Genomic DNA, 57,671 nt, shown 5'->3' on the forward strand with positions numbered 1-57,671 from the left:
CCACTCCAGCGACACACGAACCCCTCACCCAGCAGACCCGACAATCATGTCAACGCACCGAAAGACGGCTATCGAGGATTTCCCAACGGAGTCCTTTAGGGCGGAGAGGATGTCAAAGATCCGGATGTGACACCGCGCGCCGATCCTCTCACCTGTCGCCCTGCAATCGGCCGCCCGCTCCGTCAGGACAGACAAATTTGGACGGCAGCCCATCTGGCCGCGGACCTTGCCCGATCAGGCCCCGAGGAAGTCGTCGGTCACACGCTCGAACACGTCGGAGTGCGTCCAGATCAGCGCGTGGTCAGCATCGTCGATGATGACCAGCCGGGAACCAGCGATGCCGTCGTGGAGCATCCTCGCGTGGTGGATCGGTACCGCTTGATCGTCCGAAGCGGCGATGATGAGCGTCGGACGTGCGATCTCCGCCAGCCGGCGCCTGCTGTCGAAAGCCATCGTCTGCTTCCAGGCCGACACCATCAACTTGCGGTCCTGGTCCGCCATGATGGCGGCGAGCCAGTCGGCACGTTCCTTGCCGAGCTCGGGTGCCACCTGTGAGACGACCAACTTGGCCGACAGCCGCATGCCGAGGATCTGGAGCATCAGCGGCACGAGGTGACCCTCAACCTTTTCGCGACGGGTCGCCATGTTGAACGCGAAGGTGCAAGCGAGCACAAGACGGTCGCATCGACCGGGGAAGTCGAGGACCAGTTGTTGCGCGATCGCACCGCCTTGCGAGTAGCCGAGCACGGTGGCGGAGCCGATGCCCAGATGGTCGAGCATCTGCGACAGGTCAGATGCGAGCTGCGTCGCCGCGTACGGCGGCGGAAGTCCCCGGCTCCGCCCGTGGCCGCGCAGGTCGGGAACAATCACGCGATGCCGGATGGCGAAGTGCTCTATCACCGGCTCGAACATCTCGCCGGTGACCATCAACCCATGCACGAGCAGGAGGGGCGGCCCCGATCCACGCTCGGTGAAGTAAAGGGGCTCGGAAGGTGATCGTGCAGAGCTCATGGCAGTCGTACAGCCTCCCGCACATCTTTGCGATCGCCCATCACTGCCCCGGGGCCGACGTGGCCCCCGGTGACAGGGAATCTGGTCGGTCGGATTGACCTGATCAGAGTCAACCTATTGGATCCCGGCGCGGGGCGACCGTCTGCTCATCGGCAGATCCGGTCGGACGACCACACCGCGCGGCTCGCGGGAAATCCGGACGCCGGTGAGCCGTCGGTGGACTGGAGCCCCTGGGCGAAGAGACGGCGGACCCGGCGAGTGGGATGCCGGCGCCCTCGGTCAGGACGTGGGCGTACGCGAGCGGGATGGTGGTGAAGAACGCCTGTACCACGCGTCGCCGTCCCACCGAACCGGATACGCCATCCATTGACCACGGCCACACCGACACGCCGCACCAGGCTGCCTCCGAACTCGGTTTCGGCCGGGTGATCTGCGAACCAGACCCGGAGCCGTCCGAACGCGGTCGTGTCGTCATCGAGGTCGTCCAGCCGCCTGAGGGCTGTACGCCTGTCTCGGTGTGACGAACGCGTTCGCGTTGCTGCGGCTGCTTCCGATCAGCGACCGGGACAAGGGCGTAGAGGTCCTGGCGCTGCGCCACCAGATCACGGCTTCCAGCTCAAGAGCAGCGATGTACACCAGCCCGGCCACGTCTGGAGACGGCCCCGAGCCCAAGGCCGCCTTGATTCGTTCCTGTCACATCCCGCCGAGCTATTCGGTCTAATTGGTGTAACTCAGCACATCGAATACCTCGCCGGAAAGGCCGCCCCGCATGAAGACCATCGTTCTCGTCCACGGCTTCTGGGTGACCCCGCGCAGCTGGGAACACTGGATCGACCGCTACCAGCGGGCCGGCTACCACGTCATCGCGCCCGCCTACCCAGGATTCGAGGTGGAGGTCGAGGCACTCAACGCCGACCCGACGCCGATCGAGGAGGTGACAGCCCCGGCGATCATCTCGCACCTGGAGTCGGTGGTCGGCGCCCTCGACGAGCCGCCGATCATCATCGGCCACTCCGCGGGCGGTGCGTTCACGCAGGTTCTGCTGGACCACGGATTCGGCGCCGCGGGCGTGGCGCTCAACTCCGCGGCGACCGAGGGCGTGCTCGTCACGCCGCTGTCCCAGATCAAGTCGACGTTCCCGGTGCTGAAGGACCCGGCGAACCGGCACAAGGCCGTCGGCCTGACGCCCGAGCAGTGGAAGTACACGTTCGCCAACACCTTCACCGAGGAAGCGTCCCTCGATCTCTACCAGCGGTACCACATCCCGGCATCCGGGCGGATCCTCTGGAACAGCGTGCTGGCGAACTTCCAGCCCGGCCCGCAGGACATCCACGTCGACTATCACAACGACAACCGGGCGCCGCTACTGTTCGTCTCCGGCAGCGAGGACCACCTCATGCCGCCGAGTGTGCAGCGGTCCAACGCCGAGCACTACAAGTCGTCGAAGACCATCACCGAGATCAAGGAATACGAAGGCATGGCGCACCTGCTGCCCGCGCAGAGGGGGTGGGAGGAGGTCGCCGACCACGTCCTGGCCTGGGCCGTGGAGCACGCCGGCTGGCCGGCCGCGACCGGTGCCTGGCCCGCCAGGAAGTCGTAGTACCGGGCGTACGACGTGAAGCGGGGCCGGCCCGATGTGACCGGCCCCGCTCCGGGGTGTCCCCCGTTGAACCCCTCGATCAGCGCTTGTGATCGACCACCGTCAGAATGAATTCGTCGTACGACGCCGCGTGGGTCTTGTCGCCGCCGTAGACCGCCCGCACCTTGTGGGTGCCGGGGTTGGGCAGCATCTTGACGGTGCAGGAGGCGATGCCCTTCTTGACCGGGGCCTCGCAGAGCACGTCCTCACCGATCATGAACTGCACCGGGCCGGTCGCCTTGGTCGGCGTGACGGCCGCGGTCAGTTTCAAGGTCTGCTTCCAGTTGACCTGCACGTCGTTGGCCCGGACCGAGGTCGGGGTGAGTTCCACGGTCGCGGCCGGGGTGACGGTGACGACCCGGTTGGCGACCGCCTGGTTGCCGTTGGTGTCGGAAACCAGGTAGGTCAGCGGGTAGCTACCCGGGGTCGCGGTGTCGACGGTGCCGATCACCTGGATCCGGTCGGTGACGTCGCCGTCGGTGTTGTCCACCGCGGTGACCCCGGCCAGCGGATCGAAGGCCTGGCCCTGCTTGACCGAGGTCGAGGCCGCGACGGTCAGCACCGGCGCGGTGACGTCCGTGCCGGCGGCGGTGGCGATGAAGATGCCGCCGAACTGGTCGACCGAGCCCACCTGGTCACCGTCGCCGGTGCGGCTGGTGGTGGTCCAGGCGTAGAGCTCGCGCTCGGTCAGGCCACTCCAGTTCACCGTGGCAGGCCAGCCGGACTTGACCGTGTCCTGACCGATCACCGTGTCGGTCGGCGTGACCAGAACCAGACTGTCGGTGCTGAAGCTGGTCTTCCGCGACGACAGGTCGATCGGCAGCACCATGTTGTCCTCCGCGCCGTTGTAGCGCTTGCGGTCGTCGTACTCCGTGGCACCGAAGTTGTCGAGCATCGGCGAGTAGGTGTCGATGCTCATCTGGGCCCGGTCGACGTCGATCTGCAGCAGCCGCAGGAAGCTGGCGCCGAACTGCAGCAGGTCGTCCTTCTTGTGGTCGACGGTGCCGTCGCCGTCGAGGTCGAGGTTGCCCTTGGCGTCGACCTTTTCCGGCCACAGCTCGCCGGCGGTCATCTTGTAGAACTGGTAGTCCGCGAGCAGCTCGACCACGTTGTGCTCGACCGTGACGCCGACCCCGGTCTTGAGGTTGGTGCCGACGCCGTGCTCGTGACCGGCGAGGACCAGGAACACGTTCGGGTTGGCCGCGACGATGCTCGAGAACGCCCGCGATCCGTCGGTGGAGAAGTTGGCGCCTCGGCCGTCCGGCTTACCCGACGGGGCGATGTAGGCGTGCGTCAGCAGGATGCCGTTACGGTCGTGGTACCGCCGGAAAATCGAGCTGGCCCAGTCGGCCTCGGCCTGGGTGACGCCGTAGGAGAGGCCCACCGCGACGAAGTCCAGACCGCCCGCGGAGAAGAGGACGTAGTTGTTCTGGTTGTCCTTACCGCGGGTGACCACGGCGCCGGAGGCATCGGTGGTCTCGTCCCAGGCGTGGTACGACGCCTTGTACTCGGCCGGCCACAGCTTGGACCCCTCGTAGTATCGCTCCGGGCCGTAGTACCGGTTGAACCGCGAGTTCGGGCCGGTCTCGGCACCGCCCTGGTTGTCGTGGTTGCCCGCGACGACCTGGTTGACCAGTCCAGCCGCGTCCAGGGTGCGCTGCGCCTCGGCAGTGAACTGGAACTCCTTGGTCACCTGCTCGTCCAGACCGGGGCGGAGCAGGTTGCCGTTGGCATCGGTGGCCAGCGGGTCGTAGTAGTCGTTCTCCGTGATGTCACCGGTGTGCGCGGTGTAGGCGATCTTCCGCTTGGCGGCGTTGTCGGCCAGCCACTGGGTGGTGTCCCGGTAGGACTTCGCCCAGAGCGCCTGCTCCTCCATCGTCATCTTGTCGCTGGGCTCGTCGATGCCGTCGAAGTCGTCGTACGTGCCACCGACCGCGCCCTCGGCGAGGTACTGCGTGTCGGTGAAGTGGGCCAGCGAGAAGTCGTAGGTCGACGGGTCCCCGAAGTGGTCCCGGTTGGCCGGGGCGCCGGCGGTGGCGTCGCGCGGCGCCAGGTCGTCGGCGAACGGGTCCTGGCCGGTGACCAGGACGTGGACCACGCCGTTGTCGACCAGTTCCGGCCGGACGACGGCCTTCAGCGCGGTCTCACCCTCGGCCTGGCCACGGGCGGTGGCGAGCTCGGTCCACGCCTGGGTGGTGCTGTTCCAGGCGTGCAGCGAGACCGCGCGCGCGGGGTCGACCACACCGTTCCACAGGATCTGGCGACGCTCGGCCGACGCCGGTACCTGGACGTCGTACCGCTGGAAGGGGATGTCGCCCGTGGAGGGGCTGTCGATGGCATTGCCGTCGGGGCGTGGTGCGGTGCCGATCTGGCTGCCCTCGCTGTAGGAGAAGTCCAACGTCGAAGGCATCACCGGGACGACACCCTGGACGCCGCCGGTCGGGACGCTCGGGGTGGCCTGCTTGAAGGTGGTGGTGACCTCGCCGCCGTCGGGATTGTGGGCGATCGCGGAGAGGGTCACCCGGCCGCTGCCCTGACCGACGTCGGTGCCGCCGCTGGCCGGAATGGCGTCGGAGGTGAAGCTCACGGTCTTGCTGATCGGCTTGCCGAAGACGTCCGTCGCCGAGATCTGCAGGGTGTGGCTGCCGGACTTCAGGCCGGCGCCGATCTCCTGGCCGACCTGCACCGGCGCGCCGTCGAGCAGGTACCCCCAACCGGTGGCGTTGCCCTGGTTGGTGACGGTGATCTTGAGCTCGGTCGGGCTGCGGAGGTGGGCACCCTCGGCCGGGACGGTCGAGGTGACGGCAACGCCCGCGTCACGGACGTCGCCGAAAGCGGCGATGTTGAGCGCCTTGACCTCGTCGAGGCTCAGCACCTTGGAGTAGATCCGGGTGTTGAGCACCGAGGCCGGAGCCCAGAACTGGTTGACCGCGTCGGCGCCGATGTAGAAGGCGTTGCGGGCGGCGCCACCGGGCAGCCCGAGCGCGCCGGCGGCCGGTGCCTCGGCCGCGAGGACGCCGTCGACGTACAGCCGGATCGTCTGCCCGTCCCAGGTGCCGACCGCGTGGTACCAACGGCCGGAAACGATCTGGGTCTGCGCCGACTTGTAGCCGCCACCGACGTGCGCGGTGAAGGTCAGCTTGTCGCCGTAGATCACGATCGAGTAGCCGCCGCCCTCCTTCTCCGAGCAGACGGAGTGCTCACCGCTGTTGGGCAGGGTGCCGTTGGACTTCAGGGTGCACTCGATGGAGACCTTGGTGCTGATCTTGCTCCACTGGTCGCCGAAGGCGTAGGAGTAGGCGTCGTCGGAGCCGTCGAAGGAGGCGACCCGCGCCTTCACCGCGGTGTCCTGCGCGATCGCCGGGTCGCCGTGGATGGTGACGGCGAGGTTCTGCGCGTCGTCCTTCGGGGTGCCGTCGTCGAAGTCGACGTCGAGGACGTCGGCCGCCGGGACGGGCGGCTTGGTGTTGTAGGCCGACGCCAGCTCGGCAACCTGAGCGCTGGTCAGTCCCGTGCTCCAGACCTTGCTCGCGGCGAACGAGGTGGGCGGGGCAAACTGGCCGACGCCGGTCGGGGCGGCGTCGGCGCCGATCACGAAGCGGCGCGCGGCGGACGCCGGCGGGGTGAGCGTACCGGTGGCCGCGGTCGAGCCGGCCAGCTGCCCGTTGAGGTAGAGGCTCAGGGTCCGGCCGTCCCAGACCGAGACGGCGTGGAACCAGCGGTTACCGCTGATCGGAGCCAGCAGCGACTTGTAGCCGCCGCCGATGTGGGCCATCGTGCCGAGGTTGCCGCCGTTGACGTAGATCGAGAAGCCGCCGGCCTCCTTGTCGGAGCAGAGGTCCTTCTCGGGGCTCACCGGCATGGTGGCGTCGACCCGGAAGACGCACTCGATGGCGAAGCCGGTGGAGAACTTGCTCCACTGGTTGGTGAAGTCGAAGGAGACCGCGTCGTCGACGCCGTCCACCTTGAGCAGGTCGTGGCCGAACTCCGCGTCGGTGGCGTAGCTCGGAGCGCCCCAGGTGGTGGGGGCGAGGCCCTGGGCCCGGTCGGTGGTGGTGCCGCCGGTGAAGGCGACGTCGAGCACGTCGGCCGCCGGGACTGTGGCAGCCTGGCTGGTGCCGAGCAGGGTCGGAGCGGCCTGGGCGGGCGACATCAGCGCGCCGCCGGCCACCGCGAGCCCGAGGGCGGCCGCGCTCAGGCGGCGCCACCTCCGGGCGTGCGGATGGAGTCGTGTGGTCACGACATCTCCTTTTCGGGGGTCATCTGTTGCTGTTGTGGGCAGGCTGGCCGGGAGGCCGAGGGAGCAGGTCAGGTGCCGGGTAGGCCGGCTACGGCGGCGGCGGAGATGCCGACGCCGATGAGGGTGATCCCGCAGGCGGCCAGCACCGGGGCTACCCGGGTGGCCAGCTGCAGGAGGACGTGGGACTTGGCGGCGCGCGTCACGAGGGAGCGGCCGGTGAAAGCCATGAGGCCGACGGTGAAGAGCACCGCGGCGAGCCCGAGGCCGAAACAGACCACGAGGACGAGGGCGAACCCGGCCCGCCCGGCGAAGATGCCGGTCACCAGCACGAGGAAGGCCGCCGGCGAGGGCGTCAGGCCGCCGGACATGCCGAGGAGGAGGAGACCCGGGCGGGATGTGCTGGTGTGGCCATGTCCGTGGTCGTGGCCGTGGTCGTGGTCGTGCGCGTGACTGTGCGCGTGGCCGTGTCGACGCAGGTGGCGTCGCAGCAGCCAGAGCCCCACGGCGACGACGGTCAGCCCAGCCGCCAGTTGCAGTCCGGTGGTCAGTCGCTCGAGGCTGACCAGGTCCGAGAGGGAGAAGAAGGTCCAGGCGACCGCGATGGCCAGCACCGAGACCGTGTGCATCACGGCCACCGAGAAGCCCAGCCAGGCAGCGTCGCGGACCCGGCCCCGGGAGCCGATCAGGTACGCCGCCGCGAGACTCTTGCCGTGGCCGGGAGCGAGCCCGTGCGCAGCCCCAGCCACGAAGGCGATCACCAGTGCCACCGGCACGAAACCCGGCGACTGCACCGTCTCGATCAGCCGGTCGCCGAAGGCAGCAGCTCCGAAGAGATCGACCTCGAGAAGGGCCATGGGGCCGGAGCCGAGGGGTGCCGCTGCGGTGCCGACGCTGGTGGTGGCGTTCACGGTTCAGGCCTTTCGTCCGCGCCGGCGGTACCAGAAAGTCCCGGCCGCTCCGGCGGCCAGCAGGACGCCCCCGACGACCGACAGTTGCAGGGCACTCCCGCTCGCAGACACCGCGGCGGCGGTCCGGGTGGACGCGGGGCGGGAACCGGTGCCCGGGCCGGCGCTGATGGTCCAGTCCGCCGACTCGTGCGTGGCGTCGTACACCGCCTTCTGCCCATCAGGGCCCCTGGCGAGCGTCCGGTAGGCCTCGTGCAGGTCGGTGAGCATCCGCGACGTCACGGTCACCGTGCTCACCGGTTCGGGGCAGGTGAACAGCACAGCGGCGCCGCCCGAGGCAAGGTCGCCGGCCACGCTGGCCTCGCCCTCGCAGGGCCGCCCGTCCTGGGTCACGCTGATCCGCTCGGTCAGGTACCCGGCGAACTCGGGAGCCCCAGCCAACGCCTCAGCGTCGGAGGCCTTGTAGATCACCGCACCGTCCAGCATCACCCGGTCCTCGGGGAGCACGCCGAGGGCGATGCCGAGCAGGGTCAGGTCATCGGTACCGCCGACAAGCCAGCGGACCCGCACATCGTGATCGCCCTCGCCTGCGACCACGATCTGCTGTGGGGCACCGAACGGATGCGCCGAGGCCGAATCCGGAACCAGCACCCCCATCAGCACCAGTACGAGTACGCCGCAGAAGCAACGCCAGGCGTGGCGTAGGGCACGGCTCAGGGCAGACACAACAGACTCTCACTCGCTTGGAGATCAACCGGAAGCGCAATGACTGTTGTGGCCGCACATGACCAACGAGGTCACGGGAACTGAGCGAACCCTTACGGAGAGATTGCCGGACTACGAAACTATGAGCCCCTTGTCATCGTGGGTAGCGGACGCCTTCGGCGGCTTGGAGGTCATAGGTGCGCCCGGCCACGGAGGCGCCGGTGGGGCGGTCGACGAGGATGGCCTGCACGACCCGGGTGGCGCGGCGGGCAGCAGCGCGGCTTGCTCAGGACCTTCCACCCCTGCTGGGCGGCCTCCCGATCGGTCAGGGCGGGTAGCGGTATTTCACTGGGCGCCACCGGCGGCATATGCAGATCACGTCACGAGCGGCCGGCTACACCGGATCGCCGCGCCTGGCCGGTCTGAAGGTCTGGACGTCCGTCGACGGGGGCGGATCGTGGCAGGCCGCACAGGACGTCGACCTCGAAGGCGACGGGCGGCACGAGGTGACCGTCCGCCACCCCGAGCTGGCGGACACCGACGGGTACGTCGCCCTGAAGCTCGAACCATGGGATGCGGCCGGCAACCGCACCACGCAGGAGATCATGAAGGCGTACGCCTTGCGCTTGGGACGTCAGCGTCGACTCGACCGTCGCGCGGGCGCATCAGCACGCCGCCGGTGTCCGTACCCAACCCGAAGGCAGAAGGAATTACCCGGAGGGTTCGACGGGCATGATCTACTGCGCCGCCTGCGACCGACGCATGAAGGGCCAGTACAACCAGGGCACCGCCTACCACCGCTGCCGGTTCCCCCAGGAGTACGCCCTCGCCAACCAGGTCGAACATCCCAGAAACGTGTACCTGCGCGAGGACGCCCTCACCCGCCTGACTCTGGCTGGGCCCGCGCGACTGCTCCAGGCGTCCGACGGCAAACGGCCCTCGGATCTGATTCGCGGCGCCGTCCTCAGACGCCGGACGGATACGTCTCGGGCTCGGCCAGGCTGGTGGGCGGCACGCGTAGCGGTCGGACCGCCCGGGTCTCGTCGATCCAGCAGAAGGCGTCGTAGCGGTCGCCGAGCACCGTCGGTACGTAGTTGCCGATGCTCTCCCGCTCGGGGTGGTAGACGACTCCGATCGCCCGGTGGTCGAGCTCGTCGGTGAGCACGTCGGGGTTGCCGTCGCCAGGGAAGACGAACAGGGCCTGCGCGGGGGCGGCGTTGTGCAGGGCCTCCTCCAGGGAGTGCCGGCGGCCGGGTGGCACCGGCATCACCTCCATCGGCGCGCCCCAGGCGTCACCGGCCACCACCGTTCCGTGGTGGGTGCCGAAGCCGACCAGGACGACCTGGTCCGGACCGTACCGCTCCCGGGCGAGCTGGCCGATGTTGACCTCCCCGGCGTCGGCCATGTCGGTGGCGCGGGCATCCCCGACGTGGGTGTTGTGTGCCCAGACGACCGCCTTCGATCCCGGCCCGTAGTGCCGCAGCAGCCGGTCGAGGGTGTCGTCCATGTGCCGGTCGCGGACGTTCCACGACTGCCGGCCACCGCGCGCCATCGTCCGGTAGTAGCGCTCGGCCCCGGCGACGATCTCGGCGTTCTGCCAGGTCCCGAAGCGGCCCGGGCCGTCGGTCATGGCTCGCTCGCGCAGTCCGACGAGCAGGTCCACCACCTCGTTCTCGCAGTTGTTCGGCACGAATCGGGTTGCCAGCGCGTACTGCTGGGGGTCCTCGTCGTACGGCTGGAAGCAGTGGTACGCGGCCAGCGCCGCCGGCACCTGCTCCGGGTCGTGCTCCTGCAGCCAGGTGATGATCTCTCGCAGCGACTCCCACAGTGAGTACACGTCCAGGCCGTGGAACCCGGCGCGGTTGGGCTCTTCCACCCCCGCATTGCGGGTACGCAGCCAGCGGGTGAAGTCGATGATCTCCTCGTTGGCCCACATCCAGGTCGGCCAGCGCTCGAAGGTGGCGAGCGCGTCCCGCGGGTCGCTGGACGCTGCGGCCTGGCAACGGACGCTGCGGTCCACCCGGTCGCAGTCGGGCCAGTCGCCCTCCACGGCGACGAATGAGAAGCCCTTCTCCCCGATCAGCCGCCGGGTGATCGCCGCGCGCCAGGTGTAGAACTCGTGCGTGCCGTGGCTCGCCTCGCCGAGCATCACCACCCGGGCGTCCCCGATCCGGTCCAGCAGCACGTCCAGGTCGCCCGGGTCCGCCAGCGGAGCTGCCAGCCCGACCACCTCGTCGTCGTAGCGTCCCATGCTCACCCCCGCCGCGTCAGGTCCCAGCCTGCGGTCACAGCCCCTGCCGTACCCGGCCAGGCGTCGGCCATGCGAGCATCCGGACCCGCGTCCCTCGACGTCCGGATGCACGTCCGGTGCGCGGCACCTTTCGAGTGTCCTGTCGGGTATGCGGTCGACGAGACCGAGGAGCGGCAGATGACGGTCAGCCGTACCGCTTCGGCCAGGGCTTCCGCTCGGTGACGTTTTTTCGGCGGATCCGACTGGTTCACCGTGCCGGACGCTTACCAGGCCGAAACCAACTGCCTGGCATGCCGCCGACCGGCTGTCGTCGGCGACGCGGCGTGATCAGCCCCGACTCGTATGCCCACACGACCAGCTGGGCACGGTCGCGGCAGTGCAGCTTCGTCATCGCCCGGTTGACGTGTGTCTTGGCGGTCAACGGACTGATCACCATGCGCTCGGCGATCTCGTCGTTGGTCAGTCCCCGGGCGACGAGCTCGACGATCTCCTGTTCGCGGGCGGTCAGCACGTCGCGTCCGGCCGCCGGGTCAGCCGGCGGCGGGCCGGCGACGAACTCGCTGATGAGGGTACGCGTGACCGCCGGGGCCAGCAGCGCATCGCCGCGAGCCACGACGTCGACGGCCTGCAGCAGGTCGGCGGGGTCGGCGTCCTTGAGGAGGAAGCCGCTGGCGCCCGCGCGGAGTGCGGCGAAGACGTAGGAGTCGAGCCCGTAGTTGGTGAGGATGAGGACGCGGACCGCGGCGAGGTCGGGGGCAACGGCAATGCGCCGGGTGGCTTCGATGCCGTCGAGTCCCGGCATCTGCACGTCCATCAGCACGACGTCCGGCCGCAGGCGCCGCGACAGCTCGACGGCCGAAGCGCCGTCGGCGGCCTCGCCGACGACCTCCAGGTGGTCCTCGGCGTCGAGCAACGCCCGGAATCCGGCCCGCATCAGCGCCTGGTCGTCGGCGAGCAGGACCCGGATCATGCCGACTCCTCCCTCCGGCCGGAGCCGCCACGATCCGTGACGGACTGAGCTGATTGGACCTCGCACGAGCGCTCGGTCACGCCGACTCCTCCCTCCGGCCGGAGCCGCCACGATCCGTGACGGACTGAGCTGATTGGACCTCGCGCAAGCGCTCGGTCATGCTGGACCGCCCAGCGGGAACGTGGCCCGTACCGCGAACCCGCCGCTGTCGCGGGCGGCGGCCTGCAGCGTCCCGCCCAGCCCGGTGACCCGTTCCCGCATGCCGCGTAGGCCCACCCCCGGTGTCACCGGCCGGACCGGCGACGCCTGGCCGTCGTCGTCCACCGAGACCGTGAGCTGCGCCGGGGCGTACTCGATGTGGATCCGGGCGGTGGCGGGGCCGGCGTGGCGGGCCACGTTGGTCAGCGCCTCCTGGACCACGCGATACCCGGCCTGGTCGACCTCGGCGGGCAGGTCCCGCGGCTGACCGGTGACGGTCACCTGTACCGGTACGCCGGCCGCCCGGGTCCGCTCGGCGAGCTCGTCCACCCGGGCCAGTCCGACGCGGTCCGCGTCCGAGGGCGAGCGCAGGACGTCCAGCGTCGCCCGCAGTTCCCGCATCGCGGCGCCGCTGGCCTCCTGGATCGCCAGCAGCGCGGCTGACGGCTCCTCGTTGCGCTTGCGGGCCAGGTGCACGGCGATCCCGGCCTGCACCTTGATCACGGAGATGCTGTGGGTCAGTGAGTCGTGCAGGTCCCGGGCGATGCGCAGGCGCTCCTCTCCAGCGCGGCGCAACGCCATCTCCTCGCGGGTGCGTTCGGCCTCGATCGCCCGCTGCTCGACCTGTTCCAGGTAGGCCCGGCGCTGCCGCGCGACGAGCCCGGCGACGTTGGCCGCGAAGAACCAGCCCAGCAGTAGGGCGGTCCGCTCGGCGATCTGCTGGCTGGGCCGGTCGGCGGGCGCGGCCGAGACGTCGCGGGCCAGGAAGCCGCCGAGGAAGACGAGGCTGGCCAGAGCGGCGGCCGCTCGGTGCCCTCGCCAGGCGGCCAGGTAGACCGTGCCGAGGACGGGGAACGCGGCGTACACCCCGGCGTGCACCCGGATGTGCAGGGCCAGCATGGCGGCGGTCACCACGCTCAACGCCACCACCGGGTAGCGCCGGCACACGGCCAGGGTCGCCGCCATGACCAGGACCAGGGCGACGTCGATCGCCCGCACCGGTGCGGCGTCCGGCGCGAGCGCGGCGTTGCCGAGCAGGAGGCCGCCGAGGGCGAGGCCGCTGAGGGCGTACGGCAGATCGCGGCGCATGATCGAACTGTAGAGCGGCCGTCATCAGGGAGCATCCCCCGTCCGCGGTAGATGAGGCGTACTGCGGACGCGGTATCGGCGGCCGGGCAAGTGCCTGCGGCGGCACGACGTTTTCCCGGCCCGCCGCGGCGAGCATCGAACCCATGACATACCGCTTCTTCACCCCGGTTCCCGCGAAGGCCGCGACCGGTCTCACCGCGGAGGTCTACCGGCAGCTGCGGGACGAGTTCCTCGGGCCGGTGCCCACCTTCCAGGCGCTCTCGGCCGTGCCGGAGGTGCAGGCCGCGGCGTGGGCGCTGATGCGCGAGGCCCTGCTCGCCGGGGACGCTTCCCGGGTCGACCGCGAACTCGTCGCGTCGGCGGTGTCCCGGGCCAACCGCTGCCGGTTCTGCGTCGATGCCCACGTGATGCTGCTGCACGCCCTCGGCGAGCACGAGCTGGCCGAGGTCATCGCCCGGGGCGGCACGCCACCGGAGCCGAGGCACGCCGAGCTCGTCGGCTGGGCCGAGGCCAGCCGGAGTCCCCGGGCCGCCGCCTGGACCAGCCCGTACCGCCCCGAGGTCACCGGCACCCTGCTCGCGTTCCAGTTCATCAACCGGATCGTCTCGGCGCTGCTCGACCCGGATCTGCTCCCCGGCGGCCTGCAGCGCTCCCCGCTGGTGCGGTCGGTCGGGGGTCGGCTCTACGCCAGGGTGGCCCGGGAGCCGAAGGAGCCCGGTCGCAGCCTGCCGCTACTCGACGCTGGCGCGACGGCGCCACCGGTCTGGGCCGGGGACAGCCCGGTCGGCGTCGCGTACGCGTCGCTGAAGGACGCCGCCACGCGAGGCGGGGACCTCCTGGGCGACGTGGCTCGCCGGACCGTCACGGCCACCGTGCGGTGGGAGGACGGACGGTACCCGGCCCGGCCCGCGGACTGGGCCGTCGATCTGGTCCGGGACGTGCCCGGCGTGGACCGCGTCGGCACGCGGATAGCGCTGCTGGCGGCGTTCGCGCCCAGCGCGATCAGCCCGGGCGACGTCGGCCTCTGGCGGCTCTCCCATCCGGACGACGCCGACCTCGTGCGGCTGGTCGCGTACGGCGCGATCACGGCCACCGATCACGTCGCCCAGGCACTGTCCCCGGCTCACCACTAGGAGCTCACCATGCGCAAGGCATTCGTCATCGTCAGCGCTCTGGCGCTCGCCGCGTTCGCCCTGCAGTTCATCTTCGCCGCCGTGGGCGCGTTCACGAAACCCGCGGGCGACGACGCATATGCGCTGCACAGCGTCAACGGGATGGCGGTCATCCCCGTGCTCACCCTGGTCACCATCCTGTTCGCCGTGCTGGCGAAGGCGCCGGGCCGGATCGTCGGACTGGCGGCCCTGCCGCTCGGCCTGGTCGTCGTGCAGGCGCTCATCGCCGGGCTCGCGAACGGGTCCACCGACGCCGCGGGCGCCAGCACCCCGTTCGGCCTGACCATCGCCGGGCTGCACGCGCTCAACGGCATCATCGTGGTGCACGTGGTGGTCAGCGTCCACCAGGCAGCGCGGAGGCTGGCCAACCTGCCGGCGGCCGACGCCGCCCCGGTGGCCGTCCGGGAAGGGGAGCCGGCATGACCACCGGCTCGCTGCTCGCGGCCGACCTGGTGATCGCGGTCCTCGCGGCCGCCGGGTGGCTGGGCGGCGGCGCCGCGTCGGCCGCCCGGCACCGGCCGCTCGCACTGGGACTGGCCGCCTTCGCGCTGCTCGCCACGCTCGCCCGGGCGATCACGATCACCGCGCTCGCCCGCGCCGGCTGGTGGTTCGCGGCGGAGAAGGTCCTCGTCGCCGCCCCACTGTCACTCGCGGCGGTGGTCGTCGCCGGGCCGCGGCTGCTGCGGGCCCCGGGCGACATCCGCTCCGTCGCGGTCCCGCTTCTCTTCGCCGGATACGCCGGAAGCGGCGGCCTGCTCGTGACGGTCCTGCACGGCTATCCGGCGTCGGCGGGAGTCGGACTGCTGGCGGTCGCCGGGGTCGTCGCGGCGACCGCGGTCACGTGGCGCGCTCTCGGCGCACGCCCGTCGCGGACGGTGTCGAGGGTGGCCCTCGCGGTGGCGGTCGCGGCGCTGGTGACCGGGACCGGGCTGGCCGTCACTCCGGACGCCGCTCCCGGCGTACCACATGATCACCGATATCGGGATGCGCCGACCGCTGGCGAACTGACCAGGCGGTTCACACTGACGGCCGGGACCGCCACGGTGAGCGTGAGCGGCAGGGACGTCGAGGCGTGGGCGTTCAACGGGCAGGTTCCCGGGCCGGAGTTGACCGCCACCGTCGGCGACGTCCTCGAGGTGACGCTGCGCAACCGGGACATCGGGCGGGGGGTCACGCTGCACTGGCACGGGTACGACGTGCCGAACAGCCAGGACGGGGTGCCCGGCGTGACGCAGGCGACGGTGCTGCCTGGACAGGAGTTCGTCTACCGGTTCCGCGCCGACCAGGTCGGGACGTACTGGTACCACACGCACGCGGTATCCGACATCGGCGTACGGAAGGGGCTCTATGGTGTCCTGGTGGTGCGCCCGGCGCCGGTGACCGGCGTCGACGTCGCCGTGCCGGTGCACACCCTTTCCGGCCTTCCGCTGCCCGCACCGAGAACGGAGCCGGTCGAGGCGGGGGTGCCCGTGCGGCTGCGGCTGATCAACACCGACAGCACGACCCACCGGTACGCCTTGGCCGGGACCCCGTTCCGGGTCGCCGCGATCGACGGATCCGACCTGCGGGGCCCGACGCCGCTCGTGGACACCGCGGTGATGATCCCGGCCGGGGGACGCTACGACCTGGTGTTCACCGCGCCCGCCACGCCGGTGGCGCTGTTCGTCGACGGACGCGAGGTCTACTCGACCGGACCGGTGTCGGCGGCGACCGGCGCATGGCCGGTGCTGGATCCGCTCAGCTACGGCGTCGCCTCTCCGGTGCCGTGGTCCCGGTTCGACAAGGAGTTCACCCTCGTCCTCGACCGCGGCCTCGACCTGCGCGGACTGCTTCCGCGGTACGCCCACACCGTCAACGGCGCGGCCGAGCCCGACATCCCGCCTCAGGTCGTACGCCTCGACGACATCGTCAGGTTCACGATCGTGAACCGGTCCCAGGTCGTGCACCCGTGGCACCTGCACGGGCATCACGTCCTGGTGTTGACCCGCAACGGAAAACCGGCGACCGGGAGTCCCTTGTGGCTGGACTCCTTCGACGTGCGCCCCGGCGACGTCTGGGAGGTGGCGTTCCGGGCCGACAACCCCGGGATGTGGGCCAACCACTGCCACAACCTGGCGCACGCCGACGCCGGGATGACGCTGCACCTGATGTACTCGTGACATTGGCTGTGAACCCACGGTGACCGCGGCAGGTGACTCGACGGCGCGGTAGGACGCTCCTCGTCCCTGCTGACAGCCCGGGCGGTCCCGCCACCGGCTGAGCCGGGCCCTGGACGTCACGTCGCCCGGCTGGCTGACCCGGTCGAGGCCGCGGGCCCGCTCATGCGGCGCCAGGGCGGGCGCCCACCAACCAACCGTCGCCGAGGACGACGGAAAAGACGGCGCTTCCGGTCCGGCTGGCGGTTCCTGTGTCCATCCGCCAACGATGCCGCCCCGGGTACCGATGTCCATGCGGGCAAGACACGCGCTTTCCGCCCGATCACCACACCGAGGTGCGGGTTGAAGCAAGTGCGTGCCGTCACCGTTGAATCGCGGCCGTCCCGGTCGGGGCGGCCCGCACCGGCGCCAGCACGGCCGAAAGATCCGGAGTTCATCGTTGTTGGGGTGTGGAGACGAGCCCTTGTTCGTATGCGGAGATGACGAGCTGTGCGCGGTCGCGGGCGTGCAGCTTGGACAGGAGGCTGCCGATGTGGGTCTTCACGGTTCCCATCGAGATGCTGAGGGCCTGAGCGATCTCCTGGTTGGACAAACCACGGCCGACGAGCGTGAGCACTTCGGTCTCTCGATCGGTGAGTACGCTCTGAGTCCGCGCTGCTCTCGGCGCGGACTGGGCGAGGTAGTGCTCCACGAGACGGGTGAGGATGCTCGGGGCGAACAGCGACTCGCCACTATGGGTGCGCCGTATCGCGTCGATGAGCTGGCCAGGTTCGGCGTCTTTGAGGAGGAAGCCACTGGCTCCGGCTCGGAGTGCGGCGTGAACGTACTCATCCAGCTCGAACATGCTGAGCACGAGGATGCGGATACTGGTCAAGGCAGGGTCGGCGGTGATGCGGCGGGTGGCGTCGATGCCGTCACCGCCGGGCATACGGATGTCCATGAGCACGACGTCAGGGCGCAGTTGCCTGGCACGGGCGACGGCCGCCTCGCCGTTGTCCGCCTCGTCGGCGACAACGAGGTCGGGTGCGCTGTCGATGATGAGCCGGAGGCTGTGGCGGATGAGGGGTTGATCGTCGACGACGAGCACTTGGATGGGCATGGTCATCGGCGTCCCGCTCGGTCAGTGGTCTCGGGCAGGCGTGCGGTGACTCGGTACCCGTGGCCGGCGCGTTCGGCATGCAAGCTACCGCCCAACGCGCCGACGCGCTCGCGTAGACCTGCCAGGCCCGCCCCGGCGCCGGGGTGGGGCACCCAGCCGGGGATGGGCCCGTCGTCGGCGACCGTGGCGATGATCGCGTCATCGTCGCGATGAACGGCGATGTGGGCGCCCGTGGGCCCGGCGTGCCGGGCGGTGTTGGCGAGGGCCTCGCGCACGATCGCGCACACGGTGAGCTGCACGCCTGCGGACATCTCGCCGATGTCGCCGATGTCGAGGGTCACGGTAACTCCGCTGGTGAGGGCGGCGTGCACGATGCGGGGAAGGTCGTCCAGGGTCTCGGCGGGTCGCAGGGGCGCGTCGTCGCCGGGGGTGCGCAGCACCATGAGCAGCCGGCGCAACTCGGTGGTGGCCTGGCGGCCGGCGCGTTCGATGTCGGTCAGCGCGGCTATGCGTTCCGCGTCACCGGCCGGCCCGGTGAGGGTGCGTGCGGCGGCGGCGCGGACGGTGATGAGTCCGAGCCCGTGGGAGGCGAGGTCATGCAGGTCGCGGGCGATGCGCAGCCGCTCGGCGTGCGCGGCCCGTTCGGCTGCCCAGGCGGTCAGTTCGTCCTCGTAGATGCGCCGCTGCCGGCGGGTGCGCAGCAGCGCCCACGCCAGCACCGAAACAGCGCAGCCGGCGGCGGCGAGCAGGACGGCAAGGGTTCCGGCCGGCCGGCTCATGCCGATGGTCGACAGCGCGAGGACAAGGGTCGCGAGCAGGAGGGCGGCGATCAGCCACACGCGTGAGCGCAGCACGGGCCGATCGGTGGATTCCACTTGTCCAAGTCTAGGTTTCTGGCCGTCCGCGCACATCAGACCCGGGTCTGACAGACCACCGTCAGAGGATCCCGGCGAAGTCCCGACTCGGGGCCGATGCCTGCGCGACGTGATCGGTCTGAGATGTTGGTCATGCTCTTGGTCGAACAACTCGTCAAACGCCACGGTTCCCGCACCGTTCTCGACCACGTCGGCTTCGAGGCGCGCCCGGGGCGGGTGACCGCGTTCCTTGGCCCGAACGGCGCGGGTAAGTCCTCCACGCTGCGGATCCTGCTCGGGCTGGACCGCGCCGATGGCGGCAGTGCCCTCGTCGGCGGCCGCCCGTACCGGAGCCTGCGTAATCCGCTCCGCACGGTCGGGTCGATGCTCGACGGCTCCGGCGCGCACCGCTCCCGCACGGCACGGAACCACCTGGTCTGGGTGGCGCGCAGCAACGGCATCCCGCGCCGCCGCATCGGGGAAGTGTTGGAACAGGTCGGACTGGCCGACGCCGGCAGGGCCCGCGTCGGCCGGTACTCGCTGGGCATGGGTCAAAGGCTCGGGCTTGCGACGGCGCTGCTGGGCGAGCCGGAGGCGCTCGTGCTGGATGAGCCGGTCAATGGCCTGGACCCGGAGGGCATCCGCTGGGTTCGCGGGCTGCTGCGCCGTCATGCTGACGCCGGTGGCACCGTGTTGCTGTCCAGCCACCTGATGGGTGAGGTCGCAGGACTCGCCGATGATCTCGTCGTCATCGCCGGCGGTCGGATCGTCAAGGCCGGGACCCTGGCGGAATTGACTGTCGGGTACGGCAGCCTGGAGGACGCCTTCTTCGCCCTCACCGGCGGCGGAAGCGGGGTCGGGCGATGAACGCATGGAACACGTTTGCAGCGGAGCTGCGGAAGACCGCGACCCTGCCCGCCGCGTGGGCCGGGGTTGCGGTGGCGCTGCTCGGATCGGTCGCGATCACGCTACTGAACGCCTTCTCGACTCGTGCCGCGCTCGACGCGAGCCAGCCGGAGACGCGAGCGTTCACCTCCCCGTTCGAGACGGCGTTCGCCGCGATGCCGCTGGGCACCGTCGGCGCGGTCGTCATCGGGGTCATCGTCTTCAGCAGCGAGTACACGGCCAACAGCACCGATGCCGGCGGCGGCCGGCAGATCACTGCGGCCCTGACCGCATCCCCGCGCAGGGTGGGTCTGCTCACGGCGAAGGCGGCCACCATCGTCGTGTTCGTCGCAGTGGTCGCCGCAGTCACCCTGCCCATCACCGTCGGCATCGCACGGGCCGTCATCGGCCAGGCCGGAACCGAGACCGTTACGCTCGACGAAGCGGTGACGCGCTGTATCGGCGGCACCCTCTACTGGACTCTCACCGGGCTCATCGCGTTTGCGATCACGGTGCTCACCCGCAGCGGCATCATCCCGCTCATCGTTCTCATCGTGAACAGCTCTGCCGTGTCGTTCTCGCTGCTGCTGACGAACCTCACCCCGCTCGCGCACTGGCTTCCCGACATGGCCGGCCGTAGGCTCTTCGGCGGCCTCTACACCGTCGAGGGCGGGCTGGACGCCGTACCAGGCGCGCTCGTCATGGGTGGCTGGACACTCGCCCTGCTCATCGTCGCCGCAGTCGTCTTCCGCCGCCGAGACGCGTGAATCTCGTGCGCATCGGAAACGTCACCACGGCCGAGCTCGACAAGCTCCGCACCCTGCCCGCAACGACGCTCACCGTCATCGGCACGATTCTCACCGGCATCGCGATCGCCGCAGCCCTCGCCGCCTCCGCAGCCGATCAGGGCGCGCAGGCATCAGCCATCGACATCACCCTCCAGACGATGCCGTTCGTGCAGGCAGGGTTCGTTCTGCTGGGCATCCTGCCCGCCACGCACGAGCACGCCGGCCGCCAGCTCCGCACGACCCTCACGTCCGTGCCGAACCGTGGCCTGCTGGTCACCGGCAAGACGGTTGCCGCGCTCCTCGTCGTGGCCGTCACGGCGGCAGTGAGTATCGGCGCAAGCCTCGCCGCCGCCACGGTAACGCAGCATCTGACAGACGCCCCGCCTCCTGTAGACGGCGAGCCCTGGCTCCCTGCCGGCGCGGCGGCTCACCTCACGCTGATCGGCCTGCTCTCCCACGCCGTCGCGTTGCTCGTGCGACACCTCGTGCCCGCACTCGTCGGAACGCTCAGCCTCGTGCTCATCGTCTCTCCCGTGCTCGCCGGGGTCACCGAACACGCCCGCTGGCTCCCCGACCGCGCCGTCGCACAGCTCTACGACAACACGGACACCGTACTCACCCCAGGGTCCGGCGCTCTCATCGCCCTCGCGTGGATCGTCCTAATCATGAGCATCGCTACCGCACGATTCATCCGGCACGACCCATGAATGCTATGGCTACGGTCGCGCTTGCGTCGGCAGGGTTCCTGGGAGCTGGGGCTCGGATCCCACCAGCAATCTTCCGGCCAGCGCTGCCTGCTCCGGGACCTCTTCGGCGAACCCGAAGAGGTCCCCAAGGCGACTCAACGTGCGTGAGTTTCAAGGTCTTGCCGATCGTCATCGGCGGTGGGGGCATTGGTTCGTGTCGCCCGGACACACGCCACCCCCAACGCCGACGGACGTATATGGACGCTCCTCCTGCTATTCGGCGAAGGGTCAACAGCCTGAGCTGTCTTCGGTGAAGTAGCCGTTCACCGTCGCGAGCGTGTGGTCGTAGCAGGCGTCTCCGTGCAGCTGGTAGCGCTGGCGGGAGGTGCCCGTCGCGTGGCGGTCGGGGCGTGGGACGCCGAGGGTCCAGCTCGCCGTGCCGGTGAACGTGTCGTCGAGCGTCCAACGGCTGGACGGGCCCGATCCAACGGTCGAGTGGATTGCGGCGTCGGTCGCCGTCAACGTCGTGGTGACGCGGTTCTCTGCGGAGACGCTGATCGAGCCGTCGATGGCATACCGTGCATTGTTGACGGTCACTGAGGGTTGGTGACCGGCGGCGACGACGGTGGAGTTGTCGGTCCACTCCGCCTTGAGCGCGTCGGGGTTCTCCTGCGCACCCCACGTGTGGTGCGAGGTGTTCCCGACCGTGCGACGCACGTTGTAGGTCACGCGGCCGTGCGAGGTCTGCACGTAGCCGTTGGCCGTAAACTCGTGTGCCGCCGTGACGTTGACCTCGTTCGCGCTTGTCGTCACCGACATGTCCAGATCGGACACGCGCGAGGCGAGCAGGGCGCCGGTCACCTGGGTGGAGTTGACGTCACGCCATGCGAGGAAGTTCGTCGGCACCTCCCAGCCGTTCTGTCCGGCCGGGACACCGAGCACGCGCACGCGCACCTGATGCGGCTTGCCGTCGGTGAGTTGGCCGACGAACGGGCTAAGGTCATAGGCGATGGGCATGACGTTGAAGGCGCGTGGGGCTGGTACGGCATACCAGAGGAATGGGTTTGACCAGCCACCGGTGTAGATGTGCGGGTAGGGCATGGCGATGCCCGCGACGGTGCCGTCGACGAGCACCTGCACCTCACGGTAGGGGCCGCTGTCCGCGGGGCAGGAGTAGCCGGTGGACGAGGGAGCGGTGAGGTACCAGAACTCCTCGCAGCCGCCGCCGGAGCCAGTCGCGTAGACCTCGGCGACCAGGCGCTCGGTATTGCGGGCGACCGTCACGCTTCCGGTCCTATCCGGACCGTCGCTGGTGACGCCGGCGAATGGCAGCACGTCGTCGGGGGTTCCCGTGGGCCTGCTGCCGGGGTAGAACGTCAGGTCCACCTGGATGTCCAGGATGCCCGTGTAGGTGTCGTCGACGACGTTGCCGAGCCACATCGTCACCTGCTGGGGCCCCGCCAGCAGGTCAGAGTATGCGATCACATCCTTTTCGACCGTCCACGCGATACCGTCGGCCGAAGGCTCCGGGGTGGACGTCTTGAAGATGGTTGTATCCCCGAGCGCTAAGCGGCCCAATCGGTCGAACTGACGGCCCATCACCGCGCCGTGCAACGTCAGCACCACCATCTGCCACGGACCGGCACACTCAGCGGGCGGGGCATACGAGCCGACGAAAGGGTCGAAATTCACGAACTCGTTGTTGACAATTCGGACGGTGCACGAGGGCCCGCCGGGCTTGGCGATCGGCGGAGTGGCCGTGCGCGGGTCGTCCCAATCGGTGCCGAACTCTGGGGGTGGGGTGGCGGCGTGTGCGGCAGATCCGGCCCCTAGCAGCATGACCATTGCCGCCGCACCAGCGGTCGCAAAACGTCTCATAGTTTAGGATTGTAGGTCGGCTGGCCCGAAAACCGGATTGGTGTCGAATCTGAAGCGTATTCATAGTGTTCAACACCGCAATCCAGTCGAGCTCGGCAAGCAGGGTGATCGTTTGAGCGTTGGAGCGGTCTTCGCGGATGCAGGTACGGCGACATGGAGCCGCGCAACGCACCCGGCCTGACGACCTGTGCACGGTCGCGAGCCTTTGACTGTCGATGATCGCTGTTCGCGTCATGGTTGGTGCTGCGATCATGATGAATCGTCGGATGACAGGGCTGTCCCGGCAGGTGATTGAGGGCTTGGTCGCTGAACTGGCGCCGCGGTGGCAGGCCCTTCACAGTGACCGGCTCGCCGCGCGAGCACGTCGTCGCAGCATCGGTGCTGGTGCGAAGCACCGGTTCGGGTTCACTGACCGCCTGCTGGCCACGCTGGTGCACCTGCGGCACGGGTTGACTCATGATGTGGTGGCCGCGTGGTTCGGGGTGCACCGATCGACGATCACGCGCAGCGTCGCGCAGGTGCGGCCACTGCTGGCCGAGCGTGGCTGCCGGGCGCACGACGGCGTCCGGCTGCGCACCCTCGCCGACGTGGTGGCCTACCTGGGCCACCACCCACGGGCGTTGATGGACGCCACCGAAGTGCGGGTACGCCGCCCCGTCGAGGGCCGGGCGGGTCGGCGCCGGTTCGTGTCCGGAAAGGCCCGGCTGAACACGATGAAGGCCCTCGTGATCTGCGACCCGATCGGCCGGCTGTTGTTCTGCGGCGAGACCCGTCCGGGCTCGATGCACGACCTCACCCAGGCCCGGACCGCGGGGCCTCGTCGACCTCCTCCTGCACGTGCCCGCTCCAGGTCCAGGTCCTCGCGACGCCGGCTACCAATAACTGGGCGCCGAAACCCGCGGAGCCGTGATCACCCCGAGGCCCAAGCCGCGTAAACGTCAGACATCGCTGCCTGCGAGCGTCGCCGCCGCGCACGACGCAGCCCGCAGACGGCACCCCTCACAGCGCATCCACGTCGAGCACGTCACCGGACACCTCAAGAACTGGCGGATTCTGGGCCGCCGCCACGGGCGACGCGAGAACTTCGACGCCACCATCCGTGCCATCGCCGGCCTGCTGTCCGACCATCAGCACAACGACCGCACCGAGCACACCGCCCGGCCGCTCAAGGCCCTACCAGCCAGACCCCACAGCCGGTGAAGGCAGTTCTTCGCCGCGGGTGATGTCTCGCCCAACCGTGCACGGGTCGTTGGTCCATGCCGGGGTGAGAGTCCGGAGCCCGAAGCTTCCGGGCAGCGGACAACCAGTGGGTGGCCCACTTCGGCAACCAAGGGCTACGAACTGCCCGTGTGGTGGCCGCTACGGGCCGCGTGGGCGAGGTAGCAGATGCGTTTCCCTTGTGCCCTTTCTTCTTGACAGCTTCATCGACCGTGGTCGAAACTTTTTGCGCACATGACAACGCTGTCTCGCCATGAGCGAGCCTGAACGTCTAGACCCCAACCCCAGACGACCGACGGGGCAAAACGCATCCACGAACTGCGCGTCCACGGTTAGGCATTGCCCCCGCCGAGGGGCCTGGCGCCACTGCCAGGCCCCTCGACCCTCGCCGCCGACAGCTGGAGCACATATTGACAGACGTGATCATCTAAGGCGTAGCGCCTTGAGCTTCTGAACTCGTGTCCACAATGCACGGCAAGGTCTGGTAACTGCACCTTTGGTCAGCGCCTGCGCGCTGCGGGCGCATCTATGGCGAGTGATATTCGGCCGTATTCAAACCAGGGCTACGGGTAAAGTGAGGCTGGCATGCTTATCGATGGGCAGACCCTGCGCGCCGAGCGAGCGAAGGCGGGGATTTCGATGCGAGGCATGGCGCACCGCACCGGGATCTCCTACAGCCATCTGTCCAACGTGGAGCGTGGTGATCGGGCGGCCACTGCGACGGTGGTAAAGGCGTACCAGCGTGCGCTGGCCGACAAGGGCCACGTCCTGGATGTGGGAGGTGAGGACGTGCAACGCCGAGAAGTGCTTGAGTTGCTGCGCGGTGCCGGTGCCGGTCTGTTGGGCGCCGTTCCCGCGCTGGCCGCTGTCGAATCGATCCGCACCGGTCTGCATGACGCGGTCGGCCGCCGCTCCCGCGCCGAGTGGTGGCGGCAGGCGATAGCAGACTACGGCGCCAGCCACTATCTGGCTCCCCCCGCGCAACTGCTGCGTGATCTGCTCGCCGACGCGGCTGTGCTCGAGAGGCATGTTGCCGACGGTGCCGATGCCGATCGACGCGACCTGTTGCGCTCGGCGGGATACCTGGCCGGCGTCACCGCGCTCGCATGGTCGAATATGGGCGAGCGCCGCCAATCCCGCCGCTGGTGGCACACCGCCATTGACGCCGCAGATCAATCCGGGGACCCGGCCGCGCAAGTGTGGGTGCGCGCGTGGGCGGTGACCAACGGGCCTAACGTCGGCCGCCGGCCAGGCGAAACCCTTGCCCTGGCGCAGGAGCGGCTAGGCGAGCACCTTTCCCCGAACAGTGCGTCCTGCGTGCTGCTGGGCGGACTGGCGCAGACCCAGGCCGACCTCGGCGACCCGGTGGCTCTGACGACGCTGCGGCATCTGGCCGATCTCACCGAGCGTGTCCCCAGTGAGGTTGCCGCCGATCGGGGATCATTATTCGGCTGGCCGGAGGTCCGGCTGCGGTACGCCGAGTCGTATGTGCACACCGCCCGCCGGGACACCACGGCCGCCTACGCCGCCCAGGACCGCGCCCTGAGCCTCTACGACACGGACCTGCCGCGCGACCGGGCCAAAATCATGCTGCACCGAGCCCGGTGCCTGGTCATCGACGGCGACATCACCGGCGGCACCGCCTACGCCACCAGCGTGCTCGACGACCTAGACGCTACCGTGCGCTTCGAAAGCGTCAACGTCGCCGCCAAGGCTGTAATCGCTGCAGTGCCACCCCGCGCCCGCAAGCTGGCCGCGGTCACCGCGCTGCATGACAGATTAACGGTCAGATGACCACATCGGACATTACTGCGGCGGGCAGACCGACCTGCACCCGCACCGCGAGCAGCTATTCGCCGTCTTGCGCGAAGAAGACGTTCTTGCTCGGGACGGCCAGGCGGTGATCCCGCGTCGGGATGAGGGTGCCGTCGACGATGGTGATCTGGTCGACCCGACGCCGGGGCCCCGGCGCCAGAGCGAGCAGGGGGCCCGGCGGCGTCGATGACCCGATGCGCGGCGGGGTGCGACACCCTGAGGTCATCAGAGTCTTCCGATGCTCGATCCTGTCCAGGTTGTCGAGCCGGGAGGGCAACGCTACTTCGAGCCGAGCAAACCCCTGTTGAGCCTCTCCCCGCCCTGGGCGACGCCTGGGACTGCGCAGAGCCACACGACCAGCGTGGGCAGCCGATGAGAGAGCGACAGCCCGGGCGCTTGGACCGAGGCTCGCCAGACACCGGTCATAGGGCAAGTGAACAAGTAGCCGATGAGCGGGAGCCTGGTCGGAACCGCTCAGACGACATCCGCGCCTGCCTGCCCTCGATGACGATCACGTAAGGTCGAGCCATGATCGAATCCCAGCGCGAAGCCGTACCGCGGAACGACGGTGGCGAGCTCGACACCGCCCTCGCCTTCCTGTCCTTCGCTCGATCATGCGTGCTGAAGAAGGTCGCGGGCTTGAACGAGGAGCAGCTGCGGCGCGGCCTGGTCGTTTCCGACACCACGCTGCTGGGCCTGGTCCAGCACTTGACCGACGCCGAACGGTACTGGTTCGGCTACACGGTCGCCGGGGACCCGCGCTACGCCGACCTGGACTTCGACATGGTGGTCGAGCCAGACCGGTCCCCAGATCAGATCATCGCCGGCTACCGGGCTGCGATCGCCGAGAGCGACACCCACATCAGCGCAGCCGCTGGCCCGGACGTCCTCACCGCGCAGCCGGTCGGTGACGCGCCTCGTACGCTTCGCTGGGTGCTCGCCCACATGACGAGCGAGACCATCCGGCATGCTGGTCACGCCGACATCCTGCGGGAGCTTATCGACGGCGTCACCGGTCGGTAAGAGATCGCGACTCGGGGCCGTCCCCATCCGGTGCTATACAGCGTCGTCGAGCGCTCGGAGACCACGGCCCGACGGGTCGGCCAGGTGACGGTGAGGAGCGCACTGATCTGCCGCGAGCGCGCGCTGACAGGGCGCGTTGTGCTCGCCGCTGACGACTGGCGTACGGGCAGGATTGACTACGAGTCTTGGACGAGGAAACACCCGTGCCGGCCGTCGGTGGAGATGAACGCGAACGCCACCGGTGCGGCGCCGAGGTTGAGGTAGAACGGTTTCCAGTTCGCATCGAGGCGCAGTAGGGGCCGCCACGGCCCGCTCTTGGGCCAGTCGTGCTCGTTGAGCATCAGCGCCGTCCCGCCGATCTTGTCCTGGTCCAGTGCCTGGAAGTAGCGGTCCCGTTCGTCTGGCGGCAGCGCCATGTAGGCGTCGTACGGCAGGTGCTCGGGGTCCTCGCCGCGGATCAGCTCGACGGTGTACTCCGCCGGCGACCCGTCGCCGTGGTAGAGGGTTGGGCCGCTGGTCAGTGGGCTGGTCGACCCGTCGAAGACGCCGCCGGGCTGGATGATGACGGCGTTCTCGCCGCCGTCGGGGAAGATGACGTCCGGGTCGAAGTGCTCCACGTCGCTGCCGTGGTCGCCATGGGTGACGAACACGTAGGCCAGCCGCCCCGGGCCGGCACCGGCGAGCTCAGGCTCCAATGCGATCTGGCAGACGAACCGCATCGGGGTGTCCCAGCCTTGGCTGACCGGCCACTGCGGTCCGGTGAGCCAGACGGGCTGACCGCCGAACTTGGTGACCGGCTCGGTCACCGGTGCCTTGGCTTGGTGATAGTTCGCGATCCGCCATACGGCAGCCATGGCGGCGACCGTAGCAGATAGCCCCAGCACCCGGCCCGCAGCCAATCGTGACAGCGCTGGTCGCGTGCTGGCGGGTCGACAGCGACGATCGCCGCCCGGAACTGTCGCGTGCTGTCGCTGGTCGAAGCGCGGAATGAAGCGGGTTTATGGTGGCTGGATGCTTGACCTGAGCAGGCTGGACCTGGAGGAGATCGCTACCGCGCTCGAGGACCAGACCGACTACGAGCACCGATGGCTGATCAACCCGCAGACCGGTGAGATCGTGTTCTGGACGACGGACGGCGGCATCGACGGACACACGCCCGTCGAACTTGACGACCTCGACCTGGTGGGCATCGACCCGCTGCCGTCCTACGTCTGGTACCAGGACATGGCCGACTTCGCTGAGAGGATCAGTGACGCGGCGGCCGGCCGCCGACTCGCGCGAGCTATCAACGGCCGGGGTGCCTTCCGGCGGTTCAAGAACGAGTTGCACGAGGAGTATCCGCACCTGCTGCCAGCATGGCACGCCTTCCGCGAGGTTCGCGCAAGGCGGCGGGCGGTTGAATGGCTGGTCGACAACTCGCTGGTCGACGAGGAAGCGGGCGAGCGTTTCGTGGCCGAGCACCCGGATCCCGACCTTCCCTGAGCTGGCGTCCACGCCGTGACTTCCGGTACGACGAACGCACGGATCTGCCGCAGATGGCGCGTGGCTCGTTGGCTACGGGCCTGACGGTCGGCGCAGCCACGTCGGCATGGCGTCTTCGCGACTCATCTGTTCGAGTCCGTCGAGCATCTCGGTCAGCCACTGCCCCGTGATGCCGTCTTCGCCCGAGACCAACATCCCATCTTCGGGATGTTGGGTCAGGACTACCGAAATGTCTACATGCGGTCCGTAGAACAGGTGCACCTCAGCTTCGACTCGCGGCCCGGACATACGAAGGATCCAGGTGGGGTCCATGCCCGGCGCATCGAGCGGACCCTCGAGCTCGAGGTCCAGCGATGCTGCGTGCGCATCGGCCCAGGACCGTAAGGTGCGTCCGAGTTCGAGGTCTCGGCTCTCGAAAGGCTCATCGGCAGGCACGTCCCGGGGCGGCACACCGAAAACTAGCGCCGGACAGCGTCCTGTCGATGGTGGGGCACTCCAACATCCGGCCAACTCTCGTGCCGACGTCCGGGCGCGCAGCCAGCCGGGAGCCGTCACGCCCCGTGGCCGGCACTCCACGTCGGCCAACGCCCGGAACTGCCGAAGTAGTGCGCGTGCGGCGATCGACAGCATGGCCATCTCGTTGTGCTGCTGCCCTGGCTCGCCGCATTTGATGCGGCTCAGGAAAGTCTATGCAACGGCTCAGTCGGCCTGATGCCGGCTCGATGGGTTTGCTGGGGCTCTGCCCCGCGCCCGCCACTGCTCGGCGCGCTGCCAACGACGCAGCGACTCTGCGGCGATTCCCAGCCTCGACGCTACGGCCTTGATCGCCTCGTGCTTCGACTCGTCTCCCCGGGGCTCGTCTGGCAGCCGCAACGTGCGCTTGCGGAACTGCGGTGAGCTGACCAGGCGCTCGCCGCACCCCTGCCGTACGGGACGCAAGGGTGCGGCGAGTGAGCACGCGGCGTCGCCGTGGTCAGCCGCGCCGGTGTTGTGGTAGCAGCAGGCTGACTATCGCGATAGCTAGGCCGATCCCGGCTGCCATGAGGAAGACCAGGTTGTAGCCGGCGGCGAGGGCGGCAGGAGATCCGGCGTCGGCGGCGTCTGTTCCGGCCTTGGCGCTGGCGGCTGTGGCGAGTACGGCTAGGGCCAACGAGCCGCCTATCTGGCTGGCGGTGTTGGCCAGGCCGCCGATGATGCCCGCGTCGCCTTCGGGTACGTCGGCGGTGGCCGCGGCCATGAGGGTGGGGAAGGTCAGGCCGATGCCGACGGCGATGAGCAGCGTGGGTCCGAGCACGCTCGTGACGTAGTCGCTGTCGGTGTCGGCCTGGGCGAGCCAGCCGAAGCCGGCGAGGAGGCAGGCGCTGCCGGCCAGTACCAGAGGGCGTACACCGGTTCGGGGCAGCAGGTTGGCGGCGAATCGCGCGATCACCACGAACGTCACCGCCGCGGGTGTCTGCCCGAGCCCGGCTTCAAGTGCGCCGTAGCCGAGTGCGTTCTGCATGAAAAGCGACGTGAAATACCACATCGCGATGGCGATCCCGCCGAACAGCAGCAGCATGCCGTTGCTGACGGCCACGGTCCGGATCGTGAACAGCCGCAGGGGCATCATCGGCTGGGCGGCGAAGCGCGCCTCCACCACGGTGAAGATGGTGAGCAGGAGCAGGCCCGCCACGGCTGGCCCGAGAACCCGCACGGACGTCCAGCCGTGGTCGGCGCTTTGCATGACTCCGTAGATCAGCGCGGCCAGTCCAGCCGTTCCCGTGACCGCGCCGGTGAGGTCGAGCGATTCCCGCCGGCTGGCTCGTGTGCCGACCAGCGACATCATGGCCAGTGCGATCAGCACGGCGCCGATCGGTACGTTGATGAGGAAGACCCACCGCCAAGACAGGCCAGTGGTGATGGCGCCGCCGGCGAGCGCGCCGGCCATCCCGCCCACACCGCCCGAGGCGGACCATGCGCCGAACGCCCGGGCCCGTGCCTGCGGCTCGGTGAAGTAGGTGTTGATCACGGCCAGCGTCGCCGGGGCCAGCATCGCGGCGCCCACGCCCTGCGCGACGCGGGCCCCCACCAGGATCTCGGGAGCGGTTGCCAGGCCGCCGACCAGACTTGAGGCGGAGAACAGGAACAGCCCGGCGACCAGCATCCGGCGCGGGCCGAACAGGTCAACGGCGCGGCCACCCAGCAGCATGAAGCCCGCGAAGGTAAGCACGTAGCCATTCACCACCCAGGCCAGGCCGGTGGCGGTGAAGCCGAGATCCCGCTGGACCGAGGGCAGCGCGACGTTGACGATGGACACGTCCAGGATCACCATGAACTGGCAGGCACACGCCAGCGCCAGGACCGTCCAGGAGGATCCGGCCTGCAGCCTGGCCCGCTGAGTTGCGGTGCTGGTGCTTGTCATGACTTCTCTCCTTGCCAACCCGCCGCTCACGCGGTCCGGCAGGCTGCTTCGGCCAGGGCTCCGTGGCTGTTCCCGTTGCCCACGGCGGCATCGGCGACGACGTGATCCCCCAGCAACTGGAGCGTGATCTTGGCCAGCCGAAGTCCCTGGTACCTGGCCGCTTCCAGCGCCGCGGCATCGGGGCCGTCTCCGTTCGGGCTGGTCACATGCGACGTGCCGTAGGGGTTGCCACCGGCGGCGTACACGGCCGGATCGGTGAATCCGGGCGGGACGATGAGCGACCCCCAGTGGTAGAAGACGTTGCCCAGCGACAAGATCGTGGCCTCGCTGCCGCCGTGCCGGTTGAACGCTGAGGTGAAGGCCGTCACCGGCTTGTTGGCCAGCTTCCCCTCCTGCCACAGACCGCCGGCCTGGTCAATGAACTGCTTGAGCTGCGCGGCCGGCGCGCCGAACCGCGTCGGCGTCCCGAACGCGTACGCGTCGGCCCACGCCAGGTCCTCAAGTGAGGCCTGGGCGATCGACGCGGTCGCGTCGGCGTGCCGCCGCCACTGCGGGTTCTGGTCGATCGCGCTGTCGGGTGCTAGCTCGGCGACCTGCCGCAGCCGCACGACGGCCCCGGCCGAGGCGGCGCCCTCGGCGACGGCCTGCGCGAGTGCGTGCACACTGCCTGTCGCGCTGTAGTAGATGACAGCGACCTTCACGGTCATGTCCGGCTCCTCGGTGTTGCTAGAATTAGTTACGCGCATAATGTTATGCGCATAACTAACCTGTCAAGGAGAGCCCGTGGACTTCGCGTACGCCGACGCCCTCAACCAGGCCATCCGCCTGCTGAGCCTGCGCCACCGGGCCAGGGCCGCCGCGTTGCTGGCCCCGCTCGGCCTGCACCCCGGCCAGGAGGCGCTCCTGCTCGAACTCGACCGGACCGGTCCGAGAATCCAGGCCCAGCTCAGCGAGGCGCTCGGCTGCGAGCCGCCCAGCGTCACGCTCATGACCCGCAAGCTCGAAGCCTCCGGCCACATCCGCCGCGAACCCGCCCCCTTTGACAAGCGCGCCAGCATCGTCGAACTCACCGACAGCGGCAAGGCACTCGCCGACCAGGTCAAGCAGCTATGGCACGCTCTGGCGGAGGAAACCGTGACCGGCCTGCCCGCCCAGACCGTGGCCGAACTACCCGCCATCCTCAACACCATGACCGGCAACGTCGACACCAGGCGCCCGGCCACCCACACAGCCGCCGACACGGTATAGCTGTTCAGACGGTTCGGCTCGTCGCGGTCGCGCCCGTTGCCGCCGCCGGCACCTCCTGGGTCGTCGTCACGCTTTTCGGGGACCGACATCGGACTCTCGCTGTGGGCCCTGCTCGAGCGCCTCTTCCCCGGGACGATCGGCATCCACGGTCTCCTCGAGTACCCGATCCATCACGACACCGACTTCGACACGTTCGAGAACTGGGGCGCGGACGAGGGCGAGTGGTACAACAGCCTGAAGGTCTACGCGGAGGTGATCAAACGACGAGCTGGTGGCCGATCGGGACAACATTCCCTCCGCCTGGACCGACGAAGAGGACGCCCGGCTGAAGCGGATCATCGACGCGGCGTGCACGGCCCAGCGCGGCACCCAGGGTACGGCCGGCTGCGACAACGGCTGCGACACCGGCTTTCGACCCCGAAGGCCCGTGCCGGGGTAGCGCCGCGATCGGTCGCGTAGGAGGGAGGCCGGCATGCTTGACCCATCGACCCCGCCGGCAGCAGGACCGGCGGGCATCCCGCGGCGTCTCGACCGGCCTACCGCGGTACGGCACGGAACCACGCCTCCCGGTCGCCCGGGTCGGGTCCGCGCCGGGGCAAGGTCGGCGGGTCCTCACCGGTGACCGGCGCGTAGTGGTCGAAGGTGGTGGTCAGGACCGCCTCGCCACCGGTGAGGTCGGGAAGAGCGGCAACGACCTGCGGCACCCGGGATGACGGCAGGGTGCCGCTCACCTCGAGGTACCCGCCGGCGACAGCGGTGTCGTGGACCACCGCTCCCAGCCGGCCGAGCAACGCCAGCACCGTCTCCACCGTGTGCTGGGGAAGGTTCACGTCGAACCGCTCGATCGGTTGGCACACCCGGGTACCGGCCCGCCGCAGTGCTGCGGCGACCACGACCGGGGCGAGATTGCGAAAGTCCGCCGCGACGGTCGAAATCGACTTGTCGAACTTTTGGTGCGGCTTGCTTTGCCGAGGCCAGTACCGCGAAGCCATCATGGTGACCACACAGTCGGTGACCGGCCAGCCGTGACGGCCCTGCCGGAGTGCGGCGCGCACGCCCTCTTCGGTGGCGGCCACGAACGCCGGCGGCAGCCGGCCGGGTTCGATACCGGGAAGAAACTCGATGCCGTGCCCGACCGGGGCGGCCTCGATCCGCAACCCGAGCCCGGCCAGATACGGGTTGCCGCGCTCGTGCACCCGCTCCTCGGCTGCTCCGGTGCCGGCGACCCGTTCGATGCAGGCCGTCAGCGTGCCGGAGAAACGCACCCGGACGCCGTACCGTTGCTCCAGGAGGGCGGCGAGCACCTCCTTCTGGACCTCCCCGTGCAGGCGGATCACCGCCTCCGCCTGCTGCTCGTCAAGCCGCAGGTCCACCAGCGGGTCCTCGTCGGCCAGCTCGGCCAGGCCGGCGAACATCGCCAACCGCTGCTCCGGTTCGACCGGCTCGACGACCGCCTGCCGGGTCGGCGGCGGGAACCGGTAGCCGTGCCGCTGCGGCGGGTCCCCGATGTGCTGGCCGATCCGGGCCGACACGCCGCGCACCGCGGCGATCTGGCCGGCGGAGACCGAGGGGCGCACCAGCACGCCTTCGGGCTCGATGACGGCGATCTGGGTCACCGTCTGGGGGCGGGCTCCGCCGAGCTGCACCCGATCCCGTACGCGCAGACGCCCAGACCACAATCGCAGCCAGGCCCGCCGGCCGTGGCCGTCCCGGTCGACGGCGAAGACCGTACCCGCCAGCGGACCGTCCTGTTTCTCACCGCGCGGCAGCAGGTCGGCGAGGAGATGGCACAGCTGCCGTACGCCTGCTCCGGTGATCGCCGAGCCGCACGCCACCGGGGTGAGCTCGGTGCGGCGCACCGCGTTCCGTAGCGCACGCCGGACGTCGCGGACGCGTACCGGCCGGTCCGTCAGCCACCGCGCCGCCACCGCGTCGTCGACCTCCGCGACTGCCTCCAGCACCGGTTCGGCGTCGAGGCCGACGACCCGCACCCGGGCGTCGCGCCCGCCCTGGCCGGTGACCGTGGTGAGCAGGACCGGACGCGCGCCGAGACGCTGGCGTACCTGGGCCATCACCCGGTCGACGTCGGCGCCGCGGCGGTCCACCTTGTTCAGGAAGAACACCGTCGGTACGCCGATGCGGCGCAGCGCCCGCCAGATGGCGACGGTCTGCGGCTGGACCCCCTCGACGCTCGACACCACCAGCACGGCGGCATCGAGCACGGCCAGCGAACGCTCGACCTCCGCGATGAAATCGGGATGGCCGGGGGTGTCCAGCAGGTTGATGCTCAGATCACCGATGACGATCGACGTGACGGCCGCCCGGATGGTGATGCCGCGCCGGCGCTCCAGCTCCATCGAGTCGGTCCGCGTCGTGCCGGCGTCGACGCTCCCGAGCTGGGACACGGCGCCCGCCTCGTAGAGCAGGCGTTCGGTCAGGCTGGTCTTTCCAGCGTCAACATGGGCGACGATTCCGAGGTTCAACAAGGCCAAGGCAGGACTCCACGGTAGGACGGGCAAGGGTCCGGAGCGTGGAAGTTGCTCGCATTGTCACTCCTCGTCACGGCTTGGTGGCTGGGCACCCTGCCCATTCGGTTGCAGGGCGAACAGTTCCAGGTTGCACGGCCGCTGCGACCGCCGCCACCGAATTCGGTCCCGGACGGAGGAACTGTTCGACACCGTCCAGGCCACCCGGAGGTCACTCGGCATCTGACCCGGCGCCGACCATCTCGGGCCCATGCCGGAACTCGCACCCCGGACGATCTCATCTCGTCGCTCCGAGCGCACTGGCTGGCCAGTGCGCTCGGAGCGACCACGCAACGTCCCGGTGTAGCTGGTTGCCGTCGGGCCCTGGTAAGCCGGCCAGGAGATGCTGAACCCTCGCGAGCCGCTCAGACGCGTCCAACGCCGGTCACCCGTCGGCCCACTGTCGGGCCGGAACTCGTGGACGACCTCGATCAGCCCGACGTGCTTGACGGGGCGCTGCCGCTTGCTGAAGGCCGTGTGGGGGTGGGATCATCGCGGCCATGATCGAGAGAATCGAGTCCTCCGTCCACCGGTGAGCGTGACGACCGAGCCTGGACTGCTCGGACCCCAGATCACTTTGTTCGAACACGCTCTACGTCTCCATCAGCAACATCCCGACGGTGTTCTGCCTCGCGACGGTGAGCCGTATCCGGACGAAGAACGTCACCGCTCGCGGCCGTCAACCCGGCGCGCGGGGGATCGACGACTCGACGGAGCCGATGTCGCTGTCATCCTCGACAGTCACTTCAGTCAGCCTGACGCGCAGGCGAGTGAACTTGTCGACGCCTTCCGCGATGCCTACGTCCCAATCCATCGCAACGACCACATCGTTGCCGCGGCGCTGCGCGCGGACCGGCAGCGAGTGCGACAGACCGGCCGGTGGTTGGTGCGGCACAGCACCGACCGCAGCGCCGCCACGGTCGGACTCGCGCTGCTGGCCGCAGACTGGGCCGAGGACGACATCCCGCTGATCCAAACCATCGGTCTGCTGTCGAACCGGTTCGGCCCGTTGGCCGCAGAGGCGTTGCAACGCCGCCGTGGAGGTGCAGAAGCGCTGCTGTGGCTCGCCGAGCGCGTCGCCGGCTGGGGCCGGGTCTACGTCGTCGAGGCGCTATGCCGACAAGGCGCCGCCGGTTTCCGGGCGTGGCTGTTGCGCCATGCCTGCGATGGCGACTACCTCAACGGCTACTTCGCCGGCAAGGTCGCCACCACAGCGCACCTGCACGAAGCGATCACCCGCCCCGATGCTGACGACGAGCTGATCGATCACACCGGCCGGCTCCTGAGGCCCTCACGCCAGTACGCCGGCCTGCCCGACCAAGTTCGATGAGCCAGTATGCCGTGGCTGGCATACCAGGTTGCCACCCAGCGACTTCAACCAATATGGTTGTGGTTCCATGCAAGACATGAGTAGGCGGACGACGTTGAGAGGTGCGCGTGCGTACCGACGTTCACGAGGTTCGGCCGCAATGGCTCACATGGCCCGCAGCGGTAATCGCCGCGGTTTCGTGGATCCTCGGACGCCTCACGGATATCGGACTTTTTGACCTCTTGGTCGTCGCGGCAGTCTCATGGCTAGGCGGCTGCTTATTGACTGGTGCGGCATGTCGTTACCTTGTCCGAACGGAAGAAGTTCCAACAGGCGAGGGGGAAGAACAACGGAAGGTCGGCTAACCACCGATCCGAGGCATCCGCCGGCGACCTCGCCCCTCTGACCTGGGAAGGTTGGACTCTACATAGGAGGAGACAACGCCCCGTTACCTGCCGTCACCACCGAACGTGAGACAGGGTCGTTCGTTTGACAGACCCTCGGGGGAACGGGATGCTGGCGCAGGTTGGTGCCGCGCCGGGGGCACGTCACAGAGCCGTGCAGTGCCATTTGGAACGTTGATCATTGAAGCGACGTATCCGCTGGCGACACCGCGCAACGAGCGGCGGTGAACTGCTCGAGCCCGATGGCGAACCATGCCATCGGACTCGCCTGTTTTAAGTTCGTCTTCAGCGGCTGCAGGTGAACCGCCCCGGATTTTGTAGAGACTTCCCCGCTTGGGAAGGATCGAGAGATGACAGGAACGAAGCCGTATCCGCAGGAGCTGCGGGAGCGGGCGGTGCGGCTGGTCGCGACAGGTGCGGCCGAACTACGAGTCGGACTGGGCGGCGATCACGGCGGTGGCGGCTCGGCTGGGGATCGGCAGGGCCGAGACGTTGCGTAAGGGGGGTCCGTCAGTCGCAGGTCGATGACGGCCAGCGGCCGGGGTGACGTCGGCGGCCGTGACGGCGGCGCCGGGCAGCGGTGTCGCGTAGTTGATGTGTGGACTGGCCGTCGTCGGATCGAGCTGTCAACGCCCGGTACGCCTGCGGACGCCAAGGCTGGTGACCGGTCGAATGTCGGGATCGGCGGGACGCCGTGACCGGTTCACCCGCCGATGTGCAGGACCCGCACCGCAGCGTGCCGTGGCGCCGGGGGGCATGACCGCCCCAGGCACGCTGGTCCAGCCGCACGAGGCCGGGACGCGGGCTACTCAGACTCCAGAAGGCTGACGACTCCTTCAGCCATTCCCTGCGGCGTCGGATAGTCGAAAACGGCCATCGGGCCAAGATCGGCTCCGGTCGCATCGCTGATGAGGGGAACCATCCTGATCGCTGTGATCGAGTCTCCCCCCAGCTCGAAGAAGTTGTCGTCTCGGTGAATTCCCTCGATGCCCAGGGTGCGTTCCCACGCGTCGAGGACGACCTGCAGGACATGGGAGACCTCGAGACTCATTCCGCCACCTCTACGTTCGGCACCCCGACGACCTTGTGATTGTGGTTGAGCGCGAGACTCTGCCGGATCGAGATCATGACCGGGACAGCACGGCTGGGCAGTCGCGCCCTCAAGAACGCGCGCAACACCTCCGGCTCGACCGGCTCGCTCAACACCACCGACAGGCCGACCAGCGTCCCTGCTGGGCCGTCGTACGGCGCGACGTGCGCCTGCTGCACAGCCGGATGCCCGAGCGCCGCGGCCTCGACTTCCTCGGGTGCGATCCGGAGGCCGTTGACGGAGATCTGCCTGTCGAGTCGGCCCGTGATCCTCGGGCCGTCAGCCCGGTCGCCCGCGACAGCACGGTCACCGGTGCGGTACGCGCGATACCCGGGCTCCGCGAGCGGATCGTCGATAAACCGATCAGCGCGACCGCCCGGGCTCACATAACCCAGAGCGAGGTACCGGCTGCGTACGACCACCTCGCCGTCCACGAGGAGCAGTTGGGCGCCGGCGACCCCCTCGCCCACTCCGAGCGTCGTTGCGTCCGACAACGCCGGATCCGGCACGACCCCGCGGCCGAGGATGAAGCACGACGCGATTTGAGGTGTCTCGGTGGCGCCGTAGGCGTTGACCACGACCGAGTCCGTCATCCCCCGAAGTCGCCGCACCAGTCCGACCGGAAGAGGTGCGCCGCCGGAGACCACCAGGCGCAGGTGGTCCAGTCGCGCGGGTCGACCAGCCATCGCCAACTCCAGGAGAGCAGGCGTCGCATGGAGGATGCTGATGCCGGTCGAGTCGATGAATTCGGCGACGGCCCTCGGGTTGCGCAGAACGTCGGCCGGAGGAATCACCAGCGTTCCACCGCTGTGCAGTGGAACCAGGATGTCACGCAGCAGCGGATCATGCCCCAAACCGGACACGAGTGCGACATGGTCATCGGGACCCGGAGTGAACTCGGACAAGTACCACCGCATCGGACCGGCCAGACCCGCAGCCGACACGGCGACCGCTGCCGGGACGCCGGCGCTTCCCGAGGTCATGAGGATGTGACTGCACTCGGGGTGGGCGGGAAGCGCATCGTCGAGCCGAGATAGGCCATCGCGCCGCAGACGCCACCTCGGCCTGACGGCTCGCTCGTTCTGCTCGATCCGCATGCGAGGCAACGTCGTGTCGATGAGTTGCACGCTCACTCCGACCGTCCAGGCGGCGAGCAGCATGATCGGCAGATCCCGATGACGCTCCGCGTGCAACGAGAGAGTCTCCCCCGCCCTGACGCCCGCCCGACGCAGGGAGTCGGCGGTCGCGTCGATCATCGACACGAGCTCACCGTAGGAGGTCGTCCGATCAGGATCGACGATGGCCGGTGCCGAGGGAGTGTGCGCGGCGACTGCACGAACCGGCGCCACCAACAGTTCCGTGAGCACGCTTCAGCCGACCCTTCGAGGACCGTGGACACCGATCTCGGCGTCGTCGCCTGTCGGGGCATCGAACCGACCTGGTGCAACATCTAGCGGGTCGCGACTCGACGAGGAGCGGCCCAGTCCGTCGGGCAGGGGGCCCAGAAACAGGTCCGTGGGCGGATCGGGCGCCAGATAGAAGTGCCCGCCAGGACGGACAACGTGCGCGAACCGTCCATGTGTCAGATCCGCCCACCGAGCGCAATGATCGGGGGTCACATGGGTGTCCGATTCCCCGCTGACCACCAGCAGCTCGCAGCCCAGGCCGGCGCCCGACGGGTGTCGATAGCGCTGGAGCATCGTGTAGTCGGCGCGCAGGTAGGGAAGAACGAGGGCACGAACCCGTGGGTCTGCGAGCAGCTCAGGATCATCCACGGTCCCGCCGAGGGAGACCAGCGCGCGTAGCGCCGCGTCGTCGTTCCACACGTCGAGGCTGGCGACACCGTCGCGTTCGTGCGGCGCTCGCGAGGCGGAGACGACCATGCGCTCGACGGAGTGTCCGAACGACTCCAACAGGCGCGCGACCTCGTAAGCCACGATCGCGCCCATGCTGTGCCCGAACAACGTCGTGGGTTGGGCCGGCGCCGCCCTCAACGACTCGGCCACTTCGGCGGCCATCTCGAGAAGGCTAGTGGCGCAGGGCTCGCGCAGTCGGTCAGCGCGCCCCGGGTACTGCACGGCCACCAGCGCTACGTCCGGGGAGAGTAAGGGCACCCACGAGCGGAAGAAGTTCGCCGACCCTCCAGCGTGCGGGAAGCACACCAGGCGACGGCGAGCTGCCACGTTCGGCGTGAGGGTACGGAGCCACTGGCCGTCACCCATCGCGTCGCTCCCCTGCGGCCGCGACCACCAGACGCCGCAGCTCTTCGAAGCTCGCCACACCGTACACGTCTTCGAACTCCAGTTCGACGCCGTAGGCGGCGCCCACGTCGTCGATGAAGCGGATCAGGTCCAGCGAGTTTCCTCCCGCGTCGAAGAAGCTCTCTCCCGCGCGGGGGGCAGAACCCGTGCGACGCAGCCAGAAGGCCGCGAGGTCCGCACTGCTCGGCTCCTGCGGGGCACCGTCGTCGTGCCCCAGGACACCGACGCTGCCGGCGAGCGCGTCGCGGTCGACCTTGGCGGACCCGGTGAGCGGGAACTCCTCGACGAGCTCGATGTGGTCGGGCACCAGATAGGTCGGGACACGCTCCGCGACCCTCGTACGGATGCCCTTCGCGTCCGTTCCGTCGAGACCGTCGGCGGCTCGGACGAAGGCGACGACCCGGCGCTCGTGTCCCGAGCCGACGGCGACCGCGACCACCTCGGCGACCGCGGGGTCCGATCCGACGGCGGATTCCACCTCGGTGAGGTTGACGCGGACACCTCTGATCTTGACTTCGAGGTCGGCACGACCGTGGAACTCGAGGACGCCGTCCGCACGCCGCGACGCCTTGTCGCCGGTGCGGTAGAGGCGCGCTCCCGGAAGCGAGCTGAAGTGGTCCGCGGTGAACCGCGCGTGGGTCGTCTCCGGGTCCTGGAGGTAGCCGCTGGCCAGGCGGTCACCGCCGACGACGAGGTCGCCCACGACTCCGGGCGCGGTCGGCTGGAACTCGGCATCGACGACATGGGCCGTGGCACCGGCGACGGGAACACCGATGGGCACCGAATCACCCGTCCCGTCCCACTCCTGGAGCCGGAAGGCGGTGCTGATGACGGTGTTCTCGGTCGGCCCGTAGCAGTTGATGATGTCGACGTCCGGGCACAGGGCCTTCGCCGCGCGCGCCTGCCCCACGGGCATGACGTCGCCTCCGACGATCAACCGGCGGAGGCCGGCGAGAGACTCCGGGTATCGCTCGACCATGAGGGCGAACACGGCAGGCGTCAGCACCGCCACCGTCACGCGGTCGTCGCTGAGCAGGTCGGCCGTCGAGCGCAGCGACATTCCGCTCCCCGGGGCGCACAGCACGCCCGCGCCCACGAGGAGAGCCGACCAGATCTCCAACATCGAGGGGTCGAAGGCGAGGGTCGTGTGGACCAGGAAGGTGTCGTCGGCGCTCAAGCGCGTCGGGCTGTCTCGCAGAGCCAAGGCGCACAGGGCACCCTGAGGGACGCACACCCCCTTGGGGTCCCCGGTCGAACCCGACGTGAACAGCACGTAGGCCGTCGCATCGGCCCGGTCGACCGGGATGGCCTCCGGACCCCGGGGTTGCCCCTCTTCCACCAGTTGTCGTAGGTGTCCGCGTGTCGGGGCCGCGACGCCGGAAGGAAGGGAGTACGCGTCGGTCTCCACAACAAGCTGTACGGACGCCGCCGACACCGTCCGTGAGATCCGGTCCACCGGATGCTCGGGCGCCAACGGCACGACGTGGGCTCCCACGATCCACGACCCGAGCATCGCGACGATGCTGTCCCGCGAGCCGACGCCGAGTATCCCGACCGCCGATCCCTGCTCGATGCCTCTGGCCCGCAAGGCCGATGCCACGCGGTTGCTCTCGGACCAGACCTCGGCGAATGTCGCACTACCCAGCGGGTCTTGGACCGCGATCTTGGCGGGGCGCAGGCGCACCTGACGCTCGAACGCCGCCGCGACGCCTTCGAAATGCTCTCCCACTACGAGTCGTCTCCCATGCCGCGACGGTCGAGCAGCCGCTCGACCAACGTGATCTGATCGCCGAGGGTCCGCGCGTCGACAAGGTCCGCCAGCTCGAGGGTCACCGGCAACACCTTCTCCAGCCGGCGAGCGAGACGGATCAGCGTCAGCGAGTCACCGCCCTCGGCCGTGAAGTCATCGGTCGGCCGCGGAGACTGGGTGCCGAGCAACTCGGCCCACGCCGCGCGCACCTCCTCGGCGGGGGTGCGCCCGGCGGGTTCGGCGATGCGCCCCTCGGCCAGGTGCTGTTCGGAGAGAGGCACCGCTGTCTCGACAGCTAGCTCTGCCTCGGGTGCGACGTGTCTCGGGCTGCCGGCGAAGGTGGAGCCGGGAAGGTGCACCCGCCGACCAGGCGGAGCGAGGACAGCGAGATCGACGGGCAGTCCCTGTGCCCAGAGTGCTGCCACCGTTCGTGCGGGGGCGTCATCGTCCTCGTGCGCGGTGCCCGTCAAGGGCAGGCAATCGATCCCGGCAGCCGCGGCCAGTCCGGACAGGGCGCGCCCGGGCCCGATCTCGACAGCCATCGCGTCGGGGAAGGTGCGGGCGATCGTGGCCAAGCCGTCGCCGAACCGCACCGTGCCCCTGGCGCTCCTGGCGAACATGTCGAGCCGGCGCCGCGAGCCCCGCTCGATCATCACGCCGTCCAAGCAGCTCAGGAAGGGGATCTCGATCTCGTCGCCCCAGTCATCACCCGCGTGCACGAGGAGATCGTTCACTGCGGGCTCCATCAGCCGGCTATGGAAGGCGTGGGAGGTCCGCAGGCGTTTTCCGGTGAGCCCACCAAGGTGACGCTCGACCTCGTCCACCGCCAGGTCGGTGCCGCTCAACACGTGTTCGCGCGGACCATTCACCGCCGCCAGCTCCACGCGGCCACCCGACGCCTCGATGAGCTCCCCGGCCTCGGCCACCGAGCATCTGACCGCCAGCATGGATCCCGGCGGACAGTCCTGCATCGACCGGCCGCGCAGGGCGATCAGGCTCGCCGCCTGCTTCAGATCCAGCATTCCGGCTATGCAGGCCGCCGTCACCTCACCCACACTGTGGCCCGCCAACGCGCTGGGGCGCAGTCCGAACTGCTCCAATGCCCTTGTCGCGGCGTACTCGAGGGCGAACAGGCACGGCTGCGCCAGCGAGGTGTCCCGCATCTGGTCATCGGGGAAATGATGATCCGTCATGGCCGCGCGAACCCGGTCGGCCAGCGCGGCGTCGAAGTAGTGCAGACATTGTTCGAGGTAGTCGTCGAACCCGGGCAGGGACCGCCGGAAAGGCGTGGCCATTCCGGGACGCTGACTTCCTTGTCCAGGAAAGAGAAAGATCAGGGGGCGCATCGCTCCGGTTCGCGACTGTCCTCGCGCGACGCCGCGACCGGTGCGCAGTTGTTGTGCCGCATGCGCCGCGCTGCGCGCGACCAAGGCGAGTCGCTCGATCTGCGGAGCCCGCCCGACTCGCAGCGTGAAGGCGACGTCGGCGAGCCCCTGGTCGCTGTCTTCCAGATGCCGGGCCAAGCGCTCGGCATCGCGCTCGAGTGCGTCCTGACGACCGGACGACTGGACGATCACCCTGAGCCGCTCGTCGCCGGAGTGCGGTGCCGGTGGCCGGACGGACGGGGGCTGTTCAACGACGACGTGCGCGTTCGTTCCCCCGATGCCGAACGAGCTGACACCCGCGCGGCGTGGTTCGGGACCTGACCAGGGCTGCGCTTCCAAGGGGACGTGCAGGGGCGAGGCGGCCGTGCCGAGTAGGGGGTTGAGCCTGCGGAAGTTCGCCACGGGAGGTATGCGCGCATGACTTAGCACCAGCATGGCCTTGACGAGTCCGGCAAGACCGGCGGCGGCGTCGAGATGCCCGATGTTGGCCTTGACCGCGCCCACCGCGACCTGTCCGTCCGGGACGCCCGCCTCCTTCAGGACGGTCGTCGCGGCCGACCACTCGATCGAGTCGCCCACCCGCGTCCCTGTGCCATGGGTTTCCAGGTATCCGAGGCTGGTCGCCCGCACATCCGCGGAAACGAGCGCCGACCGGATCGCGTCCGCCTGTCCCCGTGCGGCGGGCGCGCTGAACCCCGCTTTGGCGGCTCCGTCGTTGTTCACGGCCGAGCCGAGGAGCACGCCGTGCAACGCGATCTCGTCGCCGACGTCGACGAAGCGGCGCAGCACGACGGCCAGGACACCCGAACCACCGACCACGCCGGTCGCGTCCACGTCGAACGGGCGGCACTCCCCGTCCTTCGACATGATCCCGCCGCTGCTGTACCGGTGGCCCGCCGCCGGCCACCCCAGGGAAGCGGCCACCACCACCGCTTGATCGCAGTCGCCGTTGGTCAGCGCCTGGATCGCGAGATGCACCGCCACCAGCGATGAGGAGCAGGCGGTCGAGACCGCCATCGCAGGCCCGTGGAGGCCGAGCCGGTACGCGATCCGAGTGGCCATGAAGTCGCGCCCGGTGCCGATGTCGATCCGTTCGACGACATCGGGATCGAGATCCGGCCTGCGCAGCATCTGTGCCGCGTAGCGGCTGGGACTCGACGAGGCGAAGACCGCGGTGCGGAGCTGGTCCTCCAGCGGATTGCGTCCGGCGTCCTCCAGCGCCGACCAGGTCGCCTCCAGCATGAGTCGGTGCTGGGGATCGGTCAGCTGCGCCTCGCGAGCGCTCATGCCGAAACGCTCGGCGTCGAAGCGGTCGATGTCGGCGATCAAGCCGCGCACGGGGACATAGTCCGGGGCCTCGGAGACGCTCGGTGCGACGCCGGCCGCGAGCAACTGCGCGGGGTCGAGCCGAGTGGTGAGCGCCTCCCCTCTGCACACGGCGGCCCACCAGGCATCGAGGTCCGCCGGCCCGGGAAGCCTCGCGGAGACACCCGTCACGGCGATGTCGAGCGACCGATCCCTCACTGGGCGCCCTCGCCACGCCCTCGTCGGGCACGACCGGCAGCCGCGAGTCTGGCCTGTCGCGGATCGACCACGGGGCTGACCTCAGCCGTGCCGGTGAGGCGACCGAACGCCGCGCTCTGCGCCGCCACCGTGGTGGCCGAGAAGAGCTCGACGATGTCGATGGTGATGTCGAGACGATCCTCGATTTCCGCTTGGAGGAGGGGAACCAGCAGTGAATGCCCTCCCGCGTCGAAGAAGTTCACGTCGTGGGCGACGGTCGGGACTTCCAGCACCTCGCACCACGCGGCATGGATCGCGGCCAGTGCGTCGCCGTGTGCCTCCGACGCCACGGCGGTGCGGTCGGCATCGCCTGCCGAGCTGCTCCGGAGCGCCATGAGGGCATCTCGATCCACCTTGCCGCGCGACGTCCGCGGCAGCCGGTCGACACGGTGAAGGACGCTGGGCACCATGACCGGTGGCAGCAGCTCCCCGAGCCGCGCGCGAAGCGACTCGACGTCGCGGTCGCCGTCGAGGACCAGAAACGCCTCCAACGTGGCGCCGTTCGGTGCCACGAGCACCGCGATGTCCACCACGCCCTGCAGCGAGCGCGTCGACGACTCGACCGCCCCGAGGTCGACACGATGTCCACGCAGCTTGACGATCTGGTCGCGGCGCCCCAAGATGCTCAGCCCGCCGTCGTCATTCCAGCGGACCCAGTCCCCGGTCCGATACATCCGGGACTGCTCCTGCGCGAAGGGATCGCGGACGAACACCCGGTCGGTGAGTTCCGGCTTGCCCAGATAGCCTCGAGCGACGCGCTCACCGCCGACGTACAGTTCACCCACGGCGCCTCTCGGCATCAGGTTGCCGTGCCGGTCGAGGACGTAGAGGTGCGAGCCGGGTGCGGGCCCGCCGATGTCGACGCGATCGCCGGGCCGCAGACGGCGGAACGTGCTCCAGACAGTCGTTTCCGTCGGGCCGTACTCGTTGACCAGATCGGCGTCGGGATGCCAGGCGAAGTGCTGGGCCGATGTTGCGCCGGGAAGCGACTCGCCGGCGAGGATGACGGTGGACAGCGACTTCGCGGGATCGATGGCGTCCCGTTCGGCCGCGTCCAGCACGGAGGCGTAGAGCGCCGGGACACTGAGCATGGTCGTCACCGAGTGACGGCGAATGATCTCGAGGATCCGGCGTGGGTCCCTGATCTCGTCGGCCTCGGCGACGACGAGGCATCCGCCAGCCGACAGCGTGCCCCACAGTCCAGCCATCGAGGAGTCGAACGACAGCGGTGAGAGCAGAAGGAACGTGTGCGTTCCGGGGTAGGTCATGTGGCGCGCCGCCGTCGAGTTCGCCAGTGAGGCGTGCTCCACCACCACGCCCTTGGGCTCCCCGGTCGTCCCCGACGTGTAGATCACATACACGGCGTCCTCGGGCCGAGCCTCGGGCAGAGTCACGTGGGACGCGTCGTGGCCGGCGTCGTGCCGCGGCTGAACGGCGGTGACACCCGGGATGTCCGTCGACTCGGTGACCAGCAGGTCGACCCCGGCGTCGTCTAGGACCGCCCGGATGCGCGCCTGCGGATCGTTCGGGTGGAGGGGCACATACGTACCTCCCGCACGCAGCACGGCGAGTACCGCCACCACCGCATCCACCGACGGGGACAAGTGCACGCCGACCCGGGTCTGACGACCGACACCATGACCGTGCAGGACGTGGGCCAGGGCCAGAGAGCGCCGTGCCAGCTCGGAGTACGTGAGCGAGTTCGCTCCGGCCACCACGGCCGTCCTGTCCGGCCACCGGCCGGCCACGTCGACCACCTGCTCGTGGATGGGTCGGAGGTCGCCCACCACGCCGGCTCCCCGCCCCAGTGCCAAGAGGTGGCGGCGCTCCTCGGCCGAGACGACGAGCTCGTTCCGAGCATCATCCGACTCGGCGAACCGTTGCAGGACCGATCGCACGCTGTTCAGCAGGCGGCGGATGTCCTCCTCGGCGTGACGCTCCCGCCGGAAGACCGCGACGAGCTCGGCCGCGTTGCCGCCTTCGCGCAGCGTCAACGTGAGCTCGTACTGCGCGATCCGTGTTGGCAGGTCAAGGGGCTGCACCGTCACGCCGGCGACGTCCGGGATCGCCCGGGTGGGCTCGAAGTTGAACAGCACCTGGAACACCGGAGTCGTGCCGGCGTCGGCACCCCGATGAACGCGGCGCACCAGCTGGTCGAAGGGGATCGCCCGATTGGCGTACGACCTGAGCAGACTGGCGTGGGCTCCCCGCACGAGATCGGCGACAGAGGCACCTGCGAGATCGCGCAGGCGCACCGGCACAGGGTTGACGAACGTGCCGGTCGTGTCCGCGAAACGAGCGGAGCGCGTGTCCATCGACGCGCCGATCAGGAGGCTTTCCGTGTCGCGGTATCGGCTCAGCGTCAGCGCGAATGCCGCCAGTCCCACTACGTGTGGCGTGGTGCGACGACTTCGCGCGAGATCGCGGATCGCCGACCACGCCTCAGGGGACAGCCTCTCCCTTACGGTGCCGGCATTCTTGTCCTGCGACAGGCTCTGCAATGGCAGCCCCAGAGGCGTGGATTCGTCCTCCTCCTCGTCGAGACGAAGCTCCTCGACCCAGCGGTCGATGCGGGAAGGATCAGGAGACTCGGCCGCCTCTTCCTCGATGTAGTCGCGATAGGACGGGCCCGCCGGCGAGCCGGACCGGCCGTCGTAGCTGGCGAACAGGTTGTCGATGACGATGTCAAGCGATCGGCCGTCCAGCACCGCGTGGTGGGCGCTGAGGACCAAGACGTGTTCCTGGGACCCGAGCCGCAGGAGCGCCAGGTCGGCCAAGGGCTCCTTGTCCAGCATAAACACCCGGCCGACCGCTGATTCCAACTCCAGCTGGAGTTGCTCGGGAGCGACCACGCGAATGGACATGTCCATGTCGTCGACAGGCCAGTAGTCGCGACTCGGCTCGGCTGACGAGTCCAATAAGCGAAGTCGCAACTCATCATGGTTGACCAACACGCTCCGCCAGGCTGCGGCGAGATTCCCGGTGTCGACGGCACCGATCAAACGGGCCGCCCACACCACGGTGAACTCGGCGCTGGAGGAATCGACTTTGTAGGCAAACCACATTCGGCCCTGCGCTGACGAGAGCGCAGGGAGGCTCTTCGAGACCACCTTTTGACCCCCCGAGTTGCGCGAGTGCTCACGTTGCTGGCCAGTGTGAGGTCGCGGAGCGAACTCTAGCCTCTGCCCCACCGAAGGTACAGACCGTACTCGCGGAATCCACATTGATCGCCGCTGACTCGTGTCGCCGGCCGTTCGCCTCGGTATCCTCGTCAGGGATGTGCCCCCGGCCCGAGGTGTCTTTCGACGAACTCATGTTCTCGGAGCAGGGCGTCGACCACGTTGTCGGGGTTGCTGAGCCCGTGACCTTCTCCTTCGTACGTCACGAGCTGGACGGGAGTGCCGACGCGTCGGAGCTCGTCCGCCAGCCTGCCCGATTGGGAGTGCGGAACGATCGCGTCGTCGCGTCCGTGAATGAGAAGCGTGGGGGTACGCAAGTTGCCGACGTCGGTCAGTACGGAGCGACGCTCGTACTCCGCTCGACCGGCGGGCCAGGGAGCGATCAGCCCGTCCAGATAGCGTGACTCCATCTTATGGGTGTTGTCCGGCAGCGCACTGGGATCGACCACGCCGCACAAACTGGTCACGGCCGCGAAGTCGGGCACGCTCTGCGCCGCTCGCAGAGCTGTGAGGCCACCGGAACTGAGGCCGCGGATCGCGATCCGACGAGGGTCGACCCTGCCCTGCGCGACGAGGTGGCGGGCGGCGCTGATCGAATCGGCGACGTCGAGATGACCCCACTGGTGCCGGATGGCCTGCCGATAAGCGCGACCGTGCCCCGCACTTCCGCGATAGTTGACCTCCACCACCGCGTAGCCTCTGCTGGTCCAGAACTGCACCCAACCGTTGAGCACCCCGGTAAAGCTCACCGTCGGTCCACCGTGGCACGAAACGATGAGCGGCGGCAGGCTGCCGCCTGTTGGCGGCTCGTAGTAGATCGCGTAGGCGAACGAGTCGTCGTGGGTCGGGAACCTCAGGCGTTCGGGCATGCTGATGCCATCAGGACGTCTGGCCGAGGCGCCGCGCAGCAGCCGCAGGTTTCCATCGGACAGCTCGGACACTTCGATCGGCTGGACGGCGGATCCGCCGAGGATGGTGACGTCGCTGCCCGAGCCCGCCACACCCTCGACCACCCACGTCGGGCCGGGCAGGATCTCGAGCGGCCCGCGTCGAGTGATCCGGCAGACCACGTCCCCGCTAGCGTTCCGAGCGGCGGCTAAGATGCTGTCGTCGTCCAGGAACGCGTAGGTGGCCAGTCCGCAGGACCAGTCGGGTCGACCGAACTCCGCCGGCATCGGAGCCAAGGCGCGCAGGGTGTCGTCGACCCCGTCGGCCGCGTACAGATTCCACCAGCCGCTCTCGTCGTGGATCACGTGCAGGACGCCGGCGGGGCTGTAGCGGGGTTGGGTGAAGGAGACCCCGGGTCGCCCGTCGATGACGACGTCGCCCGCCGGTCCGACCTCACGAAGCACCGACTGGTCCCAAGGCATGTAAGGATGGTCCCAAGCCACGTAGGCGATTCTGCTGCCGTCGGGGCTGACCGCGGGCGCGCCGTAGAAGTCGTGGCCCGATGCGACCACCTCGATCCGCCCACGCCCGTCCGTCGTGACCGAGACGATGTCATGACTCACGCCCGTCGCGAGCTCCCGTTCGCGGACCGCGTAGAGAAGGCTGCCATCAGGGCTGGGCGCTGGGGCGGCGTAGTGGGTCACCTCGTCGGTCGGCGGTGAGAGCACGGTGACTTCACCTCCCGGCGACCAGCGGTACAACAGCTGATCGCGGGCGCCGACGAAGAAGATCGTGCGCCCGGAGACGACGTAGGGGCGAGACCCGTAGCCGTAGACGCTGGACCTCACCCGGATGTCATCCGGCAGCGCGGGACGCGTTCCGCCTGTGCCGTCGGAGCACATGAGACGACCCGGAGCCCCGGAGTCCCGATCGGTCTCCACCCAGTACGACCGGCTTCCGACTCTGCTCACGAAACTCAGGTCACGCATGCCACGGACCAGGTCCAAGGCGGGAAAGGGGTTGCGGCTCGCCTCAGCCGCCGGAGGGGGAGAGTTCATCAGATGACCGACGTTAACAGACGTGAGAGGCGGACAGCCCGCGCGGACTCTACAGTGGATCGCCGGTCGGTGGATACGCGCTGTTCTCGGGCTGAACAGGTGCGCGCTGTCGAGTAGAGTGCGTACGCGCTGCGACGAGCAGCGCAGGGACCAGGAGAGGAGACCGCTCGGCATGCAGCTCTTCCCCTCACCCGATCTCGCCGATCCGCGGTTCTTCACCCAGACCGCCCATCTCGAGCTGTGGCAACGCGCTCGCCGCGAGCATCCGCTGCAATGGGTCGAGTCGGACACACAGGGGCCGTTCTGGTCCGTCACCACGCATGCCCTGGCCACGCGGATCCTGGAGGATCCGAGCACCTTCACATCGACTCGTGGCATGAGGTTGGGCGCTCGACCCGCGGGCGTGGCCGCCGCCGCGGATCGCATGCTGGTCGTGGCCGACGGACAAGCTCACGCGCGCCTCCGTGGCGCGCACGCGCCCTGGTTCACCAGCAAGAACGTCAAGCTGGTCGGCGAAGCCCTGTCCGGCCACCTGGACGCCCTGCTGCGACCTCTGACCACGGGCGAGCCCGTCGACATCGTCGACGTGTTGGCGGACGCCGTGCCCACCTATGTGATGGCCGAGATGCTCGGCACCGATTTGGATGAGACGCACGAGCTGAGCAGGCAGGTGCGCACCAGCTTCGACGATTCGTCTGGGCCTGCGGACATTCAGGATCCAGCCGAGCACGCCGCCGCCAGCGCCCAGGTGTTCGCGTACTTCTACAAGTTGGTGCGCGCACGGCGGGCGTGTCCCGGCGATGATGTCGTCAGTCATCTCATGAGACCTCTGGCCGACGGCACACAACTGACGAGCCAAGAGCTGTTGCTCAACTGCGACGGCCTGGTCAATGGAGGGCTGGGCACTTCCCGGCACGCGGTGTCGGGAACCGTCGAGGCGTTCGCGCGCCACCCGGACCAGTGGGCGAGACTTCGCGAGAACCCCTCTCTCCTGAGCGGCGCTGTCGAAGAGGTCCTGCGGTGGGCCTGTCCACCGATGCACGTGATGCGCACGGCGACGACGGATGTCGAGCTGGCGGGTAAGAAGATCGCAACCGGGGACAGGGTCGTGGTCTGGCTGCCCTCATGCAACCGCGACGAGGCGGTTTTCACCGAACCGGACTCGTTCAGGATCGAGCGACGACCGAACCCGCACCTCAGCCTCGGCGCGGGTCCCCACTACTGCATCGGGGCGGCCGTGGGACGCCTCGAGATTCGTGTGCTTCTGCAGGTGATGCTTGCCAGGATCGAGCGCCTCGAACTGTGCGGTGAGGCCGCCCGAAGTGCCTCCTCCTTCCTGAACGGGGTCGACCGGCTCGAAGTCCGAATGATCCCGCTGTCTGCCCAGCCGTGATCGGTTCCGAGTCTTCCCGGCTCGCTCTGCTCGCGGATCCCGGTTGTCATCCTCGCCGGACGATGGGCCGCCGCGTTGCACCCCCGTCATCGCCGCGCATCCGGACGTCGACGTTGACGTGCAACGGTTCCACTGACCGGGTTCGAAGACGACAACGGTGTCCCGGCAGCGCACCGTGGGATACCCCGGATCGCGATAGCATCCGTTCGGACCGGCCGGCGCCCGCGGATCGAGGTGCCACAAGCTTTCGAGCACGGACCCGTTCGGGGGTGTCTTGGGATGCGGGATCTGCCAGAGCCAGTCGGTGACCCCGACTCCAGATCAGCCACCCGCTTTCTGCTGTGGTTGGCGCGCGGTCAGGTTCGTGGACTCGTGGCTGCCACGGTCTTCGGCGTCACCACCATGGTGGCGACCGCTCTGGTGCCGGCCGCCATCGGCCAGGCGATCGACGCCGGATTGGATGCCCGCGATCCCGGTGCGCTGATGGCGTGGACCGGGGTGGTGCTCGCCCTCGGCGCCGTACAGACCGCGACGGCGATGTTGCGTCACCGAGTAGTCGCCCGCAACTACCTCGCGGGAGCGTTCGCGACGGTGATCCTGACCGTGCGGAAGATCGTCCAGCTCGGGAACACCCTCCCCAAGCGTCTGGCATCAGGCGAGATCCTGAGCATCGGAGTGTCCGATGCCGACCGGATCGGAGACGCCATGGTGATCACCGGGAGGGGCGTCGGTGCGCTGGCCGGCCTGATCGTGGCGGGCGGCTTGTTGATCTCGACGGTGCCCGAGGCAGGTTGGGTCGCGGTGGCAGCGGTGCCACTCGCCGCCTTCGGGATCGGTCGGCTCCTGCGACCGCTGCACAGCAGGCAGCAGGACCAGAGGGCGGCGCAGGCCGGTCTCGCGACCCGAGCCTCCGACATCGTCGCCGGCCTGCGGGCGTTACGCGGCATCGGGGGCGAGGACGTCTTCCTCGACCGCTACCGTGCGCAGTCACAAGCGACGATGAGGGCGGGAATCAGGGTCGCCGTGGTCGACGCGCTGCTCGTCGGCTACAAGGCTCTGCTGCCGGGACTCCTCGTGGCTCTCGTCGTCTGGGTCGGTGCCCGGCAGGCGATCAGCGGCGCGATCACTCCGGGAGAGCTGGTGGCCGCCTACGGCTACACCGCTTACCTCATCTCGCCGTTCGGCACGCTGACGGCCATGGCCGGCAAGTGGGCCAAGGCTCACGTCGCCGCCGAACGACTGGTGCGACTGCTGAACATCGAGCCCGAGATCACCGATGTGTCGGGAGCCGGCCCGGTCCACGTTCGGGGGCCGTCACCTCAGCGGATCGTCGATGTCGAGTCGGGCCTGACTCTCGCGCCCGGACGGTTCACGGCAGTGACGGCGGCAGACCCTGCTGACGCCGCCGCCATCGCCCATCGGATCGGTCGGCTCAGTAATGACGGCAGGGTCCTCTACGGCGAGCAGAAAATCACCGATCTGCCACTCGGAGTCCTTCGTAAGACGATCATAGTCACCACGCCCGAGGACCGCTTGTTCTCCGGCACGCTCCGCGAACAACTCGATCCGCACGCCAGCGTGCGCGAGACCGCGAGCAGGTCCCGGGACGCGGCGATCATGGACGCCATCGACGTGGCGTCGGCATCCAATGTCGTCGACGAGCTTCCGGCAGGCCTCGACTCCTACCTTCACGCGGCGGGCCAGGAGTTCTCCGGGGGGCAGCTCCAGCGGCTGCTGCTGGCACGGGCGCTGATCACCGAGGTGCCGGTGTTGGTGCTCGTCGAGCCGACCACGGCGGTGGACGCGCACACGGAGGCCGAGATCGCTTCGCGCCTCGGTCCCGCGCGGGCGGGCAAGACCACGATGGTGGTGACGTCGAGCCCGATCGTGCTCTCCCGGGCCGACCAGGTGGTCATGGTCTCCGCCGGGCGCGTGGTCGCTGAAGGCACTCACGCCGAGCTGCTGAAGACACATCCCGAGTACGCGCGCATGGTAGCGAGGGACAGCCAGTGAACGTCGAGACGAATCGGCCGATCCTGCCCGTCGCGACAAGCAGCGACATCCGCGACTATCTGCGCACGCTCGCCAAGCGATTCCCGTGGAGGTTTCTCGGGGTCCTGGGCCTGCAGGCGTCCGCGGTAGCCACGGCGCTGATCCCACCGCGGCTGCTCGGTGCCATCGCGCAGGATCTGACGGACCATCGCGCCACGCCGGAGCAGGTGACATGGTTCGCGCTCGCGATCGCCGGCCTCGCCGTGGCGCAGGCGCTGCTCCTGGCCTTCGCAGCACGAGCTTCGGCGGTCCTCGGCGAACTGGTGCTGGCCGAGCTCCGCGAGGACTTCGTGCGGAGTGTTCTGCGATTGCCTCTCTCGACCGTCGAGCGGGCAGGCAACGGCGACCTCACGACACGAACCACGCGTGACGTCGACGCCATGGTGAAGTCGATCAGATCGGCCGTCCCCGAGGTGCTCATCGCGACGGTGACTGCGGGAATGCTGGTGGTCGCCACGGTGGTGAACGGGCCGCTGCTCGCCCTGCCGATCCTGATCGTCATTCCGACCCTGCTCTGGGCAGGGCGCTGGTACCTACGCCGGGCAGGCGACGCCTACCTAGCCGAGAACGCGTCCTGGGGCGAGTTGACCGAAGGCATCTCACAGAGCGCCGACGGCGCTCGCACCATCGAGGCGTTCGACCTGGCACGACAACGAGTGCACCAGACCGACGACGATCTGCGCCGTGCGTGGCGGGCCGAGAAGGCCACGTTGCGCCTGCGCACCTTCTTCTTCCCCCAGGTCGACGGAAGCTTCGTGATCCTGCTCGGCGCCACGCTGGGTCTCGGTGGGCTGTTCGTCCTTCACGGTTGGGCCACGATCGGATCCCTGGTGGCCGCGACGGTATATGCACAGATGCTGTCCCACCAACTCGGCCAGCTCCTGAGCTACGTCGATGAGTTGCAGGTCGCGGCCGGTTCCCTGGCCAGGCTGCTGGGAGTGGCGCAGGTGAGACCGGATCGCGAGGCCCGCCCTGCTACCGTGCAGGACGAGCGCGTGGTGGCCACGTCCCTGCGCTACTCCTACGACTCATCCGTCGAGGTGCTCCGCGGGATCGATCTGGAACTCCATCCGGGGCAGAGCCTGGCGATCGTCGGGCCGAGCGGTGCGGGCAAGTCGACCCTCGCCCGCCTCCTGGCCGGAATCCACCCACCGAGCGGCGGGTCGGTGACCGTGGGCGGCGTGCCGCTGGTCGAGCTGCCGCTCGGGGACCTGCGTGGCCACGTGGCGCTGCTGACTCAGGAACACCACGTCTTCATGGGAACACTGCGGGAGAACGTCGTACTCGCCGATCCGGCCGCCACCGATGCCCGGGTGCGCGACGCGCTGATGGCGGTTGACGCGTGGAGATGGGTCGAGCAGCTGCCTGCCGGCCTGGACACCATGGTCGGCTCGGGGCAGCACCGGATAACCGCCGCGCAGGCGCAGCAGGTCGCGCTCGCTCGCCTGATAGTGGCCGATCCGCACACCCTGGTTCTCGACGAGGCGACGTCGATGCTCGACCCGACCTCGGTCAGAAACCTGGAGAGGTCGCTCAAGGCCCTGCTCGACGGCAGGACCGTGGTGTCGGTCGCGCACCGCCTGCAGGTGAGCCGTGACGCAGACCGCATCGCGGTCGTCCGCGACGGTCTGATCGTCGAACTGGGCTCACATCAGGAGCTCATCGAGGCGGGGCGCGAGTACGCCGAGCTGTGGAAGTCCTGGCAGGGTTCCGACAAGGCTTCCTGAGACGACCGCCGAGACGGGGGGATCGCCGGACCGCGGCGGCCCCCCGTCAGGAGCCACCGACGCAGCACCGTGCCAGGTCCTTGGCGAACTGCTCGACGAAGGCACTCTCGTACATTCCCTGCGCGCACGAGCAGTCGAGCACGCCGGTGCCGTCCTTGTAGAGGAACAGCAGCATCGCCAGACCGGGCTGGTGGTAGTCCCCCGCGACGACGGGGAGCGACTCCCTGGTGAGTGGCACACCGTCAAGCTGGATCCCGGGGCCTTGGGTGTTGACGTTGAGGTATCCGTAGGTGGTCGGCTTCCTGACGTAGGCGTCGGGGAATCGGGCGCGGACGTACTCCTCGTGGCTGAACATGCTGTGCTCGACCGCGTCCAGCATTCCGGCACGAACCTTCGGCGCCAGCGACGAAACGGTATCGTGCGCATCCACCTGGACGCGCAACATCATCCGATTCGAGCAGTACGCGACCAGCTCCTGCGTCTGCGGCCACAGGCGTCGCGAGGTCGCGAAGTGGAAGCGGACGTCGGCGGAGTGTCCATGGGATCGCAGCGTCACGGCCGTGGCCGCGGAGGCCAGCATGGAAGGCGTTAGACGCAGTGCTGCCGCGCTCTTCCTCAAGCGGTCGACGTCGTCGACCGACAGGTCGACCTGGTGACTGATGTAGGGAGCCAGAGAATCGCACTGCCCCAACTCAGGCAGGTCCAAGCCTGGATAGGCGCCGAGACCGGCGTTCTGCTCGTCCCACCATGACAGCGCGCGCTCGCCTGCCGCAGAGGCGATCCACGCGCGCTCAGCCCGGGCGAACCCGGTTGCATCGCTGACCAGCGCGTCGAATACCGATGGCGGCTTCTCGAGCAATCCCTCGTACACCATGGTCAGGTCGCCGAACAGAACCCTCACGCCTGCGGGATCGATGATGCTGTGCTCGATCGACAACCCGAACATGTCCGCTTCGGCACGATGAAGGACGACCGCCCGGATGAGCGGCCGCTCGTCCGGCGAGAACGGCTGCTGCAGCCACGCGTACGCCTCGGCGGCAGCACTGTCGGGATCGGCTCCGGCGGTCATCTCACGCAGTGGCCAGACCGCCTCGTCGGGGAGCAGGCAACCGACAGTGTCGATCGGTCCGTCGGCGAGGAAGTACGTCCGAAGGCTGCTGTGCCGGCGAGCGACAAGGCGGAGGGCCTGCGCGAGCCGAGGCACGTCAAGGCGGCCGGGGTAGGCGAAGGCGTAGACCATCGGGTGCTTCCACCAGCGGTCCGGGCCGCGCAGGACCGCCAGTCGTTTGGTCTGGGTGGTTGTCGCCGGGATGCGAGTCTCACCCTCGTTCCGGTGGGTCTCGGCGAAACCCGAGATGTCCGAGTCAGCGATCACCGTGAACTCCTACGGGACGGGACGGGCTGGTGCGCGCCCTCGGCGCGAGCTGGATCGACCAAGGTGCCGGGTTCGTCGTCGCCAAACGACTCCGCCAACCGGTGGAGCCTGGTGATGAGCGCCTCCGCGGTCGCTTCATCGGCGACTGTGAAGTACGCCTCGAGGCATCCGGCGCTGGCGCACTGCTCGGGATCCAAGACCTCGATGATGCCGGGGACACCCGACACGCGCTCCAGCAGACCGTCGCGCGCCGGTAGCCGGGTGCGTCCGATCGTCTGCGCAAGCGGCTCCCGGACCGACTGTGCCGGAGGCTCCCCCAACGAGACCCGGACCAACTCCTCCCACAGGTCCACCCCCAGGGCGTGCCACAGCATCCGGGCGATGCCCATGCCGCCGGGCCTGATGGCCACCTCTCCGATCACCGGGCCCGACTGGGTGCGGAACACCTCCAGGTGCGTCACCCCCGCCTCGAGGCCGAGCGCCGCGACCACACGCCGGTGCAGGTCGAGGACCTCGATCGAGAACGGTTCGGTCTGGTCCACGAGGTATCCGGCGTCGAAGTAGGGCGAGCGCTGCAGTGGTGGGGTGAAGTAGCGGGACACGGCCGCTCGCGTCACCTCACCGTCCTGCACGACACCGTCGCAGTGGTACTCGTGGGTGAACTGCACTGCTCGCTCCACCTGGACCGGCAGCCGCAGGTCCGCGAGATCGGTGAAGGCGCCGCCGCGGTGACGCTCGGCGAATTCGTCGGGCGTGTCGATGCGATAGGTGTAGTTGGAGCCGGTGCCGAGGACGGGCTTGATGACGACGGGCCATCCGGTCCGCAGGGCGCCGTGAGGCACCTCGTCGAGGGTGGCGACCTGGGCATGGCTGGTGACGGGCAGACCCGCGGAATGCAGTATGTCCTTCATCGCCCGCTTGTGCGCGCTCCAGAGGGACTGCTCGAATCCCGGCCCCGGGACGCCGAGGAGGGAACGGACCAAGCCCGCGGCGACCACACTCTTCTCCGTAGCGGCGATCACGCAGTCGACAGGTCCGTGTGCGGCCAACTCATAGGCTGCTGCTTGAACCTGCGTCAGGTCCGAGAAGTTGTCGACCACCGCCAGCGGGTGGCCACGGTACACATCGGCGTTCGCCCGGCGCGTCATCACACGTAGGTCCACATCGGCGCGAGCGCGCAGAATTCGGAGGACCTCTGGGCGATCCGAGTTGAGAAGCAGTACCCGCCTGGTGGAGAGCACCACTGTCACACGCCCGTTTCGATCAGCACCCGAGCCGCCAGATCCTCGCAGACGGCTGCGGCGTCGGCAGCGTCCATGCCGTCGACCATGACGTATCCAGCGCGGTCGTTCGTGGTCTGACCCGGGCGGACGTGATCGCCGACGGCGACCTTGAGGTGAATGTCCGCCGTCGTGCCAACGGTGTCCGGGACGACGATACGACGGACGGTTCCGGCTGGTGGCATGAGGAAACGGATGGCGGCGCCGCCCCGGGCGACCGGCGCATCAGCGGGCGGCCGCAGCAGACCGAGAGGGCAGCCTGCGGTGAGTGCCAGCATGTCCAGTCCATAGACCCGCCGCAGCAGCTCGTTGATCTTGTCACCGCCGATGCGGTTATGTGACTCGATGATGCGAGGACCCTGTGCGGTAATCCTGATCTCCGTGTGGGCGGGTCCCTCGGTCAGCTGGATCACGTCGAGAAACGCGCGCACGAGCGCATCGACCTCCGCCAGAGCGGACTCGGCCAGGGCACTGGGCTGCGTGTGGCCGACCTCCACGAACGAGGCGTTCACCAGCTTGTCGGTCACAGCGAGCAGGGAGTGTTTGCCGTCGTGAGAGAAGGTCTCGACGCTGACCTCGGGCCCGTCGAGGTACTCCTCGGCGATCGGGTCGACACCGCCCGCCGCCTCGAACGCGCGCCATGCATCCGCGGCCAGATCCGCCGTCGCCACGCGGATCACCGCCCCGCTGCCGGTCCCCTCCGCCGGCTTCACGATGAC

General features: G+C 69.0%; 44 protein-coding genes and 2 pseudogenes (1 of these 46 running past the window's edge). 20 read left to right on the forward strand and 26 right to left on the reverse strand.

From position 1 onward, the window contains the following. Nucleotides 1-234 precede the first annotated feature (234 nt). Nucleotides 235-1,011 (reverse strand): alpha/beta fold hydrolase, encoded by a 777-nt coding sequence (locus tag ACZ6O2_RS24405; protein ID WP_466024411.1) that lies wholly within the window; start codon nt 1,009-1,011, stop codon nt 235-237. A gap of 305 nt (nt 1,012-1,316) precedes the next feature. Between ACZ6O2_RS24405 and ACZ6O2_RS24410 the strand changes: the two genes are divergently transcribed. Beyond that, nucleotides 1,317-1,532: a hypothetical protein gene (locus tag ACZ6O2_RS24410; protein ID WP_466024412.1), complete on the forward strand. Its 216-nt coding sequence runs from the start codon at nt 1,317-1,319 to the stop codon at nt 1,530-1,532. Nucleotides 1,533-1,780: 248 nt separating this feature from the next. Beyond that, the gene (locus ACZ6O2_RS24415; protein ID WP_466024413.1) at nt 1,781-2,611 is read left to right on the forward strand and encodes an alpha/beta hydrolase; all 831 of its coding nucleotides are present in this window, start codon (nt 1,781-1,783) and stop codon (nt 2,609-2,611) included. A 79-nt stretch (nt 2,612-2,690) separates the two neighbouring features. Here the strand turns inward: ACZ6O2_RS24415 and ACZ6O2_RS24420 are convergent, their stop codons facing one another. The 6 genes from ACZ6O2_RS24420 to ACZ6O2_RS24445 all read right to left on the reverse strand — a co-directional run bounded on the left by ACZ6O2_RS24420 (nt 2,691) and on the right by ACZ6O2_RS24445 (nt 13,008). Continuing rightward, nucleotides 2,691-6,890: a LamG-like jellyroll fold domain-containing protein gene (locus ACZ6O2_RS24420; RefSeq protein ID WP_466024414.1), complete on the reverse strand. Its 4,200-nt coding sequence runs from the start codon at nt 6,888-6,890 to the stop codon at nt 2,691-2,693. Nucleotides 6,891-6,958: 68 nt separating this feature from the next. Then, complete coding sequence (locus ACZ6O2_RS24425) at nt 6,959-7,798, reverse strand: cobalt transporter (protein ID WP_466024415.1); 840 nt, start codon at nt 7,796-7,798, stop codon at nt 6,959-6,961. Nucleotides 7,799-7,801: 3 nt separating this feature from the next. Continuing rightward, entirely contained in the window at nt 7,802-8,521 is a 720-nt protein-coding gene (locus tag ACZ6O2_RS24430) for a hypothetical protein (RefSeq protein WP_466024416.1), read from the reverse strand. A 943-nt stretch (nt 8,522-9,464) separates the two neighbouring features. Further along, complete coding sequence (locus ACZ6O2_RS24435; protein ID WP_466024417.1) at nt 9,465-10,751, reverse strand: erythromycin esterase family protein; 1,287 nt, start codon at nt 10,749-10,751, stop codon at nt 9,465-9,467. 247 nt (nt 10,752-10,998) lie between these two features. After that, on the reverse strand, nt 10,999-11,721 hold the full coding sequence (locus ACZ6O2_RS24440; protein ID WP_466024418.1) for a response regulator: 723 nt from the start codon (nt 11,719-11,721) through the stop codon (nt 10,999-11,001). A 156-nt stretch (nt 11,722-11,877) separates the two neighbouring features. Beyond that, a complete protein-coding gene (locus ACZ6O2_RS24445) occupies nt 11,878-13,008 on the reverse strand; it encodes a sensor histidine kinase (RefSeq protein WP_350709739.1) in 1,131 nt (376 codons plus the stop codon). A gap of 143 nt (nt 13,009-13,151) precedes the next feature. On the opposite strand from ACZ6O2_RS24445, the gene ACZ6O2_RS24450 reads away from it, so the two are divergent. Genes ACZ6O2_RS24450 through ACZ6O2_RS24460 form a run of 3 tightly spaced genes read left to right on the forward strand, consistent with a single transcriptional unit; the run spans nt 13,152 to nt 16,339 of the window. Continuing rightward, on the forward strand, nt 13,152-14,141 hold the full coding sequence (locus tag ACZ6O2_RS24450; RefSeq protein WP_466024419.1) for a carboxymuconolactone decarboxylase family protein: 990 nt from the start codon (nt 13,152-13,154) through the stop codon (nt 14,139-14,141). Nucleotides 14,142-14,150: 9 nt separating this feature from the next. Further along, nucleotides 14,151-14,603 carry a DUF6220 domain-containing protein gene (locus tag ACZ6O2_RS24455; protein WP_466024420.1) on the forward strand — a complete coding sequence of 151 codons (453 nt, stop codon included), beginning with the start codon at nt 14,151-14,153 and terminating at the stop codon, nt 14,601-14,603. After that, nucleotides 14,600-16,339: a multicopper oxidase family protein gene (locus ACZ6O2_RS24460; protein ID WP_466024421.1), complete on the forward strand. Its 1,740-nt coding sequence runs from the start codon at nt 14,600-14,602 to the stop codon at nt 16,337-16,339. Before ACZ6O2_RS24455 ends, ACZ6O2_RS24460 begins: the two co-directional genes overlap by 4 nt. A 430-nt stretch (nt 16,340-16,769) precedes the next feature. On the opposite strand, the gene ACZ6O2_RS24465 is transcribed toward ACZ6O2_RS24460, so the two are convergent. Next, nucleotides 16,770-17,435 (reverse strand): response regulator, encoded by a 666-nt coding sequence (locus ACZ6O2_RS24465; RefSeq protein WP_466024465.1) that lies wholly within the window; start codon nt 17,433-17,435, stop codon nt 16,770-16,772. Nucleotides 17,436-17,437: 2 nt separating this feature from the next. Then, nucleotides 17,438-18,310, reverse strand: a complete 873-nt coding sequence (locus ACZ6O2_RS24470; RefSeq protein WP_466024422.1) for a sensor histidine kinase — start codon at nt 18,308-18,310, stop codon at nt 17,438-17,440. Between the two features lie 132 nt (nt 18,311-18,442). Between ACZ6O2_RS24470 and ACZ6O2_RS24475 the strand changes: the two genes are divergently transcribed. From ACZ6O2_RS24475 to ACZ6O2_RS24485, 3 genes are all read left to right on the forward strand, one after another. Then, nucleotides 18,443-19,156: an ABC transporter ATP-binding protein gene (locus ACZ6O2_RS24475; protein ID WP_466024423.1), complete on the forward strand. Its 714-nt coding sequence runs from the start codon at nt 18,443-18,445 to the stop codon at nt 19,154-19,156. Nucleotides 19,157-19,227: 71 nt separating this feature from the next. After that, nucleotides 19,228-19,941, forward strand: coding sequence for a hypothetical protein (locus ACZ6O2_RS24480; RefSeq protein ID WP_466024424.1), 714 nt, complete (start codon nt 19,228-19,230; stop codon nt 19,939-19,941). Next, the gene (locus tag ACZ6O2_RS24485; RefSeq protein ID WP_466024425.1) at nt 19,938-20,669 is read left to right on the forward strand and encodes a hypothetical protein; all 732 of its coding nucleotides are present in this window, start codon (nt 19,938-19,940) and stop codon (nt 20,667-20,669) included. The genes ACZ6O2_RS24480 and ACZ6O2_RS24485 overlap by 4 nt, the downstream gene beginning before the upstream one ends. Before the next feature lie 267 nt (nt 20,670-20,936). On the opposite strand, the gene ACZ6O2_RS24490 is transcribed toward ACZ6O2_RS24485, so the two are convergent. Then, nucleotides 20,937-22,526, reverse strand: a complete 1,590-nt coding sequence (locus tag ACZ6O2_RS24490; protein WP_466024426.1) for a peptide-N4-asparagine amidase — start codon at nt 22,524-22,526, stop codon at nt 20,937-20,939. 215 nt (nt 22,527-22,741) lie between these two features. On the opposite strand from ACZ6O2_RS24490, the gene ACZ6O2_RS24495 reads away from it, so the two are divergent. From ACZ6O2_RS24495 to ACZ6O2_RS24505, 3 genes are all read left to right on the forward strand, one after another. Next, complete coding sequence (locus tag ACZ6O2_RS24495; RefSeq protein ID WP_466024427.1) at nt 22,742-23,461, forward strand: helix-turn-helix domain-containing protein; 720 nt, start codon at nt 22,742-22,744, stop codon at nt 23,459-23,461. Further along, nucleotides 23,433-23,726 carry a hypothetical protein gene (locus ACZ6O2_RS24500; RefSeq protein WP_466024428.1) on the forward strand — a complete coding sequence of 98 codons (294 nt, stop codon included), beginning with the start codon at nt 23,433-23,435 and terminating at the stop codon, nt 23,724-23,726. Before ACZ6O2_RS24495 ends, ACZ6O2_RS24500 begins: the two co-directional genes overlap by 29 nt. Before the next feature lie 603 nt (nt 23,727-24,329). Continuing rightward, a complete protein-coding gene (locus ACZ6O2_RS24505; protein ID WP_466024429.1) occupies nt 24,330-25,538 on the forward strand; it encodes a helix-turn-helix domain-containing protein in 1,209 nt (402 codons plus the stop codon). An 82-nt stretch (nt 25,539-25,620) separates the two neighbouring features. Here ACZ6O2_RS24505 and ACZ6O2_RS24510 read toward each other — a convergent pair. Then, a pseudogene (locus tag ACZ6O2_RS24510) lies at nt 25,621-25,774 on the reverse strand (IS5/IS1182 family transposase); the annotation flags it as partial. Between the two features lie 313 nt (nt 25,775-26,087). Here ACZ6O2_RS24510 and ACZ6O2_RS24515 point away from each other — a divergent pair. Continuing rightward, nucleotides 26,088-26,582 carry a DinB family protein gene (locus tag ACZ6O2_RS24515; RefSeq protein ID WP_466024430.1) on the forward strand — a complete coding sequence of 165 codons (495 nt, stop codon included), beginning with the start codon at nt 26,088-26,090 and terminating at the stop codon, nt 26,580-26,582. A 176-nt stretch (nt 26,583-26,758) separates the two neighbouring features. Here the strand turns inward: ACZ6O2_RS24515 and ACZ6O2_RS24520 are convergent, their stop codons facing one another. Next, a complete protein-coding gene (locus ACZ6O2_RS24520; protein WP_466024431.1) occupies nt 26,759-27,436 on the reverse strand; it encodes a YwqG family protein in 678 nt (225 codons plus the stop codon). Nucleotides 27,437-27,593: 157 nt separating this feature from the next. On the opposite strand from ACZ6O2_RS24520, the gene ACZ6O2_RS24525 reads away from it, so the two are divergent. Further along, nucleotides 27,594-28,064 carry a UPF0158 family protein gene (locus tag ACZ6O2_RS24525; protein WP_466024432.1) on the forward strand — a complete coding sequence of 157 codons (471 nt, stop codon included), beginning with the start codon at nt 27,594-27,596 and terminating at the stop codon, nt 28,062-28,064. Between the two features lie 72 nt (nt 28,065-28,136). Here the strand turns inward: ACZ6O2_RS24525 and ACZ6O2_RS24530 are convergent, their stop codons facing one another. The 3 genes from ACZ6O2_RS24530 to wrbA form a co-directional block, all read right to left on the reverse strand. Continuing rightward, nucleotides 28,137-28,499, reverse strand: coding sequence for a hypothetical protein (locus tag ACZ6O2_RS24530; protein ID WP_466024433.1), 363 nt, complete (start codon nt 28,497-28,499; stop codon nt 28,137-28,139). A 538-nt stretch (nt 28,500-29,037) separates the two neighbouring features. Then, the gene (locus tag ACZ6O2_RS24535) at nt 29,038-30,465 is read right to left on the reverse strand and encodes an MFS transporter (RefSeq protein WP_466024434.1); all 1,428 of its coding nucleotides are present in this window, start codon (nt 30,463-30,465) and stop codon (nt 29,038-29,040) included. A 26-nt stretch (nt 30,466-30,491) separates the two neighbouring features. Continuing rightward, a complete protein-coding gene (gene wrbA / locus ACZ6O2_RS24540; RefSeq protein ID WP_466024435.1) occupies nt 30,492-31,172 on the reverse strand; it encodes an NAD(P)H:quinone oxidoreductase in 681 nt (226 codons plus the stop codon). A gap of 76 nt (nt 31,173-31,248) precedes the next feature. On the opposite strand from wrbA, the gene ACZ6O2_RS24545 reads away from it, so the two are divergent. Continuing rightward, complete coding sequence (locus tag ACZ6O2_RS24545; protein WP_466024436.1) at nt 31,249-31,713, forward strand: MarR family winged helix-turn-helix transcriptional regulator; 465 nt, start codon at nt 31,249-31,251, stop codon at nt 31,711-31,713. Between the two features lie 271 nt (nt 31,714-31,984). Further along, nucleotides 31,985-32,152 carry a hypothetical protein gene (locus ACZ6O2_RS24550; protein WP_466024437.1) on the forward strand — a complete coding sequence of 56 codons (168 nt, stop codon included), beginning with the start codon at nt 31,985-31,987 and terminating at the stop codon, nt 32,150-32,152. A 97-nt stretch (nt 32,153-32,249) separates the two neighbouring features. Here the strand turns inward: ACZ6O2_RS24550 and ACZ6O2_RS24555 are convergent, their stop codons facing one another. Beyond that, a complete protein-coding gene (locus tag ACZ6O2_RS24555) occupies nt 32,250-34,205 on the reverse strand; it encodes a GTP-binding protein (RefSeq protein ID WP_466024438.1) in 1,956 nt (651 codons plus the stop codon). Between the two features lie 565 nt (nt 34,206-34,770). Between ACZ6O2_RS24555 and ACZ6O2_RS24560 the strand changes: the two genes are divergently transcribed. Beyond that, the gene (locus ACZ6O2_RS24560; protein ID WP_466024439.1) at nt 34,771-35,568 is read left to right on the forward strand and encodes a hypothetical protein; all 798 of its coding nucleotides are present in this window, start codon (nt 34,771-34,773) and stop codon (nt 35,566-35,568) included. Between the two features lie 733 nt (nt 35,569-36,301). Next, nucleotides 36,302-36,495, forward strand: a pseudogene (locus ACZ6O2_RS24565) (IS3-like element ISMyma3 family transposase); the annotation flags it as partial. Nucleotides 36,496-36,756: 261 nt separating this feature from the next. Here ACZ6O2_RS24565 and ACZ6O2_RS24570 read toward each other — a convergent pair. The 7 genes from ACZ6O2_RS24570 to ACZ6O2_RS24600 are packed head-to-tail and all read right to left on the reverse strand — an operon-like array spanning nt 36,757 to nt 48,915. Beyond that, nucleotides 36,757-37,002 (reverse strand): acyl carrier protein, encoded by a 246-nt coding sequence (locus ACZ6O2_RS24570; RefSeq protein ID WP_350709699.1) that lies wholly within the window; start codon nt 37,000-37,002, stop codon nt 36,757-36,759. Beyond that, the gene (locus ACZ6O2_RS24575) at nt 36,999-38,408 is read right to left on the reverse strand and encodes an AMP-binding protein (protein WP_466024440.1); all 1,410 of its coding nucleotides are present in this window, start codon (nt 38,406-38,408) and stop codon (nt 36,999-37,001) included. Before ACZ6O2_RS24575 ends, ACZ6O2_RS24570 begins: the two co-directional genes overlap by 4 nt. 3 nt (nt 38,409-38,411) lie before the next feature. After that, entirely contained in the window at nt 38,412-39,263 is an 852-nt protein-coding gene (locus tag ACZ6O2_RS24580) for a thioesterase II family protein (RefSeq protein WP_466024441.1), read from the reverse strand. Then, nucleotides 39,256-41,031, reverse strand: a complete 1,776-nt coding sequence (locus tag ACZ6O2_RS24585) for a non-ribosomal peptide synthetase (protein ID WP_466024442.1) — start codon at nt 41,029-41,031, stop codon at nt 39,256-39,258. The genes ACZ6O2_RS24580 and ACZ6O2_RS24585 overlap by 8 nt, the downstream gene beginning before the upstream one ends. After that, complete coding sequence (locus tag ACZ6O2_RS24590) at nt 41,031-43,961, reverse strand: type I polyketide synthase (protein ID WP_466024443.1); 2,931 nt, start codon at nt 43,959-43,961, stop codon at nt 41,031-41,033. Before ACZ6O2_RS24590 ends, ACZ6O2_RS24585 begins: the two co-directional genes overlap by 1 nt. After that, entirely contained in the window at nt 43,958-47,224 is a 3,267-nt protein-coding gene (locus tag ACZ6O2_RS24595) for a non-ribosomal peptide synthetase (protein ID WP_466024444.1), read from the reverse strand. The genes ACZ6O2_RS24590 and ACZ6O2_RS24595 overlap by 4 nt, the downstream gene beginning before the upstream one ends. Before the next feature lie 47 nt (nt 47,225-47,271). Then, a complete protein-coding gene (locus tag ACZ6O2_RS24600) occupies nt 47,272-48,915 on the reverse strand; it encodes a S9 family peptidase (protein WP_466024445.1) in 1,644 nt (547 codons plus the stop codon). A gap of 382 nt (nt 48,916-49,297) precedes the next feature. Here ACZ6O2_RS24600 and ACZ6O2_RS24605 point away from each other — a divergent pair, with 382 nt between their 5' ends. The 3 genes from ACZ6O2_RS24605 to ACZ6O2_RS24615 all read left to right on the forward strand — a co-directional run bounded on the left by ACZ6O2_RS24605 (nt 49,298) and on the right by ACZ6O2_RS24615 (nt 54,297). Next, nucleotides 49,298-50,518 (forward strand): cytochrome P450, encoded by a 1,221-nt coding sequence (locus ACZ6O2_RS24605; RefSeq protein WP_466024446.1) that lies wholly within the window; start codon nt 49,298-49,300, stop codon nt 50,516-50,518. 372 nt (nt 50,519-50,890) lie between these two features. Continuing rightward, complete coding sequence (locus ACZ6O2_RS24610; RefSeq protein ID WP_350709686.1) at nt 50,891-52,531, forward strand: ABC transporter ATP-binding protein; 1,641 nt, start codon at nt 50,891-50,893, stop codon at nt 52,529-52,531. Then, on the forward strand, nt 52,528-54,297 hold the full coding sequence (locus ACZ6O2_RS24615; RefSeq protein ID WP_350709684.1) for an ABC transporter ATP-binding protein: 1,770 nt from the start codon (nt 52,528-52,530) through the stop codon (nt 54,295-54,297). The genes ACZ6O2_RS24610 and ACZ6O2_RS24615 overlap by 4 nt, the downstream gene beginning before the upstream one ends. A 46-nt stretch (nt 54,298-54,343) precedes the next feature. On the opposite strand, the gene ACZ6O2_RS24620 is transcribed toward ACZ6O2_RS24615, so the two are convergent. The 3 genes in view from ACZ6O2_RS24620 to ACZ6O2_RS24630 are tightly spaced (at most 2 nt apart) and all read right to left on the reverse strand, a layout consistent with a single transcriptional unit that may run on beyond the window. After that, complete coding sequence (locus tag ACZ6O2_RS24620) at nt 54,344-55,672, reverse strand: condensation domain-containing protein (RefSeq protein WP_466024447.1); 1,329 nt, start codon at nt 55,670-55,672, stop codon at nt 54,344-54,346. Then, nucleotides 55,669-56,916 (reverse strand): ATP-grasp domain-containing protein, encoded by a 1,248-nt coding sequence (locus ACZ6O2_RS24625; RefSeq protein ID WP_466024448.1) that lies wholly within the window; start codon nt 56,914-56,916, stop codon nt 55,669-55,671. The genes ACZ6O2_RS24620 and ACZ6O2_RS24625 overlap by 4 nt, the downstream gene beginning before the upstream one ends. Before the next feature lie 2 nt (nt 56,917-56,918). Beyond that, on the reverse strand, nt 56,919-57,671 hold the 3' portion of the coding sequence (locus ACZ6O2_RS24630) for an ATP-grasp domain-containing protein (protein WP_466024449.1). It continues 453 nt past the right edge of the window; only the last 753 of its 1,206 coding nucleotides appear in the window; the start codon falls outside the window, past its right edge; its stop codon occupies nt 56,919-56,921.

This window comes from Micromonospora sp. NPDC048040 (genome assembly GCF_055587185.1).

What these genes read in the sequence shown, in the direction of transcription:
- ACZ6O2_RS24495 (WP_466024427.1), top strand. Translation starts at nt 22,742, where the DNA reads ATGATCGCTGTTCGCGTCATGGTTGGTGCTGCGATCATGATGAATCGT.
- ACZ6O2_RS24475 (WP_466024423.1), top strand. Translation starts at nt 18,443, where the DNA reads ATGCTCTTGGTCGAACAACTCGTCAAACGCCACGGTTCCCGCACCGTT.
- ACZ6O2_RS24455 (WP_466024420.1), top strand. Translation starts at nt 14,151, where the DNA reads ATGCGCAAGGCATTCGTCATCGTCAGCGCTCTGGCGCTCGCCGCGTTC.
- ACZ6O2_RS24445 (WP_350709739.1), bottom strand. Translation starts at nt 13,008, where the DNA reads ATGCGCCGCGATCTGCCGTACGCCCTCAGCGGCCTCGCCCTCGGCGGC.
- wrbA (WP_466024435.1), bottom strand. Translation starts at nt 31,172, where the DNA reads ATGACCGTGAAGGTCGCTGTCATCTACTACAGCGCGACAGGCAGTGTG.
- ACZ6O2_RS24490 (WP_466024426.1), bottom strand. Translation starts at nt 22,526, where the DNA reads ATGAGACGTTTTGCGACCGCTGGTGCGGCGGCAATGGTCATGCTGCTA.
- ACZ6O2_RS24535 (WP_466024434.1), bottom strand. Translation starts at nt 30,465, where the DNA reads ATGACAAGCACCAGCACCGCAACTCAGCGGGCCAGGCTGCAGGCCGGA.
- ACZ6O2_RS24465 (WP_466024465.1), bottom strand. Translation starts at nt 17,435, where the DNA reads ATGCCCATCCAAGTGCTCGTCGTCGACGATCAACCCCTCATCCGCCAC.
- ACZ6O2_RS24525 (WP_466024432.1), top strand. Translation starts at nt 27,594, where the DNA reads ATGCTTGACCTGAGCAGGCTGGACCTGGAGGAGATCGCTACCGCGCTC.
- ACZ6O2_RS24450 (WP_466024419.1), top strand. Translation starts at nt 13,152, where the DNA reads ATGACATACCGCTTCTTCACCCCGGTTCCCGCGAAGGCCGCGACCGGT.
- ACZ6O2_RS24520 (WP_466024431.1), bottom strand. Translation starts at nt 27,436, where the DNA reads ATGGCTGCCGTATGGCGGATCGCGAACTATCACCAAGCCAAGGCACCG.
- ACZ6O2_RS24440 (WP_466024418.1), bottom strand. Translation starts at nt 11,721, where the DNA reads ATGATCCGGGTCCTGCTCGCCGACGACCAGGCGCTGATGCGGGCCGGA.
- ACZ6O2_RS24505 (WP_466024429.1), top strand. Translation starts at nt 24,330, where the DNA reads ATGCTTATCGATGGGCAGACCCTGCGCGCCGAGCGAGCGAAGGCGGGG.
- ACZ6O2_RS24515 (WP_466024430.1), top strand. Translation starts at nt 26,088, where the DNA reads ATGATCGAATCCCAGCGCGAAGCCGTACCGCGGAACGACGGTGGCGAG.
- ACZ6O2_RS24605 (WP_466024446.1), top strand. Translation starts at nt 49,298, where the DNA reads ATGCAGCTCTTCCCCTCACCCGATCTCGCCGATCCGCGGTTCTTCACC.
- ACZ6O2_RS24460 (WP_466024421.1), top strand. Translation starts at nt 14,600, where the DNA reads ATGACCACCGGCTCGCTGCTCGCGGCCGACCTGGTGATCGCGGTCCTC.
- ACZ6O2_RS24405 (WP_466024411.1), bottom strand. Translation starts at nt 1,011, where the DNA reads ATGAGCTCTGCACGATCACCTTCCGAGCCCCTTTACTTCACCGAGCGT.
- ACZ6O2_RS24580 (WP_466024441.1), bottom strand. Translation starts at nt 39,263, where the DNA reads ATGGGTGACGGCCAGTGGCTCCGTACCCTCACGCCGAACGTGGCAGCT.
- ACZ6O2_RS24570 (WP_350709699.1), bottom strand. Translation starts at nt 37,002, where the DNA reads ATGAGTCTCGAGGTCTCCCATGTCCTGCAGGTCGTCCTCGACGCGTGG.
- ACZ6O2_RS24410 (WP_466024412.1), top strand. Translation starts at nt 1,317, where the DNA reads ATGGTGGTGAAGAACGCCTGTACCACGCGTCGCCGTCCCACCGAACCG.
- ACZ6O2_RS24435 (WP_466024417.1), bottom strand. Translation starts at nt 10,751, where the DNA reads ATGGGACGCTACGACGACGAGGTGGTCGGGCTGGCAGCTCCGCTGGCG.
- ACZ6O2_RS24595 (WP_466024444.1), bottom strand. Translation starts at nt 47,224, where the DNA reads ATGTGGATTCCGCGAGTACGGTCTGTACCTTCGGTGGGGCAGAGGCTA.
- ACZ6O2_RS24415 (WP_466024413.1), top strand. Translation starts at nt 1,781, where the DNA reads ATGAAGACCATCGTTCTCGTCCACGGCTTCTGGGTGACCCCGCGCAGC.